The organism is Catellatospora bangladeshensis (assembly GCF_016862575.1).
Classification (GTDB): Bacteria; Actinomycetota; Actinomycetes; order Mycobacteriales; family Micromonosporaceae; genus Catellatospora; species Catellatospora bangladeshensis.
The window spans coordinates 57,672-114,606 of sequence record NZ_BONF01000027.1 but is presented as its reverse complement, the minus strand read 5'-3'; the positions used below and the strand labels follow the sequence as shown (position 1 = coordinate 114,606).

Below are 56,935 nucleotides of genomic sequence, written 5' to 3'. Positions count from 1 at the left end.
CGCGACGCCCACGCCGTACGCGGTGATCTCGTGCCAGCCGACCCGGCCCGGCAGGTGCCCGTTGCGCACGGTCAGCTCGGCGGCGCGGTCCAGGGCGGCGGGTGCGCTCAGGGTGCAGGTGACGCGGCTGGTGTGCAGCCCGGCCGAGCCGGGTTCCATCGTCATCGCCGCCGTGCCGACGGTCCAGCGCAGCGCGCCGCCGTCGACGCGTACCACGATGTCCTGGGCGAGGACGCCGCACGCGGCCGCGGCGTACCGGGCGAGTCCGGTGTCGTCGGCGACACCGTCGCCGCTGGTGTCCAGCATGGGCCGCAGCTGCAGGGTGGGCAGCTCGGCCTGGTCGAGGATCGCGGTCGCGTCCACCGCGCCGGGCCGCAGCGTGAGCGCGACGAGCTGGTTGACCGAGAAGTCGCCCAGCGGGTGGGCCTGCGCGGGGGCGGGCAGCAGCAGCGTGGCGGCGGCGGCCGCCGCGAACGCCAGGAACAGCTTGCGGATCATGAGGCACCTGCCAGGGCGAGGGCGCGCGCCGCGGCGGGCGCGTCGAGGGGCGAGAAGTGCGGGTTGAGGTCGAGGGCCCGCGCCAGGTCGCGGCGGGCCCCGGCACGGTCGCCGAGCGCCAGCTCGATCATGCCGAGGTGGTACGCGTACCGCGCGCTGCGCGCGCCCAGCGCCTCGGCGGCACGGGCGTACGGCAGCGCCTCGGCCGAGCGGCCGGCCTGGTGCAGGGCCCAGGCGAGGGTGTCGGCGACGTCGGTGTGGCGGCGGCGGGCCCACTCTGCCCCGGCCAGGCGCACCGCGGCCGCATGGTCGCCGCGGGCCAGGGCGAGTTCGGCCGCGGCGAGGTCGTCGGCGCCCCCGCCCGCTGCCAGCAGGTCGAGCGCGGCGCCGGCCAGCGCGAGCTGCGCGTCGGCCTCGGCGGCCCGCCCCAGCGAGCGCAGCAGCTCGGCGTGCTCGACGAGCAGGGACGGGGTAGGCGAAGCCGCCGCCAGCTCGGCATATGCGGTAAGCGCCGGCTCGCTCCGCCCCTCGGCGACGTCTACGCGCGCCATGCCATGCCGCAGTGGCAGGTAGTCACCCCGCGCGGCCAGCCCCGCCTGGTACTCGGCGCGTGCCGCGGCTAGGTCCCCGGCGTGCCAGGCGAGGTCGCCGAGCTGCTGCCGGACGAAGGCGACGTCGGCGGGTGCCACGGCGGTGGCCAGCGCCGCCGTCCACAGCCCGCGCGCCTCGTCGACCCGTCCGTGCTGCTCCAGGTCGTAGGCGGCGCGTGACAGCGCGGGCAGTCCCGGCCGCAGGTCCAGCATCGCCTGCACCGCCTCGGTCGCCTCGGCGGGCCGCCCGAGCTGGGTCAGCGCGTCGGCGAGCACGCCGTGCGCGTCGGCGCTGTACGCGTTGATCCGGATCGCCTGCCGGGCCAGCCGCTCGGCCTGCCCGAAGTCGTGCCGCGCGTTAGCCAGCGCGCCCAGCCCGACCAAGGCCAGATCGTTGCCACCGATCCTGTCACGCTCGTCTTGAACCCTCCCTCCGGCGTCGTCCCCGCCGTTCCGCTCGCCTCCGGTGCCACCGCCTGCGTTGAGATCGCCTCCCTTACCACCGCCTGCACCGCGCTGGATTCCATTACCGACGCCGCCCTTACCGCCGTTCCCGCTGCCGTCGGCTCCGGCGAGCGACGCCGGGCGCAGGCGCAGGGATTCGTGCAGTGCGCCTTCGGCGCGCGGGTAGTAGCCGGGGTCACCGGTGATCCGGGCCTGCTCGACATATGCGCTGCCCAGCTCGGCCCAGGTGCGCCAGTCGCCGGGCACCTCGCGCAGCCGCCGCTGGGCCTGCTCGATCGAGCGGACCAGCGGGTCCGTCGGCGCGACCGGCGGCTCGCCCGCCCACCGCTCGGGCGGGGCGCCGAACGCGCCGCCGAGCCCCACCAGCGCCAGCGCGGTGACCGCCACCGCCAGCAAACGCCGCTTCATGACCTTTCCTCCCCTTCCCAAACGCGACGCGTTAAGAAGGGCACCTTCTACTACGCAAAGCGTTAAGAAGGTGCCCTTCCTTTCATCAGGTGGTGCGGTTGCGGCGGCGCATCCACCAGCCGGCGAAGAAGAGCAGGCCCAGGCCGCCCGCGAGGGACGAGCCGACGACGGTCATCATGTCGCCGGTGGACATGCCCGGGTCGTCCGTCGCGGCGGAGGCCGGTGAGGCGTCCGCCGTACGCGGCCCCGGGTCCGCGCCCGTGCCGCCGCCGACCGTGTTGACGCCCGCCGCGTTGGGCAGGGCCACGTACGGGAACGTGTCGCCGAACGTGTTCTCGTTGGCGTCGACTCCGTCGCCGGTGGCCAGCGCGTCGACGAGCTGCCCGGTCTGCGCGGCGCCGACCAGTGCCTGCAGCTCGATGTCGACGACGTCGTCGGTGAGCCGCCGCCCGTTCGGGAAGCCCTGCAGGTCGCCGCCGAGCACGCCGAGCCGGTTCGGGTCGGCCGTGACCGGCACGGACAGGTTCAGCCGCAGCATCTCCGCCGGGCGGAACCGCGCCGGGTCGACGTCGGCGTTGTTCAGCTGCGAGTTGAGGTCCGCCTCGATCGGCCCGTCGGCCTTGGTGGTGATGCCGGTCAGGAAGATCTCGACGAGGTCGTTGCGCGGGGTGGCCGGGGCGGGGATGCCGTAGATCGCCTCGATCAGCTTGGGCACCTCGGGTTCGGTGACCCGCTTGACCAGCTGCGGGATCTTCGCATCGCCCTCGGGCTTGGACGCGTTGAACGCGTCCTTGAGCCCGGCGGGCGTCACGACCTCGTTGACCAGCGGGTTGCCCAGGCGCGAGACCTGGACCCGGTCGCCGGTACGCGGGTCGCCGGTGCGCCCGGTGATGCGTACGCGCGGCCGCTCGGTGGTCGTCCACACGCCGATCACGGGGTTGCGCTGCCCGTCGCCGCGCAGTGCCACGTCCTTGAACGGCACCTCCAGCACGATGCTGTTGACGTTGTACCCGGCGAGCGTGTCCTGCCCGGTCTCGCTCAGGTCACCGCCGTAGAGCAGGTCGAACACCCGCAGGTCCAGGAAGAACGGGTCGTCCGCCTGGCCGGCGAAGACGCGCCAGCCGCCGGGCAGCTTCTTCGTCGCCTGGTCGCGCAGCGTGCCGTAGTCCGGCATCGAGGCGTTGCCGACCCGGGACGGGGCCACCGGCACGTTGGTGGCGCGGGTGCGGAAGCCCTCGCCGTTGAACGACGACTCCAGCGTGTACGTCTGCCGGAACAGCAGGTTATCGTCGTCGAGCGAGGTCACCGGCCCGTTGTTGTAGAGGAACGTGTCGTTGCCGCGCTTGTCGGTGTTCTTGAAGGTCCACCGGAAACGGGCGTCCGGCTTCGCGTCGCCGTCGTTGTCCACATTGATCATGTACGTGGCGTCGGTCGCGAACGGGTAGAAGTTCGGGCCGCCGTTGGGCTCCTGGAACGGCACCCAGTTGGCCACGAAGGTGACGTAGCCGGGCCGGTCGGGGCTGACGAAGGCGTACAGGTCGGTCGCGTCGACGGCCGGGTCCATCGCGATCAGGGGCGCCTCGCGGTGGCTGGACGCGCCGGCCGCGCCGGGGCCGAGCGCGTACAGGCCGCCGGCGAGCGCGACGCACGCGGCCAGCGCCGCGGCGACGCGGTTGCGGCGAACGGTGAGTCTCATGGTCGGTCCTCCCCAGTCCTCTCGGGTCGAGGGGCCAGACGCGACTGCCGCGTCTGTTGCGGGGACTTCGGACCACGTCAGTCCATTGATGGGTGCCTGTCTGATTGCCGCCTGCGGGCCATCCGGCAGCACTCCGGCTCCGAAACACCTCTTCCGGCAGGTGCCGCGCCCGGCGTCGGCGGTCCTCCGGCGGGAGGCCGCGAAGATCGCTGTTTCGTGTCACTTCGCCTGGTAGAACCGCAGATCTTGACACGAGACAGCGATCATGCGCCCGGACGGGCCGGGCCGACGCCGCCCAGGCCGCGCGGCCGGGCAGACCTGGTGCCGAGGCGCGTTAAGAAGGGCACCTTCCTCTACGCATAGCGTTAAGAAGGTGCCCTTCCTTACTGGGACAGCTTGGCGGTGGGGGTGACTTTGACGATCACGCGGACCTCCTCGGGCTTGCGCCAGGGGTAGGACTCCTTGCCGAGGTACTTGTAGGCGAGCTTGTCGATGTGCGCGTCGGCGCCCTCCTCGACGAACTCGACGTCGCCCTTCACCCACAGGGTGCGGTAGTCGTCGTGCTTGTCCACGATGGAGATGCCCACCCGCGGGTCACGGACCAGGGCGTTGTACTTCACCCGGCCCTTGGCGGTGTTGAAGAGGATGTGCTCCCCGTCGGTGTCGATCCACACCGGGGTCACGTGCGGCGAGCCGTCGGACTCCGTCACGGCGACATGGGCGAGCTGGGCCTCGTTGAGCAGGGCGAGGTCGTCATCGGTCAAAATCGGCATAGCACGCAATGTACCCGTAATGACGTACGGATAACGGCTACTCCGGGGGCATCGGGATGCGCAGCGACATGGTGCCGCGCAGGTCCAGCCAGGCGTCCGACGGGCCCCGGACCAGCCGCATCAGCACCTCCTGGCAGGACGGGCAGCGTGCGACGAGGCCGGGCGCCTGCGCGTACACCTTCATGCCCGCCACCGGGCCCTCGCCCCCGCAGCTCACGCAGCGCCCCACGGCGCTGGTCATGTCCACGGTGAACAGCTCCCGCAGCGGCCCGGCCAGCGCGTTGCCGTCGGTGTACTCGTCGGAGAAGAGATCCATGGTCAGCTCCCGGTCGGCCCGAAACGCTCGGTCTTCACGCGGCGCGGGTCGTGCCCCAGCGCCACCAGGATGTCGGCGACCGTCTCCACGAACGCGGTCGGTCCGCACACGAAACAGGCCGGCTGGAAGTCCGGCGGCCAGCCACCGTTGTTCACGTCCGCCACGCTCAGCCGCCGCGGCGCGGTGGGCCAGCCCTCCGGCGCCTGCCGGGTGTACACGTAGCCGACGTCCAGCCCCATGTCGTCGCGGGCCCGCGTACGCAGCTCGTCGGCGTAGAAGCGGTCCTCCGGCGTACGCACCGAGTAGATCAGCCGGAACAGCGCCCGGCTGCCCGCCTCCCGCCGCGCCCGGATCATCGCCATCAGCGGCACGATGCCCGAGCCGCCCGCGATCAGCAGCACCGGCGCCGGATCGGCCGAACGCCAGACGAACCAGCCGCCCACCGGCCCGCGCAGCTCGATCACGTCGCCGGGCGACAGGGTCTCGGTGAGGTACGGCGAGACCTCCCCGTCGTCGACGCGCTGCACGGTCAGCGCCACGCGCGTGCCGTCGGCGGGCGTCGCGATCGAGTAGCTGCGCTCGGTGCTGTACCCGTCCTCGGCGGTCAGCCGCACGTCCACGTGCTGCCCCGGCAGGTGCCCCGGCCAGTCGGGCACGTCGAACACCAGCGTGCGCGCGCTGGGCGTCTCCTCGACGACCTCGGCCAGCCTGGCCGCGTGCCAGGCCAGCCGCCGGTTCAGTCCCCCTGATACCGCTGCTCGCGCCATGGGTCACCGTAGTCGTGGTAGCCGGCGCTCTCCCAGAAGCCCGGCTCGTCCTCGTCGGTCAGCCGCAGGCCGCGCACCCACTTGGCCGACTTCCACAGGTAGAGGTGCGGCACCAGCAGCCGGGCCGGGCCACCGTGCTCCGGATGCAGATCCTCGCCGTCGAACCTGTACGCGATCCACGCCTGCCCGTTGCGCAGGTCCTCGAACGGCAGGTTCGTGGTGTACCCGCCGTACGAGTGGACCATCACGTAGTCGGCCGCCGTGTCCACCCCGTCGAGCAGCACGTCCAGGCTGACGCCCTGCCAGCTGGTCCCCAGCTTCGACCACTTGGTGACGCAGTGCAGGTCGACGGTCGGCTGCTCGCTGGGCAGCGCCATCAGCTCCGCCCAGCTCCACCGGTGCTTCTCCCCCGCCTCGGTGACCACGACGAACTCCCACGTGTCCGTCGGCACCCGAGGCGTCGGCCCCGCCGTCAGCACCGGAAAGTCCTCGGTCAGATACTGCCCCGGCGGCAGCTTCACGCCACCGCCCTCAGCCCCCCGCCGCCCCCGGAACCCCGGCGACACGATCCCACCCATCCCCCACAACTACCACCCGCCGCCCGTCCCCCGCCCCGCTTCCGCTGCGTTGATCATGAAGTTAGGGCAGTGACACGCCGTCGAACCCGCCCATAAGTTCATGATCAACACAGAAGAGCAGGGCGCGCCCGCGAGTGCGGGGGCGCCCTGCCGAGGTGGTGCGGGTGGTCAGCGGTCGGTGACCGGGATGAAGTTGCGCTCGGGGGCGCCGGTGTAGACCTGGCGCGGGCGGCCGATCTTGGTGGCGGGGTCGCTCATCATCTCGCGCCACTGGGCGATCCAGCCGGGCAGGCGGCCCAGGGCGAACAGGACCGTGAACATCTTGGTGGGGAAGCCCATGGCCTTGTAGATGAGGCCGGTGTAGAAGTCCACGTTCGGGTAGAGCTTGCGGGAGACGAAGAAGTCGTCGGCCAGCGCGATCTCCTCGAGCTGCATGGCGAGGTCGAGCAGCGGGTCCGGCTTGGCCATGCGGCCGAGCACGTCCTGGGCCATGTTCTTCACGATCGCGGCGCGCGGGTCGTAGTTCTTGTAGACCCGGTGGCCGAAGCCCATCAGGCGTACGCCGTCCTCGCGGTCCTTGACCTTGCGGACGAACGCCGCGACGTCGCCGCCCTCGGCGCGGATGCGCTCCAGCATCGACAGCACGGCCTCGTTGGCGCCGCCGTGCAGCGGGCCGGACAGCGCGTTCACGCCGGAGGAGACCGAGGCGAACAGGCTGGCCTGGGCCGAGCCGACCAGGCGCACGGTCGAGGTGGAGCAGTTCTGCTCGTGGTCGGCGTGCAGGATGAGCAGCAGGTCCAGCGCCTTGGCGAAGACCGGGTCCACCTCGTAGTCGGTGGCCGGCACGCCGAACGTCATGCGCAGGAAGTTCTCGACGTACCCGAGGTTGTTGTCCGGGTAGAGCATCGGCTGGCCGATGGACTTCTTGTACGCGTACGACGCGATGGTGGGCAGCTTGGCCAGCATGCGCACGGTGGAGATCTCGACCTGCTCGTTGTCGAACGGGTCCTGGCTGTCCTGGTAGAAGGTGCCCAGCGCGCTCACCGCGGCGGACAGCACGGCCATCGGGTGGGCGTCGCGCGGGAAGCCCTCGAAGAACCGCTTCATGTCCTCGTGCAGCAGCGTGTGCAGGCGCACCCGCCCGGTGAACTCTTCGAGCTGCGCGGCGGTGGGCAGCTCGCCGTACATGAGCAGGTACGAGACCTCCAGGAACGTGGAGTGCTCGGCCAGCTGCTCGATCGGGTACCCGCGGTATCGGAGGATGCCCTCGTCACCGTCGATGTACGTGATCGCCGAGGTGCACGCCGCCGTGTTGACGAAGCCGGGGTCGTACGTGACGTACCCGGTCTCCTTCAGCACCTTGCCGATATCGAGCCCTGACGAGCCCTCGACGGCCGGCTGCACTTCCAGGGAGAGGTGTCCACCCGGGGTTTCCAGGTTCACATCCGCCACGACTTCCCTCGCTTTTTCGGGAGCTTCTCTTACCAAAGTTAAGTTTCAGGGTAAGCACTTGACGGCGGCATATGCCCTCTCCACCGCTGAGGGGAGAATCACGGTCCGTCCCGCGTTTTGCCTGGACTTGCCATCTTTTCTACCGAATGCGGGAGGGATGTCGGCCAGAGCACCCGCCCCGGCGCCGCCCGCGGCTTACCCTGGATCCGTGGCGACGGAGCCCATGGCCAGCGTGGACATGTCAGGCGAGGAAGCCGAACGCTGGCTTGCCCTCGCGGTGAAGTTCGCCGTCTCGAACGTGGAGACCGGCGGCGGGGGACCGTTCGCCTCGATCATCGTCAAGGGCGGCGAGGTGATCGGCCGCGGCGTGAACCGGGTCATCCGCGACCTGGACCCCACCGCGCACTCCGAGATCGTCGCCATCCGCGCCGCGTGCCGCCAGGCGCTGCACTTCCGGCTGCCGGGCGCGGTGCTCGTCTCCTCCTGCGAGCCGTGCCCGATGTGCCTGACCGCGGCGCTGTGGGCGGACATCGGGCGCATCATCTACGCCGTCGACCGGCACGAGGCCGCCGCGGCCGGCTTCCCCCAGGTCGAGCTGTACGACCTCTTCGAGGATCCGCAGCACACCTGGACCGTCCCCGTCGGCAAGATCTCCATCGCCCAGTCCCACGACCCCTTCGACGCCTGGCAGCGCACCAAACCCCAGCGCGAGGCCCGCCCCCGCTGACCCACGCCCGGGGCCCTCCCCGCTTGCACTTTCGGGGAAACTGCGGCATCCCGGCCGCGGCCGGCTGCAGTTTCCCCGAAACTGACCCTCCGACCCGGTGGGGTCGCGGGCGGGGCGCGGCGGGGGTATGCGGGAGGTGTGGGTCAGGAGCCGCCGTGGGCGTCGTGCCAGTGGGCGAGCAGGGCGGACTCGTCGGCGCGGGTGATGCCGGCCCAGGGCTTGCGCTCGGGGGCCGTGGCCAGCCAGGCGAGCGTGTCCCGGGCGGTGTCGGCCAGCGGGCGGGGGCTCAGGCCGGCGGCGAGCGCACCGGAGACGTCCCTGGCCATGAACCCCGCGTACTCGGGCAGCGGCAGCCACATCGGCAGCGAGCGCTCGCCCATCCACGGCTCGACCCCCTCGACCGCGAGGAAGTCCTGGTCGACCCAGGTCAGCTCGGGGGTGACCCCGACCCCCGCGGCGACGCCCGCGAAGAACTCCGCCCGGGTGACCGGCGCGCCGATGCCGTCGTACGGGCCCGCCAGGCGCCGCTCGGCGGCCTGCACCAGCCACGCGGCGAGATCGCGCACGTCCACCCACTGCACGAGGTCGTCCGGCGAGCCCGGCGCGAGGATCTCGCCGCCGTCGGCGAGCCGGGAGACCCAGTAGTCGAACCGGTTCGTGGTGTCCTCCGGGCCGACGATCAGCCCGGCCCGGCACAGCATGGCCCGGTCTGCGCCGACCCCGTCCACCAGGGCCTTCTCGCAGGCGACCTTGGCGGGGCCGTAGTTCGGGCCGGTGGCGTCGTCGGTCTCCAGCGGCAGCGGGTCGAGCAGCGGCGCGTCGGCCGCCCGCTGGCCCGGGGTGCCCTGGTCGGCATAGACGGAGCAGCTGGACACGTACACCCAGTGCGCGGCGCGGTCGCGCAGCGCGGACACCGCGTGGCGGACGTGGCTGGGCCGCCGGGCGACGTCGATCACCGCGTCGAAGGGACCGTCGAGCCCGGCCAGGCCGTCGGGGGCGTCGCGGTCGGCCGTGACCAGCCGGGCGCCCTCGGGCACCCCGCCGGACACGCCGCGGGCGACGCAGGTCACGTCATGTCCCGCCGCCAGAGCATGGGCGGCCACCGCACGCCCGAGAAACACCGTGCCACCGAGTACGAGCATCCGCATGCGCGCAAGCATCACCGACCCCACCCCGGATTCGCACACCCGTTCGCCCTCGGCGTACCCCCACACCCCGGCCCGCCCCCGCGGGGCCGCGCCGCCCCGCCTCAAGATCGCTCGACTTGCCTGGCAGATGGGCGAATGCGCGCTCAAGATACGCCCGAATGCCAGGCAAGTCGGATGATCAATCGGGCGAGGGCGGGAGGAGGCGGTGGTCGAGGGCGGTGTGGCGGCGGCCGGCGCCCAGGGTGCGGACGGCGACGGCGAGGGCGCGGGTGGAGCCGGCCAGGACGACGAGCTTCTTGGCGCGGGTGACGGCGGTGTAGAGCAGGTTGCGCTGGAGCATCATCCAGGCGCTGGTGGTGAGCGGCACGACCACGGCCGGATACTCCGAGCCCTGCGAGCGGTGGATGCTGATGGCGTACGCGTGCACCAGCTCGTCCAGCTCGTCGAAGGCGTACTCGACGTCCTCGTCCTCGTCGGTGCGCACGATGAGTTTGTGGTCGTCGGGCTGCATGCCGGTCACCACGCCGACCGTGCCGTTGAACACCCCGGCCGTGCCCTTGTCGTAGTTGTTGCGGATCTGGGTGACCTTGTCGCCGACCCGGTAGACCCGGCCGCCGTAGCGGCGCTCGGGGCGGCCCTCGACCGCCGGGGTCAGCGCCTCCTGGAGGAGCTGGTTGAGGTTGCCCGCGCCGGCCGGGCCGCGGTGCATCGGGGTGAGCACCTGGATGTCGCGCCGGGCGTCGAAGCCGAACTTCTTCGGGATGCGCTTGCTGACCAGGTCGACGACGAGCGGCGCGGTCGCCTCGCTGTCCTCGCACTCGAAGAAGAAGAAGTCGGGGAAGCCCTTGAGCTGCGGGAACTGCCCCGCGTTGATGCGGTGGGCGTTGACCACGACGCCGGACTCCTGCGCCTGCCGGAAGATCCGGGTGAGCCGGACCCGGGGGATGACGTCCGCGTTGAGCAGGTCGCGCAGCACCTCCCCCGCGCCGACCGAGGGCAGCTGGTCCACGTCGCCGACCAGCAGCAGGTGCGCGCCGGGCGCGACCGCCTTGACCAGCTTGTTGGCCAGGATCAGGTCGAGCATGGAGGCCTCGTCGACGACCACCAGGTCCGCGTCGAGCGGGTTGTCCCGGTCGTACGACGGATCCCCGCCCGGCTGGAGTTTCAGCAGCCGGTGCACGGTGGTGGCCTCGTGGCCGGTCAGTTCGGCGAGCCGCTTGGCGGCCCGGCCCGTCGGCGCGGCGAGCACGATCTTGGCGCGCTTGGCGCGGGCCAGCTCGACGATCGAGCGTACGGTGAAGCTCTTGCCGCAGCCCGGACCGCCGGTGAGCACCGCGACCTTCTCGGTCAGCGCGAGCCGCACCGCCTGCTCCTGCTCGGGGGCCAGCTCGTGGCCGGTGCGGGTCTTCAGCCAGGCCTGCGCCCTGTCCCAGTCGACCGAGCCGAACGCGGGCATCCGGTCGCGGCCGGTGTTGAGCAGGGACAGCAGGCTGCCCGCGAGGCCGCGCTCGGCGCGGTGGAACGGCACCAGGTAGACGGCGGGCACCGGGCCGTCCGCGCCGGGCACCTCCTCGCGCACCACACCCTCGTCGTCGGCCAGCTCGCGCAGGCACTGCTCGACCAGCGCCGTGGGCACGGCCAGGTCGTGCCCCTCCTTGTCGGTCACCGCGAGGATCTTCGCGGCGTCGGTGACCAGGTTCGGCGCGGGCAGGTAGCAGTGGCCGCCGTCGGCCGCCTCGCTGAGGGTGTACTGCAGGCCGGCCTTGACGCGCTGCGGGCTGTCGTACGCGATGCCGACCGCGCGGGCGATCGTGTCGGCGGTGCGGAAGCCGATGCCCCACACGTCGGCGGCCAGGCGGTAGGGCTCCTCCTTGACCACCTGGATGGAGGTGTCGGCGTACTGCTTGTAGATGCGCACGGCCAGCGAGGTGGACACGCCGACGCCCTGGAGGAAGATCATGACTTCCTTGATGGCCTGCTGCTCCAGCCAGGCGGCGGCGATCAGCTTGGTGCGCTTCGGGCCCAGTTTCGGCACCTCGATCAGGCGCTGCGGCTCGTCCTCGATGACGCGCAGGGTGTCGGTGCCGAAGTGGGCCACGATGCGCTCGGCGAGCTTCGGGCCGATGCCCTTGACCAGGCCCGAGCCGAGGTAGCGCTCGATGCCGACGATGGTGGCGGGCAGCACGGTGGTGTAGTTCCACACCTCGAACTGGCGGCCGTAGCGCGGGTGCGAGGTCCACCGGCCGGTCATCCGCAGGCTCTCCCCCGGTTGCGCACCGAGCAGCGAGCCGACCACGGTGAGCAGGTCGTTTCCCGACTTCTCGGTGGCGACGCGGGCGATCGTGTAGCCGGTCTCCTCGTTGGCGTACGTGATGCGCTCCAGCACCGCGTCCAGCACCACGCCGGGCGGTCGGGCGCCGTCGGCGGGCGGGCGCGGGCCGGGCGCCGCCGGGGGTGAGGTCAACGCGGTCACTCCGACATGGTGCCGCACGGGTCCGTCAAGGCGCCTCACCGCGCCGCGCCTTCAGTTTCGGGGAAACTGCGCGCGACGCGCCGCCGAGGCGTGCAGTTTCCCCGAAACTGCAACCCCGCGGGCACGAGCGGGTCAGCGCGAGGGGCGGATGTTGGGGTTGAGGTGGAAGGTGTTGTCGGGGTCGTAGACGGCCTTGATGCGGGCCAGGCGGCGGTAGTTCTCCAGGCCGTAGCCGGCCACCACGCGCTCCTGGCCCTCCTGGCCGATGAAGTTGCTGTAGACCGCGCCGGTGGACCACGGCTTCATGTCGGCGCGGGTGTCGCGGGCCCAGCGGATCGCGCGGGCGTCGTCGGCCGCGTCGGTCCATAGGCCCAGCGGGTGCACCACCCAGGGGGCACGGCGCCAGGGCACGGGGTAGCCGGCCGGGCCGGAGGCGACCGCGCCGCCGTACGGGAAGAGCACGTGCTGCGACGGCGACGGGCAGACCATGTCCTCCGCCCGGGCGCAGAACAGGTCGACCGCCTTGTCGGGCAGCTCGTCGAGGTGCTCGGCGGACCAGTAGTTGCGGTAGCCGGGCGGGTCGTCGAACATGCTCTGCAGCTCGGCGTAGGGCACCTCGGCGATCAGCTCGCCCTCGTGCCCCAGCGCCAGCAGCGGCCCGATGACCCTGCGCGCGGCCGACAGCTCCCCGGCGTAGGTCACGAGCATCGCGCAGGCCAGCTGGTTCACCAGGTGCGGCGGGGTGAACGGCTCGGCCGGGCCGGTGAGGTAGATGACCCCGCCGCCGACCTCCTCGGGCGCGTTCTCCATGAAGTCGCGGTACGCCCGGACCACGTCGGGCCCGGCCTCGGGCCGCCACAGCAGCAGGGCCACGCTCGCCGTGGGCAGCGGATGCAGGCGCAGCGTGAGCGAGGTGACCACGCCGAAGTTGCCACCGCCGCCGTGCAGCGCCCAGAACAGGTCCGGGTGGCTCTCCTCGCTGCACACCACGGTGTTGCCGTCGGCGGTGACGACCTCGGCGGCCAGCAGGTTGTCGCAGGCCAGGCCGAACTTGCGCTCCAGCCAGCCGGAGCCGCCGCCGAGGGTGAACCCGCCGACGCCGGTGGTGGACACCCGCCCGCCGGTGGTGGCGAGGTCGAACGGCTGGGTGGCCCGGTCGAGGTCGCGCATGACGGCGCCGCCGCCCACGCGGGCGGTGCGCCGGGCCGGGTCGACGGTGACCGCGTTCATCCGGCGCAGGTCGATGACGAGACCGCCGTCGGTGAGCGCGCTGCCCGCCACGCCGTGGCCGCCGCCGCGTACGGCGATCTCCAGCCCCTGCTCGCGGCCGAAGGCCACGGCCCGTGACACGTCGGCGGCGCCCGCGCACTGCGCGATCACGCTCGGCCGCTTGGTGATCATCGAGTTGAACAGGGTGCGCGCGTCGGCGTACGCCGGGTCCTCCGGCGTGAGCACCGTGCCGGCGAAGCCGGCCCGCAGACCGGCCAGCGCCGTGTCGCCGAGGACTGTCATCAGGGGACCGCCTTCCGTCGTTCACGGCCACGCACGCGGGCGGGCGCCCCGCGCCCGACAAGCAGTAGCCTAGCCACCGCCGGGAGCGCCGGTGCGGAAAGAGAGATCTGCGCATATCGTGCGTACGCGGCATCTACCCTCGATCACATGGCGGTCCCGCAGATCGACGTGACGCGGCTGAACGAGGCGGTGGAGCGGCTGCTCGCCACCACGGTGCAGCCCCGGCACCGGTTCCTGCTGATGACGTACGCCCGGCAGCGCCTGCTGGAGGCCGCGGGCCGGCACGAGGAGCTGTTCGTCCCCACCGAGATGATCGAGGAGCCGAGCTACCACCTGCGCATCCTCGGCGGCGCGAGCAGCGGCACGGGCCGCGGGCCGGTGGCCCGGCTCTATCAGGACTGGGCGGCCACCGGCTGCTGCGTGACCTGGCGCGAGGGCGAGCAGATCGCGGTGGCCGACAACTTCGTCGCGTCCACGGCGTACGTGCACCGCTTCGCCCCCGGCACGGTGCTCGCCCGGCACGGCGTCGCCGTGGACGACCCGGGCGCGATGTACCGCTACACCGCGCCCGAGGAGAGCTCCTGGCTCTACGACACGCGCGGCCGGCTGGCCGGGCAGGACGTCTGGGAGGTGGACCCGGAGCGGGCCGTGGTGACCCGCTGCGAGCCGGGCGAGGTGATCACGCTGGACCGCTCCGCAGCCGCGTTGGCGCCGCTGATCCGGCCGCTGCCGGCGTACGACGAGTTCCTGCGCGGCGCGGCCGAGCTGCGGGCCACGCCGCGCCGGGAGGCGGCGAAGTAGAGATGCGGCTCAGCAGAACCAGCCGTCCTGCACCCAGCCGTTGCGGTTGACGTGGCCGTAGGCGAAGCCGTAGACGTAGCCGCCGCTGCGCGGCCCCTTGACCAGGAACGTCTGTCCCGCGTAGAGGGTGCCCATCCAGGCGCCGAGCGGCTCGGTCCGCACGAACAGCGACTCCGCGCAGACGGTCTCCCGGACCCCGATCGTGCCGTTCGCGGCCTGCGCCGGGGCGGCCGTGACCAGCAGCGCGAGCGCGGTCAGGGCGGCGACGGCGGTGCGCGTCAGCGTGCTCACCATGAGTCGTAGCCTCCGATGCACTCGATGCGCATGTAGCCCCAGTCGTTGGGGCCGAAGTCGAAGGTCGCCGCCCAGCCGTTGTAGACGGGGTGCGCGCCGGGGGTGTGCCCGACCTTGTTGCCGTACTCCAGCACGCGCTTGAGCCCGTACGGGCCGGAGGCGGAGTCGTAGTTGTCGTAGAAGCTCGCGGTCTGGCAGATGTTGACGGCGTGCCGGGGCACGACGACCGCCTGGGCGGGGCTCGCGGTGGCGAGCACGCCCAGGACGGCGAGCGGCACCGCGATCCGTGCGGAGATTCGCATATCCACCTTCTTCACTGGTCGTGATCCGGACAAAGTATCAGCGGCGAAGGTTCTATACAAGATGTGCGACGGCCACGAAAGTTTCCGACGCCGACCATCCGGACTTCCCGGCACGTCCGGGTCATTACGCTCAGCACATGGGGCCGGTCACGCCGGTTTACGTGGGACGCCAGGGCGAGACGGACCGGCTGCGCACGCTCGCGCGCCGGGCCGTCGCCGGGCACGGCACCGCCGTGCTGGTGGAAGGCGAGCCGGGCATCGGCAAGACCACCCTGCTCGACCACCTGGCCGCGGACTGCGCCGCGCTGGGCATGCGGGTGCTGCGCGGCACCGCAGAGGACCTGGAGCAGCGGCTGCCGTTCGCGGCGATCGCCGCCTGCCTGGGCATCGGCGCGGCCACCACCGACCCCGACCTGGTCCGCGTCTCGGGTCTGCTGCGCGGTGAGGAGGCGTTCGCGCAGAGCCTGTCCGCGGCCAATCACGAGTTCGTGCTCACCGAGGCGATCCTCGACCTGTTCGACGAGTGGTTCGCCCGGGGGCCGGTGGCGGTGCTGCTCGACGACGCCCAGTGGGCCGACCGGCAGAGCGTCGTGGTGCTGCACCGGCTCGGCCGCGGCATCGAGCACCAGCCGCTGCTGCTGGTCGTGGCGACCCGGGCCGCGCCCCGGGCCGACGTGGTGGACGCGCTCGAACGCAGCCTGGTGTCCCGGGGCGGCCGGCTGCTGGAACTCGCGCCACTGGCCCCGGACGACGTGCTCGCGCTGGCCCGCGACCTGCTCGCCGCCGCACCCGGGCCGCGGCTGGCGCAGCTCGTGGCCACCGCCGGCGGCAACCCGATGTACGTCACGGAGCTGCTGGCCGAGCTGGCCGAGAAGGGTGCGCTCGCGCGCGACGGCGGCCGGGTCGAGCTGGTCTGGGACACCGACGAGCTGGCCGAGGGCTGGGTTCCGCCGCCGCTGGCCGAGCTGATCGTGCAACGCCTGGGCTTCCTGGCCCCGGCCGTACGCGACACGCTGCAGACCGCCGCCGTCTTCGGCCGCACCGTCGACCTGATGGAGCTGGCGGAGGTGCTGGACCGGCCGGTGTCGGAGCTGTCCGAGGTGGCCGTCGCGGCGGTCGAGGCGGGCGTGCTCACCGACACCGGCACCCGGCTGGAGTTCCGCCAGCCGCTGATCCGGGAGGCGCTGATCGCGCGCGTCCCGCCGACCGTGCGGGCCGCGCTGCACCAGCGGGCGCTGCGCCGGGTGGACCCGGGCGGGGAGCGGGTCGGTGTCGAGCGCGTCGCCGAGCACCTGCTGGCCGGGGACGCCCTCGACGCCCGGATGACCGACTGGCTCACCGAGACGGCGGACACGCTGACCGTACGGGCCCCCGCCCAGGCGGTGACGCTGCTGCGGCGCGCGCTGGACACGGCGCCGGACGCCGCGCGGCCCCGGCTGCGGCTGCAGCTTATCCGGGCCCTGCTGTGGCAGGGCCTGCACGCCGACGCCGAGCGGCTGGCCCGGGTGGCGCTGGCCGAGGGCGGCGACCCGGCCCAGGAGGGCGCGCTGTACTGGCTGCTGGTGCAGGCCTGCTACCGGCGCGGGCGGCTGCGCGAGTCGCTGGCCGCCATCGGCGACGCGCTGGAGCGGGCGCCGCTCACCGAGGTCGAGCGCGGCCGGTTCCACGGCTTCGCCGCGGTGTGCCTGTGCTTCCTGGGCCGCTTCGACGAGGCGCGCACGGCCGCGCTGCGCGCCGTCGAGCTGGGCGAGGCGACCGGCGACGCGCGCACCGCCGGCATCGGCGACTTCGCCCTGGCACTGACGTACGTGGTCGACGGCGACCTGGAGCGGGCGATGGACGCCGACGACCGGGCGATCGCCGCGCTGGCCGAGGGCGTACAGCCGGACCTTCAGGTGGATCCGTACACGCTGCGCGGGCTGTGCCTGATGGAGCTGGACCGGCTGCCCGACGCCGATCGCGCGCTGGCCACGGCGATCGCCGCCAACCGTGACACCGGCGGGGCGTACCTGCCGATCGCGCACACGCTGCGGGCCCGGCTGCTGTACCTGTCCGGGCGCTGGGACGACGCGCTGATCGAGTGCGAGATCGGCCTGGACAGCCCGGACCTGCTCGGCAGCGCGGTGCGCCTGCGCGGCATCGCCGACCTGATCGCCGTCCACCGGGGCGGCGCTGCGCCGGCCGCCGAGGGCGACGCCGGATACGCGCACCATTCCAGCCGCTGGGCCCGCGCGCTGACCCTGGAGAGCCAGCAGGGCCCGGCGGCGGCGTACGAGCTGCTCGCCCCGGCCTGGGAACGGGCGCACGGGCTGGAGCCGCGCCCGCTGGTCTACCGGGTCTGCACGGACCTGGCCCGGCTGGCGGTGGCCGCGGGCAGGCCGGAGCGGGCGCGGGCGCTGGCCGACGACATCGACGCGCTCCCGGCGGCGCACCTGCGGCCCAGCATGGTGGCCACCGCGCGGCTGTGCCGCGGGCTGGCCGACGGCGACGCGGATCTGCTGCTGGCCGCCGCCGCCGACTTCCAGCGGGCGGGCTGGCCGCTGTACGAGGCCGGCGCCTACGAGAACGCGGCCGAGGTGCTCGCCCGGCGCGAGCGGCCCGCGCAGGCCCGCCAGGCGCTGGACCGGGCACTGGAGATCTACGGCCGATTGGAGGCCGCCGCCGACATCGCGCGCGCCGAGGCACGGCTGCGCCAGGCCGGGGTGCGCCGCGGCGTACGCGGCCCGCGCAAGCGGCCCAAACACGGCTGGGAGGCGCTGACCGAGACCGAGCAGCGGGTCGCCGCGCTGGTCGCCGAGGGCCTGTCCAACCCCGATATCGCCGCGCAATTGTTCCTGTCCCGGCGCACCGTGCAGTCGCACGTGTCGAGCATCCTCGCCAAGCTCCAGGTCACCTCGCGGGTGGAGCTGGCGGTGCGGGCGGCCGAGCGCAGCGCCTCGCAGCCCTGACCGAGCCGGGTCAGCGGCGGCGGGTCACCGCGCCGCGATCGGCCTGCCCGGGGTCCGCGCCCGGGGCCGCCCGGTCCGGTTCGATCCCGCTGGTCTCGGTCTCGTCCAGCGCCGTCTCGTCCGGAGCCGGTGCGCCGCCCGGGGCCGGGCTCGCGCCGAGGGCCGCCACCGTGTCGGCGGCGTCGCCGATGACGGACTCGGGGTGGGCCGCCACGTACTCGTCCAGCGTCCCCGCCCCGGCGGCCTGGAACATCAGCAGCGTCTGCGGGCTGAGCGCCTGGGTGCCCTTCACCTTCGCGCGGTTGTACATGCCGTTGTTGGTCTTGAGCATGACCAGGTCGGCGGTGGCCAGGTCGCGCAGCGTCCACAGGTAGTCGAAGAGCTTCGCGTGCCCGGTGTCCAGCTTCAGGGTGCCGCCCGCCGCTTTGATCAGGTCGTTCACCTTGATCGGGTTGGTGATGACGCCGGCCGAGGTGGCCTTGTCCGCGATCGCCTTGAGCAGCTGCTGCTGGTGGCGCTGCCGGTCGTAGTCGCCGTACGGGCCAGACTTGCGCTGGCGGGCGTAGTCCAGCGCCTCCCAGCCGGCCATGTCCCGGCAGCCGACGTGGTGCACGAAGCTGTTGGGCAGGAACACCCCGGTGCGCTTGCCGTACGCGTACTGCGGCTTGCCGTCCACCACGATGTAGTGGTCGGAGCGGGTCTCGTGGTCGACGCACATGTGCACGCCGCCCAGCTTCTCGATCACGTTGCGGAACGCGTCGAAGTCGATCACGGCGACGCCGTCGAACTTCAGGCCGGTCAGCTCGTGCACCATGTTCGCGGTCAGCGCGGCCCCGCCCTGCCAGCCCTGGCCGTTGCGCGAGCCGTAGGCGTACGCCGCGTTGGCCCGGTTCCGGGCCCCGCCGAAGGCGGCCGGCGCGTACGGCGGGATGTACACCAGCGCGTCGCGCGGGATCGACATGAGGTACGCGCGGTCGTGGCCGGACGGCACGTGCAGCACGATGATCGAGTCCGCCCGGCCGCTGCCCTCGGCCCAGCCCTCGCGGGTGTCCAGGCCCAGCAGCAGGATGTCGATCGGGCCGCGCAGGGTCCTGCCCTCGACCGTCGGCTCCTTCTTCGCCGGGCCCGTCAGCACCGCGCCCGTCTCCACCGAGCCGGCGAGGCTGTGCAGGTACGACTGGGTGACGATGGCGCCGCCGAAGCCGAGGCCGAGCACCAGCACCACCACGCCGAGGGTGAGCACCGCCCACACCGGCAGGCGACGGCGGCGGCGCGGGGCGGGGATGCCGGGCAGGCCGCGGGGGTTGTCGAGCGGGGTCATGGGCCTCTCCGTGCCGGGGAGTTCTTCTGGCGATGGACCATACCAGCCGGTTGATGCCTATTCACGTGTTATGCCTGGTTCGCGGATCTCGGGAGGTTTCAAGTGATCCGTACCGGGTACCCCAGGGGCAGAGATATCCGCATCTCGAAGGAGTGACCATGGGTATCAAGGACAAGATCAGCAACGAGACCGAGAACCTCAAGGGCAAGACCGAGGAAGCCGCCGGCAAGATGACCGACAACGAGCGGCTCGAGGCCGAGGGCAAGATGGACCAGGCTTCGGCCAAGGCCAAGAAGGCCGGCGAGAAGGCCAAGGACACCATGAGCGATGCCCGGGACGCCGCGAAGGACGCGATCCGCCGCTAGTCCCTGATGCCACGCATGAAGGCGCCCGCCCTGCCGGCTACGGCGGGGCGGGCGCCTCATTGACGATGCCGCAGGCTCAGTGCTCCGAGCCGGAGAAGGGCTCAGGCGGGTTGCGCGGGTCGCGGCGCTCCTCGGTCAGGCGCTCGGTGTCGTCGCGCCGGCGCTCGTCGTCACGGTGCGCCTCGTCGCGCGTGTGTTCCAGGTCGGACTCCGGCGCGGTGGCGGGTTCGTACTCCCCCGGGCTGTGATCGGTCATGTCCGGCTGCTTACCCGCGCCACGGCCTGCACAAACGCGTCCGGGGACGGCCGCGGGTGTATCCTGATCATCTCGGCGACATCCCGTGTTGTCCCCGCCGGCGGCCGGTCGCGGCCCTATGATCTGTTGACATGACAGTCGGTGAGCAGATCATTACGTCGAGCAACGAAAGGCCGGGCGCCGAGGATCTCCGTGCCGAGCTGATCATGCTGCTCGACCGCTGGCAGTACTGGCGCAACGACCCGGCGTACCCCGGCACCGGCCGGATCGGCCCGGCCTGGCAGACCGGGCTGGACCAGGCCATCGCGGCCACCCGGCGCTCGGTGGACGCGCTGCCGCCCGATCACGACCCGAGCGACCTGGCCGACCTGACCCAGCCGCTGCTGAGCACGTTCTGGGCGCACCGGCCGGGCCCGATGGCCGAGGTCGTCAACCAGGTGGCCCTGCTGCGCCTGCGCGCCGTGGCCCGGCACGGCCGGCCGGCCCTCGCGGAGGTCCCGGCCGAGGCCGTGCCCGTGGGCACCGCGGCGTAAGCGTCCGGTTTAGGCCCCGTACCCCCCGGGTACCTCATCGACGACGGGGAAGCCTGCCTCGAGAGTGGGGAGTACGGAAGTGTTGCTGTTAGGCCTGATCCTGTTGCTGCTGGGGTACTTCCTCCACATCAACATCCTGTGGACGATCGGCCTCATCCTGCTGATCGTGGGCGCGATCCTGTGGATCCTGGGCGCCGTCGGACGCCCGGTCGGCGGCCGAAGGCATTACTGGTAGACGGACATGACGCGGCGGAGGGGCACCCGGCATCGGGTGCCCCTCCGCCGCGTGGTGCCTCAGGCGGCCGGATCCGGGCCGCGCAGCGGCGCCGCCACCGGCACCATCACCGCGGCCAGCACCAGCCCGAGCAGGGCCTGCACCACCGGGACCCCGGTGTAGATCTCGGGCACGAACTGCGGCGCCGCCGTGGCCACCGCCTCCACGGACGGACCGGCCAGCACCGCGGTGCCCAGGTACACCGACCAGGTCAGCAGCCCCGCCAGCATCGCGTACGCCCGCAGCCGGCCGGGCCGGGCCGCCGACGGCTGCAGCCACAGCGCCACCAGGTCCAGCAGCACGCCCGCCACCAGCAGCCCCCACACGATCTCCAGGTTCCGGAAGTCGGCGATGGCCGCGCAGAGCCCCCCGATCACCGCGTAGAGCACGGCCGCGCTGCCGACCGGCAGCACCCAGCGCTTGGCCAGGGTGAGCAGCGGGACGATCAGGACCAGGTTGGTGACCAGGATCGAGGTGACCACGTTGGAGGTGTGGTACTCGTCCGCGTCGGTCAGCGCGACCACGATCGAGCCGGGGCGGAACACCAGCGCGTTGGCGTACTGCAGGAACAGCAGCACCAGCGTCGCGGCCAGCGCCGTGGACAGCACCGCGGGCAGCAGCGCGCGCAGCCCGGTGACCGGCGCGGCGTCGCGGCGCGCCCAGGCGGTGCGCAGCGGCGTGGTGACGATGACGACCATCGAGGTGACCAGGCCCAGGTGGCTGGGGCTGAACAGGATGTCGGTGTTCTGCTCGATGCCGAACAGGGTGTGCCACCCGAAGTCGAACAGGCCCGACACCGCGAACGTGCCCAGTGCGACCACCGTGGCCGGGTAACCCGCCGGCATGGCCCGGAAGTCGGGCAGCCGCCCGCCCCGGAACGCCGCCCGGCAGGTCCACAGGACGCATGCCGCGGTGACGAGGAAGCCCCAGTAGAACACCGCGTGCCACGGCGTGAAGAAGGTCTCCAGCTCGGGCACGTTGTTGTGGGCCCAGGCGTCGACCATCAGCCCGATGGTGAACCAGGTGCCGAGCAGCACCGTCACCAGGTCGGTGCGGTACGAGGTGACCGGCCGGACCGGGAGGTCCGGTGCGGACTCCGGTGTGGCCGTCTCCTGCGCGGTGCTGACCATGCGACTCCCCAGTCCCTCGTACCTTGATCACTTCGAGGCACAGGGTATCGCCGCCGGTGTCCCTTTCGCCGCCTCGGTTTCGCCTGGCGGCAAAAGGGACACGCCGCGGGTCAGGCGGTCGGGCTGGGCGCCGGGACGGCGGTCGGGCTCGGCGCGGGCTGCGGGGCCGCCGGCCGGCACTGCGGCTGCGTGGTGTCGCGGCAGCGCTGGCGCAGCCGCTCCAGCAGCTGCCGCCGCAGCTCCTGGTCGCGCAGCTCCCCGTCACGCAGCTCGCCGTCGCGCAGCCGCTGCTCGCGCTGCCACGGGTCCTGGCGCAGGCGCTCGCCGCGGTCGCGCCGGTCCTCCCGGTCGAAGCCGATGTCGTGGCGGCCACCGTGGTGGCCGCCGTGGTGGCCGATCAGCACCCCGGCGGCGACACCCAGGCCGCCGCACACCAGGCCGCCCAGCAGGAAGGCGCCGAGCAGGGCGAACACGACGCCACGGCTCGGACGGGAGAAGGCGCGCGCCCGCGCCGGCGTGGTGACCGGCTCCTCCGGGGCGTCGGCGGCGGGCGGCAGCGGCTCGGTGGTCATGGGGGCTCCCAGGCTGTGGGGGTACGGCGGCCCGCCGGTGCTCGCCCGAGGGCCGGGCTACCACTGTGCCACCGCCCGGCGTCCGGCGGAAGCCGCGCGTGGTACACATGGGCCGGTGGACGCTGAGGAGGAGCCGGCCGGGCGGCGCGTGGACGACCTGGTGCTGGACGCGGCCCGGGACTGCGTGCTGGCGTACGGGGTGCGCCGCACGACGGTGACCGACGTGGCGCGCCGGGCCGGGGTGTCCCGGATGACGGTGTACCGGCGCTGGCCGGACGTGCAGAGCCTGGTCGCCGACCTGATGAGCCGGGAGTGGCACCAGGTCATCGTGGACGCGGCCGCCGCCGCCGCGAGCGCCGCGGGCCCGCTGCGCGCCCGGCTGGTGGCGCAGTCCACGGCGGCCGCCGCGCGGCTGCGGGCGCATCCGCTGCTGCGCAAGATCCTGGAGGTCGATCCGGAGATCCTGCTGCCGTACATGCTGGACCGGCGCGGCGGGGGGCAGGAGGAGATGCTCGCCTTCCTGCAGCAGACCATCGCCGCCGGGCAGGCCGAGGGCTCGGTGCGCATGGGCGACCCGGCCCTGCTGGCCCGCGCGGTGCTGCTCACCGCGCAGTCGTTCGTGCTGTCCGCGCCGACCGTCACCGACGGCCACCCCGTCGCCGACCTCGACGCGGAACTGGCCGTCCTGCTGGACCGCTACCTCGCCCCGGCACCGCCTTCCTCGTGATCGACGCTCCCGCCGGGCCGCCGTAGCCGCGGGGCGAGCGCCTCGGTCACCCGGCGGGCGCGAGGACGGCCAGCGTTCGCGGACGGGCGCGCAGGACCAGCGGGCCGAGGCCGGTCGGCGGCGCCAGGTCGGCAGCCGGCCGCGTGCCCTGCGGCGACGGGCCGATGGCGGAAAGCGGATCGCCGTCGGCATAGGCCGGCACCCGGCGGTCCGCCGACAGGGTGACGGAAGCGCCGCGCAGCACCGTGACCTCGGGGCGGCGCAGGTGCGCCCCGGTGCGCATCTCCCGCAGGACCAGCGGGAACAGCAGCTTCGAGGCGCAGCCGAGCACGACCACGTCCAGCAGCCCGTCGTCGACCCGCGCGTCCGGCGCGACGTGCAGGCCGCCGCCGTAGTAGCCGGTGTTGGCCACCACCACCGTGTACGCGGTCAGTGCCACGGGAGGGCGCCCGTCCACCGCGATCTCGTAGCGGGCGGGCCGCCACCCGGCCAGCGCCCGCGCCCCGGCCAGCGGGTAGACCAGCCTGGACGGCGTCCAGCGGGCGCGGTTGGCGCGCTCGTTGGCGGCCGCGTCGACCCCGGCGTACACGCTGCCCAGCACGGTCTCCCCGGCCGCGTCCACGGTGTCGATCCAGCGCGGCTCGCCGTGCAGGAGCAGCTCGGCGACGTCTGCGGGCCGGTGCGGCAGGCCGAGCTGGCGGGCGAGGTCGTTGCCGCGCCCGGCGGGCACCACGCCGAGCACGCCGTCCGTGCCGGCCAGGGCAGCGCCCAGGCAGCGCAGCGTGCCGTCACCGCCCGCCGCGAGGATCACGTCGCCCTCCGCGGCGCAGCGCCGGGCGAGCAGCCGGGCCTGCGCGACGCCGGTGGTGTACTCGACGCGCACCCGCGCCCCGCCCGCGCGCAGCAGCTGCGCGACCGGCATCAGCCGGGCCAGCCCGAGCCGCGCGGCGGGCCCGACGATCGCGGTGAACGCCCGGCCCATCAGGACGGGTCTTCGGCCCGCGCCGGTGCGGGCAGCAGGATGCCCGGGTTGAGCACGCCCGCCGGGTCCAGCGCGCGCTTGACGCCGAGCAGGGCGTCGACGCCGAGCGGGCCGGCCTCGCGGGCGTACCAGTCGCGGTGGTCGGTACCGACGCCGTGGTGGTGGCTGATGGTGCCGCCCGCCGCGAGGATCGCGTCGCAGGCCGCCTCCTTGGCCGCCCGCCACCGCGCCACCGGCTCGTCCGGGTACGCCGTGACCACGGTGAAGTACAGCGACGCGCCGGTCTCGTACACGTGCGACACGTGGCACAGCACCATCGACGGCACCGGCAGCGCCCCGAACAGCGCCTCGCGCACGGCGTCGTAGAGGCCGGGCAGCGCCGACCAGAACGCGGCGGTCTCCAGCGTCTCGGCGAACGCGCCCGCGTCCAGCAGCGCGTCGCGCAGGTACGGCGCGTCGAAGCGGTGCGCCGCCCACTGCTCCCCCGGCTCCGGCCCCAGCTCCTGCCCGCCGCACTCGCGCAGCACGGCGGCGGTGTCGGCGGCGGCGCGCGCCACGTCCGCGCCCTCGTGCCCGACGATCATCAGGCAGCCGCCGTCGCCGCGGCCCCGCCCGGCCGCGCCGAGCATCGTCTCCACCTCGTCGGACAGCCGCAGCACGGTCGGCCGGGGCCCGTCCTGGGCCAGCCGCCGGGCCGCCGCCGTGCCCTCGGCGAACGACTCGAAGCGCCAGCCCTCGTAACGCCGCTGCGCGGGCACCGGGCGCACCCGCACGGTGACGTCGGTGATCACGCCGAACGCGCCCTCCGACCCGAGGAACAGCCGCCGCAGGTCCGGCCCGGCCGCCGAGGCGGGCGCGCGGCCGGTGCTCAGGGTGCCGCGCGGGGTGGCCACGGTCAGCCCGACCACCATGTCGTCGAAGCGGCCGTAGCCCGCCGAGGCCTGGCCCGAGGAGCGGGTGGCGGCGAAGCCGCCGATGGTGGCGTACTCGTAGGACTGCGGCACGTGGCCGAGGGTGAACCCGTGCCCGGCCAGCAGTTCCTCGGCGCGCGGCGCGGGCAGCCCGGCCTGGAGCACGGCGGTGCGCGACACCGGGTCGACGGCGACCAGCCGGTCGAGCCGCCGCAGGTCCAGCGTGACATACCCGTCCGCCTGCGGGATGAGCCCGCCGACCACGGAGGTGCCGCCGCCGAGCGGCACCACGGCCAGCCGGTGCTCGGCGCAGGCGGCCAGCACCGCGAGGACCTGGTCGTGGTCCGCCGGGGTGAGCACCGCCGCGGGCAGCGCGGGCAGCTCGCCGCCGCGCTGGTGGACCAGGTCGGGCGTGGACTTGCCGGAGGCGGCCGCGGCCCGCGCGGCGGCGCCGGTGTGCACGTGGTCCGCGCCGACGATCCCGGTGAGCGCGGCCAGCGCGGCCTCCGGCAGCGGCGGCGCGGGGGCGGTCACGGCGTCGAGCGGGACCGGCGCCCGGGGCGGCGTCACCTCGAAGACCTGCTTGAGCAGCTTGGCCACCGCGTCCGGCAGCGGCCTGGCGTGTTCCGGCCCGCCCCAGCGGCCCCAGCCCGAGCGCGCCTCTTCCCGCTTCTCATCCATGTGTGACAGAGTTACATCCAGTGTCACTTCGGCGCAAGGAGGCGCACCGTGCGGGACACGTCGCTGACCGCGGCCCGGCGCGAGCGGGAGCTGGCCGCGCTGGCCGCCGGTGAGGTGGTGGACGTGCTGGTGGTCGGGCTCGGCGTGACCGGCGCGGGGGTGGCCCTGGACGCGGCGGCCCGGGGCCTGTCCGTCGCCGCGATCGACGCGCACGACCTCGCCTTCGGCACCTCCCGGTGGAGTTCCAAACTGGTCCACGGCGGCCTGCGCTACCTGGCCAAGGGCGAGCTGGGCGTGGCGTACGAGAGCGCCGTCGAGCGCGGCGTGCTGATGACCCGCACCGCGCCGCACCTGACCCGCGCGCTGCCGATGGTGCTGCCCGCGACGGCGTACACCGCACCCGCGCACGTGCGCGTCGCGGGGCTCGGGCTGCACGCGGGCGACCTGCTGCGCGCCGCGGCGGGCACCCGGCGGGCGGTGCTGCCCGGCACCCGGCGGCTGTCGGCGGCCGAGGCGCGCGGCATGGTGCCCGCGCTGCGCGGCGGCGGCCTGCGCGGCGCACGGCTGTCCTGGGACGGGCAGCTGTGCGACGACGCCCGCCTGGTCACCGGCCTGGCGCGGGCCGCCGCCGGGGCCGGGGCGCGGGTGCTGACCCGCTGCCGCGCCACCGAGCTGACCGGCGACGCCGCCGCCGTGGTGGACACGCTGACCGGCGCCCGGCACGTGCTGAAGGCGCGGGCCGTGGTCAACGCGACCGGGGTCTGGGCCGGGCAGCTCGCCCCCGACATCGTGCTGCGCCCGTCCCGCGGCTCGCACCTGGTGCTGCCCGCGGCGCTGCTGGGCGGGCTGTCGGCCGGGCTGACCATCCCCGTCCCCGGCGAGTTCTCCCGCTTCGTCATCGTGCTGCCGCAGACCGACGGCCTGGTGTACGTCGGCCTGACCGACGAGCCGGTGGACGGGCCGATCCCGGACGTGCCCGCCGCGCCCGAGTCCGACGTGGACTTCCTGCTCGACGTGCTCAACTCGGCCCTGGAGACCCCGGTGCGCCGGGCCGACGTGCTGGGCACGTTCGCCGGGCTGCGCCCGCTGATGGCCGCGGGCGGCCGCACCGCCGACATCTCCCGCCGGCACGCCGTGGTGCAGGGCCGCGACGGCGTGATCACGGTGGTCGGCGGCAAGCTGACCACCTACCGCCGGATGGCCCAGGACACCGTCGACCTGCTCGCCCAGCGCCCCGGCCTGCACGCGGGCCCGTGCCGCACCCGCGCCCTCCCCCTGCCCGGCGCGGCCTCCCGCGACCGTCTGGCCCTGGTCCCCGCCCCGGCCCGCCTGATCGCCCGCTACGGCACCGAGGCCCCCGCCGTCCTCGCCGAGGCCCCGCCCGACCTGCACGGCCCCATCGCCCCCGGCTCCCCCGTCACCGGCGCCGAACTCCACTGGGCCGTCCGCCACGAGGGCGCCCTCACCGTCGACGACCTCCTCGACCGCCGCACCCGCCTCGGCCTCGTCCCCGCCCTCCGCACCGCCGCCCGCCCCCTGGCCGAACACCTACTACAAGGAAGGGCACCTTCTTAACGCTATGCGTAGTAGAAGGTGCCCTTCTTAACCTCCGTCGCCACGACCCGCGACGACGTCCGCAAAGGAGACGCGATGAACGGCGACGGCACCCGCGCCGCAGCGGAACGAGAGCGGTCCTGGTGGGGCTGGGGGTGGGCGGACCAGGCCCTGGACGAGCAGGCGTGCGCGAAGCTGGCCCGGCGGGTGAGCCCGTTCCTGCCGCTCGACGGCGACCTGGCACCCGTGCCCGTGCTGCCCGAGCTGCCCGCTCCCCGGCTCGCCCCGCCCACGGCCGTGGCCGCGCTGTGCCGTGCCGACGCGCGGACCCGGGCCGCGCACGCGTACGGCCGCGCCTACCGCGACGTCGTCCGGCTCCTGCGCGGCGTGCTGGACAACCCGCCGGACCTGGTCGCGTACCCGCGCACCGAGCAGGACGTGGTCGCCGTGCTGGACTGGGCCGCCGGCGCGGGCGTGCCCGTGGTGCCGTTCGGCGGAGGCACCAGCGTCGTCGGCGGCGTCGAGTACCGCGGCGGCGGCCCGTGGCTGTCCCTGGACCTGACCGGCCTGTCCGGGGTGGCCGAGGTGGACGAGGTCAGCCGCGCCGCGCTGATCCGGGGCGGCACGTTCGGCCCGGACCTGGAGGACGCGCTGCGCCCCCACGGCCTCACGCTGCGGCACTTCCCGCAGAGCTTCGAGTTCTCGACGTTCGGCGGCTGGCTGGCGACCCGCGCGGGCGGGCACTACGCCACCGGGTACACCCACATCGACGACCTGGTCGAGGCGCTGCGGGTGGTCACGCCCGCCGGGATCGCGCAGTCGCTGCGGGTGCCCGCGTCGGGTGCGGGGCCCTCGCCGGACCGGCTGTGGCTCGGGTCGGAGGGCACGCTGGGCGTGATCACCGAGGGCTGGGCGCGCGTGCAGCGGCGCCCGGAGTTCCGTGCCGGGGCGGCGCTGCGCTTCGATGCGTACGCCGACGCCGTCCAGGCCGTGCGCGCGGTGGCCCAGTCCGGCCTGCGCCCGGCCAACTGCCGGCTGCTCGACCCGCTGGAGGCGATGCTCGGCGCGGCCGCCGCCGACGGCGCGAGCCGCCTGCTGCTGGCCTTCGAGTCGGCCGACCACCCGGTGGACGCGCTGCTCGCGCGGGCCGTGGAGCTGTGCCGCGCGCACCGCGGGGTGCCCGAGGAGGCGGCGGCCGGCACGGCCGGGCAGTGGCGCGAGACGTTCGTGGGCGCGCCGTACCTGCGCGACGGGCTGGCCAGGCTCGGTGTCGTGGTGGAGACGTTCGAGACCGCCTGCACCTGGGCCGCGTTCGAGGCGCTGCACGCGGCGGTGGTGGCCGCGGTCGCCACCGCGGGCGTCACCGAGACCGGGCATCCGGCGCTGGTCACCTGCCGGTTCACGCACGTGTACCCGGACGGCCCGGCGCCGTACTTCACCGTGTACGCCGCCGGGCGGCGCGGCGCCGAGGTAGCGATCTGGGACGCGCTCAAGCGGGCGGCGGGCGACGTCATCGCCGCGCACGGCGGCACCATCACCCATCACCACGCCGTCGGCCGCGATCACCTGCCCTGGTACGCAGGTCAGCGGCCCGAGCCGTTCGCCCTGGCGCTGCGCGCCGCGAAGACCGCTTTGGACCCCGCCGGAGTGCTCAACCCCGGCGTACTGCTGCCGTGAGCAGGCATTATAGGGCACGAAAGAACCCGCTTCGGCGATCACGGGGGAAACCGTCGAAGCGGGCTTGCTGCGAAGGTACCCCGTTTTCCGCGCGAACGCCATCCCTGTCTTCTGGAAAATCTGCCTGCGCAACAGTCGGTGACGGGCCCGCCGGGACCCGAAATCGCGATCGTCCCCGAGCGGTCCGGCCAGCGTGATAGCAATAAGGGGCATAAGTCCGTTCCATCATGGATGGTGGGGACGGACGCCCTGGTCACCCCGTTGGGGGGTACGGCATGACCGACACCGACCGGGCGGTCGCGCCGTCGCCGCCGACCGCCAAGCTGACCTTCTGGACGATGACCGCGATGGTCGTCGGCTCGATGGTAGGCGCGGGCGTGTTCTCCCTGCCGCGCCGCTTCGCGCAGGAGACCGGCGTGGCCGGCGCGCTGATCGCGTGGGTCGTCGCGGGCACCGGCATGCTCATGCTCGCGTTCGTCTTCCAGACGCTCGCGCTGCGCCGCCCCGACCTCGACGCCGGTGTCTACGCCTACGCCAAGGCCGGTTTCGGTGAGTACCTGGGCTTCTTCTCCGCGTTCGGCTACTGGGCCAGCGCCTGCGTCGGCAACGTGACGTACTGGGTGCTGATCATGTCGACGCTCGGCGCGCTGATCCCGGCGCTGGGCGAGGGCGACACCCTGCTCGCGGTGGCGCTGTCCTCGCTCGGCCTGTGGGGCTTCTTCCTTCTCATCCGGCAGGGCATCAAGGAGGCCACCGCGATCAACCGGATCGTCACCGTGGCCAAGCTGGTGCCGATCATCGTCTTCATCATCCTGGCGCTGTTCTACCTGAACCCGGCGGTGTTCGCCGAGAACTGGGCCGGGGCGGACTACGCGGGATCGCTGTTCCAGCAGGTCAAGGGCACCATGCTGGCGACCGTCTTCGTGTTCCTGGGCGTCGAGGGGGCCAGCGTCTACTCCCGGCACGCCAAGCGGCGCGAGGACGTCGGCCGGGCCACCATCCTCGGCTTCCTGAGCGTGTTCGCGATCTTCGCCTCGGTCACCATCGTGTCGTACGGCATCCTGCCGATGGCCGACATCGCGCAGCTCCGGCAGCCCTCCATGGCCGGGGTGCTGGAGGCGGCGGTCGGCCCGTGGGGGCAGTGGTTCGTCAGCATCGGGCTGATCATCTCGGTGCTCGGCGCGTACCTGGCGTGGACGCTGATGGCGGCCGAGGTGCTGTTCGTGGCGGCCAAGGACCGGGACATGCCGCGTTTCCTGCGCCGCGCCACCGGTGACGACGTGCCGGTGAACGCCCTGATCCTGTCCACCGCGCTCTCGCAGTTCTTCCTCGTCGTCACGCTGTTCTCCGACAACGCGTTCAACCTCGCGCTCGATCTGACCAGCGCGCTGACCCTGATCCCGTTCCTGCTCGCCGCCGGGTACGCCCTGAAGATCGCGCTCCGGCCGGACGCGGGCACGGTCGGCGCGAGCACCACGGGCATGGTGGTGGTGGGCGCCCTGGCCACCTTCTACACGGCGTTCCTGCTGTTCGCGGCCGGGCTCCGGTTCCTGCTGCTGTCGTTCGTCATCTACGCCCCGGCCACCATCCTGTTCGCGATGACCCGCCGCGAGCAGGGGCGACCCGTCTTCTCCCCCGCCGAGCTGGTCATCTTCGTCATCTCGGTGATCGGCGCGGTGATCGGCGTGATCGCCCTGGCGGCCGGCTGGATCAAGCTCTGACCCCCGCTCGCACTCGGCACCCGGACGAAAGGCACCCGCAATGACCAGCGGCTCGGCACCATCGGCGGCGTACGGCGTGCACTCGGAGGTGGGCCGGCTGCGCAAGGTCCTGGTCTGCGCGCCCGGCCTGGCGCACCGCAGGCTCACCCCGAGCAACGCCGACGACCTGCTCTTCGACGACGTGATGTGGGTGGAGAACGCCCAGCGCGACCACGCGGCGTTCGTCGCCGAGCTGCGCCGCCGCGGGGTGGACGTGGTCGAGCTGCACGACCTGCTGGCCCAGACGATGGCGCTGCCCCCGGCGCGGGCCTGGCTGCTGGACCGCAAGATCGTGCCGAACGAGGTGGGGCTCGGCCTGGTCGACGCGACCCGGACCTTCCTGGAGACGCTGGAGCCCCGGCAGCTCGCGGAGTACCTGATCGGCGGCCTGTCCACGGCGGACCTGCCGGACGACTTCCGGCCCGACTACATCGCGCTGGCCCGCGAGTCCACCGGCATCCGCGAGTACCTGATGCCCCCGCTGCCCAACACGCTCTACACCCGCGACACCACCTGCTGGCTGTACGGCGGCGTGACGCTGAACCCGCTCTACTGGCCCGCCCGCCACGACGAGACGCTGCTCATGAAGGCGGTCTACGAGTTCCACCCGGACTTCACCGGGTCGACGGTATGGTGGGGCGACCCGGAGCGCGCCTGGGGGCAGGCCACCTTCGAGGGCGGCGACATCATGCCGGTCGGCAACGGCGTGGTGCTGATGGGCATGAGCGAGCGCACCTCCCGGCAGGCGATCACGCAGGTGTCGGCGGCGCTGTTCCAGGCGGGCGCGGCCGACCGGGTGATCGTGGCCGGGATGCCGAAGCTGCGGGCCGCGATGCACCTCGACACGGTGTTCACCTTCGCCGACCGGGACGTGGTCACGGTGTACCCGAACATCGTCAACGCGATCCACTCGTTCACGCTGCGCCCGGCGGACCGGGCGCCCGGCGTCGTGGTCACCGACGAGGGCGACGCCGCGTTCACCGAGGTGGTGGCCAAGGCGCTCGGGCTGGACGGGCTGCGCGTGATCGAGACCGGCGGCGACGTGTACGCCTCCGAGCGGCAGCAGTGGGACAGCGGCAACAACGCGGTCGCCCTGGAGCCGGGCGTCGTCTTCACGTACGACCGCAACACCCAGACCAACACGCTGCTGCGCGCGGCGGGCATCGAGGTGATCGAGATCGTGGGCGCGGAGCTGGGCCGCGGCCGCGGCGGCGGGCACTGCATGACCTGCCCGATCGCCCGCGACCCGATCACCTGGTGATGGCCCGCTACGGCGCCCAGTACGGCCCGGACTTCACGTTCCTCGGGGTGCCGCGCTGCGACTGGGCCGATCCGGCGACGTACGCCGACGCCGACGTGGTGATCCTGGGCGCCCCGTTCGACGGCGGCACGTCGCACCGGCCGGGCACCCGGTTCGGCCCGGCGGCCATCCGGGGCACCGACTACCTGCCGCACGACGGCTCACGCCCGCACCTGGCCCTGCGCGTCGATCCGCTCGGGCCCGACCTGGCGGTGCTGGACGCGGGCGACCTGGAGCTGTACAGCGGCGAGGTGCAGCGCAGCTGCCGCAGCATCGAGGAGGCGGTCGCCTTCCTCGCCACCCACGGGGTGATCCCGCTGATCCTCGGCGGCGACCACACGATCACCTGGCCCGACGTCACCGGGGTGGCCCGGCGGCACGGGTTCGGCCGGGTCTCGGTCGTCCACTTCGACGCGCACGCCGACACCGGCGACGTCAACTTCGGCTCGCTGTACGGCCACGGCCAGCCGATGCGCCGCCTGATCGAGTCCGGCGCGGTGCGCGGCGACCGGTTCCTCCAGCTGGGGCTGCGCGGCTACTGGCCCGAGCCGGCCACCCTGGACTGGATGGCGGAGCAGGGCATGCGCTCGTACCACATGAGCGAGATCCTGGCCCGGGGCCTGGACGCGGTGCTCGACGAGGCGTGCGCGATCGCGCTGGACGGCTGCGACGCGGTGTTCCTGTCCGTCGACATCGACGTGTGCGACCCGGCGCACGCCCCTGGCACCGGCACGCCGGAGCCGGGCGGCCTCACCGCGCGGCAGCTGCTCGACGCGGTCTCGCGCATCTGCCGGACGCTGCCGGTGGCGGGCATGGACGTGGTCGAGGTGTCCCCGCCGTACGATCACGCCGAGATCACCGCGCTGCTCGGCAACCGGGTGGTGCTGGAGGCGCTGTCCGGCCTGGCCCGGCGCCGCCGCGACAGCCGTACGGGCACGATCTGGGATCCGGCCGTGCCGCTGCTGCGCGACCGCGGCCCGGACGCCGCGTCACCGTGACATCACGCGGCGGACACGGTGTCGCCGAAAGGCCGACGGCCTCCCCTGAAGGGTGCTCGCGTACGGAGTCGCGGGGGCATGTGGGAACGCTTACATGATCGTATAGTCCTCCCATGACCTGGCTCCTGGTGCTCGTGAGCGCGCCTTTCGTGCTCACCGCGCTGTTCATGGGCGCCCTCATGGGGGTGCGCGCCGCGACCCGGGAGGCGATCGAGCGCGGCCTGATCCACCACACCTGCCCCGTGTGCCACGCCGAGATCGCCCCGTCGCGGGCCCACTGAGCCGGGACGCCCGCCTTAGTCGGATCGTCAAACAAAAACGTGCCAGAAACATCGACACTCATTGTGGTCACGTGACGGCGGTGTGAAACTTCGATTACCGCGCAGGGAGCCATAGCGCGCGACTCGGCACCGAGGGCCCCGGTCTCACCGGAAGGTGCCGCGCACCGCCGTCACAGCCGTCCGGGCTGCCCTTTCCTTCCTGCGCCGTACGCGCCGCCCTGCCCGGTGGCCGCCGCTCGGCGCGGGCCGCCGCACCGATCTCCCGTCGGTCCGGCCCGGCTCAAGGAGTACCCGAGTGAGAATTGCGATCAGATCGTCCGCGCGGCGCCTCGTGGCGCTGCTCGGGGCGACCGCACTGGCCACGGCCGGCCTGGCCACCGTGGCCACCCCGGCCCAGGCGGCCGTCTCCTGCCAGGTGACCTACACCAAGGCCTGGGACAACGGCAGCGGCTTCGGCGCGAACATCAACATCACCAACACCGGCGACCCGCTGACCAGCTGGTCGCTGAAGTGGACCTGGTCCGGCAACCAGGGCGGCATCCAGGGCTGGTCGGCCAACTACAGCCAGTCCGGGCAGAACGTCACCGCGACGAACCTGTCCTACAACGGCAGCCTGGCCACCGGCGCGTCGACCGGCATCGGCTTCAACGCCACGTACAGCGGCACCAACACCAACCCGAGCAGCTTCTCGATCAACGGGGTCACCTGCGGCGGCACCAACCCGCAGCCCACGCAGAGCCTCGTCGTGTCGCCGACCAGCGTGAGCGTGCCCGAGGGCGGGACCGCGACCTACGCGGTGCGCCTCAACGCGCAGCCGACCTCCAACGTCACCGTCACCACGACGGCCGGCACGGGTGACAGCAACCTCACCGTGTCGTCCGGCGCGACGCTGACCTTCACGTCGTCGAACTGGAACACCAACCAGAACGTCACCCTCGCGGCGGCGGAGGACAGCGACTCGACCAACGGCACCCGGCCGTTCACCGTCGCGTCCAGCGGCCTGACCTCGGTCACCGTCAACGCGACCGAGGCCGACAACGACGGCACCACGACCCAGTCGCTGGTGGTCTCGCCGACCAGTGTCAGCGTGACCGAGGGCGGCACCGCGACCTTCGGCGTACGCCTGGCCGTCGCGCCGTCGGCGAACGTCACCGTCACCACGACGGCCGGCACCGGTGACAGCAACCTCACCGTGTCCGCGGGCGGCAGCCTGACGTTCACGCCGAGCAACTGGAGCACCGTCCAGAACGTCACCCTGGCGGCGGCCGAGGACAGCGACTCCACCGCCGGCACCCGGCCGTTCACCGTCGCGTCCAGCGGCCTGACCTCGGTCACCGTGAACGCCACGGAGGCCGACAACGACGGCGGCCCGGTCACCCCGCGCGTCGACAACCCGTACTCCGGCGCGGGCGTCTACGTGAACCCGCAGTGGCGTGCCAAGGCGCAGGCCGAGCCCGGCGGCAGCCGGATCGCCAACCAGCCCACCGGTGTCTGGTTCGACCGGATCAGCGCGCTGACCGGCAACGGCAGCCCGACCACCGGCACCATGGGCCTGGCCGACCACCTCGACCAGGCGGTCGCGCAGGACGCCGCCAACGGCTCCGCGCCGATGGTGATCCAGATCGTCGTCTACAACCTGCCCGGCCGTGACTGCGCCGCGCTGGCCTCCAACGGCGAGCTGGGCCCGACCGAGCTGGCCCGTTACAAGTCGGAGTACATCGACGTGATGGCGTCGATCCTGGCCCGCCCGGCGTACGCGAACCTGCGCGTCGTGGCGATCATCGAGATCGACTCGCTGCCCAACCTGGTGACCAACGTCGGCGGCCGGGCGACCGCGACCCCGATGTGCGACACCATGCTGGCCAACGGCGGCTACGTCCAGGGCGTCGGGTACGCGCTGAACAAGCTCGGCGCGATCCCGAACGTGTACAACTACATCGACGCCGCTCACCACGGCTGGATCGGCTGGGACGACAACTTCGGCGCGACCGCGAACATGATGTTCTCGGCCGCGACCGCGTCCGGCAGCACCGCGGCCAACGTGCACGGGTTCATCACCAACACGGCGAACACGTCCGCGCTGACCGAGCCGTACGTCGGCACGATCACCGAGCAGCTGCGCCAGACCACGTGGATCGACTGGAACCGGTACAACGACGAGCTGACGTTCGCGCAGGCGTTCCGGCAGCGGCTGATCACGGCCGGCTTCTCGTCGAGCATCGGCATGCTGATCGACACCTCGCGCAACGGCTGGGGCAGCTGCGTGCAGACCCCGTGCCAGCCGACGCAGGCGACGCGGCCCACCGCGCCGAGCACCTCGACGGACCTGAACACGTTCGTCAACCAGTCGCGCATCGACCGGCGTATCCACAAGGGCAACTGGTGCAACCAGGCCGGCGCCGGCCTCGGCGAGCGGCCGCGGGCCAACCCGGCCACCGGCATCGACGCGTACGTCTGGATCAAGCCGCCGGGCGAGTCCGACGGCTCCAGCTCGCTGATCCCGAACGACGAGGGCAAGGGCTTCGACCGCATGTGCGACCCGACCTACACGGGCAACGCCCGTAACGGCAACAGCATGTCCGGCGCCCTGCCCAACGCGCCGGTCTCGGGTCACTGGTTCTCCGCGCAGTTCCAGCAGCTGATGGCGAACGCCTACCCGCCGCTGAGCTGACGGGCCGACGATGGTCCCGCATCCGCATGGGTGCTCAGGATCGGGACCATCCGGGAACCCGCCCGCCGGGGTGCTCCGGCGCGGCGGGTCCGTAGGGAGAGTGCCCCCGCGGCGGAAACTTGGGCCCCGCCGCGGGGGCACGTCCGCCGGCGTCGTGTCAGCGACGCCGGCGGTCCTGCGTTCAGCCGGTGCAGGGCCGCGAGAAATCTCCGCGAACCTGGTTTGGCGCACCGCCCTGATGGGTACCGCCCCCGCTATGGCATGGCGACCAATGCCGCAACGGCTCGTGCACACCGTCTTCCCGCTCCCCGCAGCGCCGCCGACGTGACGGCCATGGCCGGACCCGCCGGACCCGACCATGTGGGCTTCCCGTACCGGGGTGTCGCCGAGTACGTGAGCGGCACCCTGGCCTTCGTGCACACCGCGCTCACCGCGGGACAGCCGGTGCTCGTCGCCGTGCCCAGCGCCAAGCTGGAGATCCTGCGCGACTGCCTCGGCTCGCGGGGCAGCCGGGTGCACTTCGCGGACATGGCGGTCGAGGGCCGCAATCCCGGCCGTATCCTGCCCGGCGTCCTGCTGGCCTTCGCCGACCGGCACCCGGGGCGGCGGGTCGCCATCGTCGCCGAGCCGGTCTGGCCGGGCCGCGGCGAGCTGGAATACCCGGCGTGCGTCGCGCATGAGGCGCTGGTCAACCTCGCCTTCGCCGGGCGGGACGCGGCGCTGCTGTGCCCCTACGACGCGGCGCTGCTCGACCCGCACGTGGTGCACGACGCCCACCGCACCCACCCGTTCCTGCAGCGCCGGGGCGGGTTGCGGCCGAGTCCCGTGTACGCCGATCCCCGGCTCACCGCGGCGGACTGCAACCAGCCCCTGCCGCCGGTGCCCGGCTACGCCGCGACGATGGGCTTCGCCGCCCCGGACCAGGTGCCCGAACTGCTGGCGTTCGTCGCGGAACGGGCCGACGCGCTCGGACTGAAGCCGCGGCTGCAGGACGCGCTGACCGCCGCCGTCGCCGAACTGGCCGCCGACGCGCTCGCCTGCGACGGGCAACCGGGCCGCATCGCCGTGTGGGCCGAGCACGACCAGGTGCTCTGCCAGCTCGACGACACCGGCCACCGCACCGACCCGCTGGCGGGCCGGGTGCCCTCGACGCGGGCCGAGGACGGCCGGGCGGGCGACGGGCTGCTGACCGCGAACCTGCTGTGCGACCTGGTCCGCCTGTACACCCGGCCCGGCGGCACCAGCGTGCGGCTGCACCTGACCGCGGGCTGAGTCAGGCCGAGTCGCGCAGGATCAGCTCGGTGGGCAGCACCGTCGCGGCCTGCTCCGGCGTCAGCTCCCCCGCGGCGGCCGCGAGCAGGCTGCGCACCGCCACCGCGCCGATCTGCTCGATGGGCTGGCGCACCGTGGTCAGCGCCGGGCGCACCTGGGTGGCCAGCGCGTGGTCGTCGAAGCCCACCACCGCCACGTCATCGGGGATGCGCCGGCCCACCCGGCGCAGGTAGCGCACCGCGCCCGCGGCCATCACGTCCGAGGCGGCGAACACCGCGTCGAGCTGCGGGCGCTGGTCGAGCAGCCGCTGCATGGCGTGCGCGGCGGAGGCCTGGCTCCAGTCCCCGTACGCGATCGGCAGGTCGGTCAGCCCTGCCGCGCGGACCGCGTCGGTGTATCCCGCACGCCGGTCGGCCCCCGGCCCGGTGTCCGGCGGCGCGGCCAGGTGCGCGATCGCCCGGCGCCCCCTGCCCAGCAGGTACTCCACCGCCGCGCGGGCGCCCCCGCGGTTGTCGGCGTCCACATAGGGCACCTGGTACGGGTGCAGCGGCCGGCCCACCACGGTCACCGGCAGGCCCAGCGAGGCCAGCGAGCCGGACAGCGGCAGCGGCCCGTGATCGGACACCACGATGACCCCGGCGACGCTGCCCGCCCGCAGGTAACGCCCGACCGTCTCGGCGAGCGTGCCGGACACGTTCGTGACCAGCAGCGGCATGTCGTGCTGGGCCAGCTCCATCTCCACGGCGCCGATGAACCGGGCGAAGAACGGCTCGGTGAACACCAGCCGGTGCGCGGCGTGGATGACGGCCGCGACCGCCCGCACCGGCGTCTGCGCGCGGCCCCAGGCGGCGCGGTGGCGGCGGTAGCCGAGCCGGCTCGCCGCGTCGCAGACGCGCTGGTACGCCTCCGGGCTGACCCGGGTGGAGTTGTTCAGCACCCGGGACGCGGTCGCGATGGACACCCCCGCGGCGCGGGCCACCTCGGCGAGGGTCGGCGGGGCGGCCACACCGTCGCGGTCCGGCGTGGAAGCGCTCCCGTTCGTCATTGACGCACCATAACCCGGTGCTCACGGGCAGCGGTAGGGCTCGGCATGCCGTTCCCCCACCCCCGGCCGATGTAAGTTCCACGGCCCGCACGGTGTCCGCGCAGGTCGACCGGCGCCGATGGGGGCCGCCCGTTGACCGGGGCGCGGCAGGCTTCAAGACTCGGCGGCGGGAGCGTTCCGGTCCGGACCATCCGGCACCCGGCATCGCAGCGGCCCCGCCCGGCTGGAGAACCGGGCGGGGCCGTGCCGCGCTCAGCCCGCGGCGTAGACCAGGTCCAGCCAGTCGGTGTGCCCCGCCCAGGTCAGCTCCATCCGCCAGCAGCCCGGACCGGGCATGTCGATGATGGACGGACCCGGGCCGCCCGGGACCTCCTTGGCCACCGGCTGTCCCCGGCCGTCCAGCCGGGCGATGATCTTCAGCGGCTCGCCGCCGCTGTTCGGCTCCCGCGACACCCAGAGGATCTTGTTGTTCGCCCCGTCCTTGCGGTCGTGGGTCAGCGGGTTCGCGAACAGGATCGCCGCGATCTCGCCCCGCTCCCCGAGCGTGTGCGCGATCGTGGTGTCGCCGCTGAAGCCCGCGTCCGCCCAGTCGGGCAGCGGCTGCATCACCACCTTGGGCGTACACGGACCGGACGGGCTCGGGGCGGCGGCGGTCGGCGCACCGCTCGTCGCCGCGCCGCTCACCGGCGTACCGGCCGGGCCCGCCGGCTCGGGCTCCCCGGTCGTGCACCCCGCCAGCAGACCGGCCGCGGCCATCACCAGCCACCCGGCCCGGTTCCACCTGGTCATACCGCCTCCTCGGCTACTCGTCGCCCCGGCCGCCGATGCCCGGCCCGGCGCGCGTCATCGCGGCGGCGCGAACCCGCCGCGAAACGCGCCGCCGCTCTCCGAGTGACGAGTCTCGGCTCCGCGGCGTGGTTCCCGCCGACCTGTGGCCACGGTGATCCCCTCGGGTGGCTTCCGGCCCGGGAGTGACGTGCCGCCGTCCGGCTGCGCGTGCACCGCCCGGCGGGTGACCTGGTTCCGCCCGTGCGGCTTTCCGGCGGCGTCCGCAGGCCACAACTTCTGAATCCGCGCCACAACTTCTGGGTTGTAGCTACAACCCAGAAGTTGTGGCCCGCGCCGCAGAGTGTGGGAGGCGGCTCGGGCGGCCGGCGCCTTCCGGTTGACCTCAACCGTGCTTGAGCTGGCAGGCTGTGCCGATGCGAGCAGCGAAGAGCCTGGTCCCGGCCGCTTACCGGGACGTGCTGGCGGTGGCGGGCTTCCGCCGCCTGCTGGCCTGCGAGACCGTGTCCTACCTCGGCGACGGCCTGAGCGTGGTGGCGATCTCCTGGCTGGCGATCCAGCTCGCCCCACCCGGGCAGGCGGCGCTCGTGGTCGGGGCGGCGGTCGCCGCGTTCTCCCTGCCCGCCGCGCTCGGCGCGCTGGTGCTGGCCCGCCGGCTGCGCCGGGCCGACGCGCGCACCCTGGTCACCGCCAACGCGCTGCTGCGCGGCGGGGCGCTGGGCACAGCCGCGCTGCTGTACACGCTCGGCCTGCTCAGCCCTGTCGGCTACATCGCGCTGCTCGCCGTGTCGTCGCTGCTCGTCGCGTGGGGCTCGGCGGGCACGTACACACTGGTCAGCAGGCTGCTGCCGAGCGAGCACCGGCTCGGCGCCAACACGCTGCTCGGCACCAGCCAGACCACCGCGATCATCCTCGGCCCGCCGCTGGCCGGCGTGCTGGTCGCCGCGACCGGACCGGCCGCGGCCGTCGCCGTCGACGCGCAGAGCTACCTTGTGCTGGCCGCCGTGCTGCGCGGCGTACGCGTCCCCGCCACCGCGGCCGAACCCGGCGCCGAATCGTCCGGCGGCTTCCGCCTGCTGGCCCGGCGGCCCGAACTGCTCGGCCTGCTCGCCCTCACCGCCGTCTTCTGCCTGCTGTACGGCCCGGTCGAGGTGGCCCTGCCGCTGTTCGTCGTCGACACGCTGGGCCGCTCCGCCGACTTCCTCGGCGCGTACTGGGCCGTGTTCGGGGTGGGCGCGGTGATCGGGGGGCTGCTAGCGGGCACACTGCGCCGGGTCGCGCCGTGGCCGTTCACGATCGCGGTCATCGCCGGATGGGGCGCGGCGCTGCTGCCGTTCGGCTTCACCACCTCGACCTGGGTCACCATGGCCGGGCTGGCCGTCGGCGGCCTCGTCTACGGGCCGTTCCCCGCGTTCAACATCACCCTGTTCCAGTCCGCCGCGAGCCCGGCGGACCTGCCCGCGGTGCTCGCCGCCCGCGGCTCCATCATGACCGCCGCGGTGCCCGTCGGCGCCGCCCTGGGCGGGCCGCTGGTCACCTGGCTCGGCCCGGACGGCACCCTGCTCGCCTCCGGCGCCGCGACCGTCACCCTGGCCGTGCTCGCCGCGCTCGGGCCGGTGCTCGTCCTCGCCCGCCGCCCCGCTCCGCAGGCACCGTGATCAAGGCTCCCTCGCTCCGTCCGGAAGCCTTGATCACGAGTGACGCGGTTGTGGTCACGGCCGCCAGCTGACGCCGTCGAGCTGTACCCCGCCCGCTCGCAGCGTGCGCTCCAGGACCGCCAGGGTGCCGCGCTGGGGCACGCCGCTGAGCAGCAGCCTGTCCCCCTCGACGAACGCCTGCATCGCCGGGGTGTCGGTCTCGGCCGCCGCCAGTTCCCGGTAGCGCATCTCGCCGAGCGGGGTGCGCAGATGCATCACCTGGTTGGCGGAGCCGCGCAGCACGAGCCGCGTCGGCTCGGCCGCCCGGAACCGGCCGGTGACCAGCACGTCGACCCCCTCGAGCGCGGCTTGCCGGCGACGGTCGAGCTCATCCAGCTCATAGCCGGTGAACAGGAGGATGTCGGCCTCGCCTCCCGGCCCGATCCGGTTGCCGGCGACGTGTCGCACGAACGCGGCGAGCGCGTCGGCCTGCGTCAGCGGCTCACCCCCGGTCACGGTCAGCCCGCTCGCCCCGTCGGCCTGCACCGTGTCCCACAACGCGGCCAGCTCGGCGACCGGCACGACCTCGCCCATCGCCGGGTCCCACGTGTCCCGGGACATGCACCCGGCGCAGGCGAGCGGACAGCCCTGCAGCCAGACGCCGAGACGCCGGCCGGGCCCGAGGGCGGTCACCGGGTAGAGCACCCGGTTGACGATCAGAGCGTCAGCGGACACTGCCGACTCCTGCGTCGCCGCGGGTCACCGTGTCGGTCACCGCGGGGTTCGCCATGGCGCGCGCGACACCGTCGTAGTAGGCGTGCTCGGCGGCCTCGTAGATCCCGTCGATGACGTTCCTATCCCGGCGCCACTGCTCGGCCAGCAGATCCGTGGACCACGGGGCCTCGTCCGCCAGCTGGGCCGCAGGGCCGATCGCCACCAGCTCGTCCTCGATCCGTTCCCGGCGCCGGTCGCTCCACTCGTAGGCCGCCTGGTACGGATGCGGACCGGCCATCCCGAGCAGGAAGCCGATCGCCCCGCTGAGCAGGAGCAGACAGATGAACGCCGCGGCAATGGTCGCGATGTGCGTGTGCAGCGCCTCGCTCTTCAGCGGGATGTCCAGCTCGGTGCGATCTTCCAGCATCGGGGGCACGTCGATCACCTGCGCCCGCAGATAGCCGAGCATGCCCGCCACGAAGATCCACGGCGCCAGCATGACCAGCGGGATGAGCACCGCCAGCCGATCGGCGCCGGTGGCACGGCGGGCCCGGTAGACGCGGCCGGCCATGTGCGGGAAGAGCACCATGAGCACCACGGACGAGGCCGTGAGCACCCAGGTGAACAGCCGGTCCGCACCGGTGCCCGAGCCGTGGAAGTACTCCCAGATGTAGTACTGGATCGGCGTCTCCACCGCCATCAGCAGCACCAGCAGCAGCCAGCTGTGCAGCGCGCCGAAGGTACGCGGTGCGGGTCCCTCCCACAGCACCCGCCGGGCGGCGCCGTCCGTCCCCGGCCGGCTCGGCGCGGCCCGGTCGACGCCGCTCGGCCCGGCCTCGACCGCGGGCACGCCCGTCGGCGCCGGCGAGCCGGCGCCCAGCGAGCTCGCGTACGGCCCGGCCGGCAGCGGGTCGCCGTTCAGCGTGTCGAGCTCGTCGGTCCAGGTCGACCTGACCTCGTCCAGGCCGCGGCGGCCGAGCCGGCGCACCAGCTCCACCCGCGCTTCGATCGCGGCGAGCAGCCGCATGCGCTGCCGGGCGCCCTCCATCAACGCGAGGGTCTCGTCGAGGCGGCCGGCCAGCCGACCGGCGCGCACCTGGTCGGCACGCTCGCGGGCGCGCAGCGGCCGGCGCCGCGCCTCCTCGACCATCAGCGCCCGCAGCCCGGCCTGCTCGCTGCCGGACTTCTCCGCCTCGCGCTGGGCCTGCAGCTGCCTGACATAACGCGGAGCCGTGTCCGGGGCCAGCGACCACTGGTCGAACATCCCGGACCGGCCGTCAGCGGTGCCTTTGGCCCTGGCTTCGGTCACCGCCGCGGCCATGGTGCGCTGCGGGGTGGCCCGCTGCTGGGGCACCGAGCGTGCGGGCGGACCAGGGTCCGCGGGCGGCATGGACTGCCGGGGCGGGCCGAACAGCCCGCGCAGCCGGCGCCACAGGTGTCGCATCTCGATCTCCTCTACAGGACGTGGAACTGGGCGGCGTGGGCGTGGTCGAGCAGCAGCGTCTTCCAGAAGGTCTCGAACCTGTCGAAGGCGCCGGCCTTGCCCGTCTTGTAGAGCTGGCCGAACCCGAGACCGTAGACGGAGGCGCCGGAGAGGTCGGCGATCCGCCCTTCGGAGGCGTACCGCTCGATCAGCGCCGCTCGCTTGGCCTCGGTGCTCAGATCCTCACGGTTGAGGTACTCCACCCCGTCCGCGTGGATGAAGTCGCTTACCACGAGGACGTGGAACGGCACGTCGGCAGGTCGCGCACGCGCCGCGAGCTTCAGCCCGCCGAGCACGTCCGAGCCGTTCTGGTCGGTCTGGCGGTGCAGGCAGTCGAGCAGCTGCAGTGCCACCTCCAGCGCCTTGCCGCGTCGCTGGTTGCGAACGTCCTCCCGGTCGACGCCGCCGCCGCCGGAGTAATCCGGGTCGACGTCGACCTCTTCCCCGCGGCACGGTGAGGCCTCCGAGCTGAGCGCGATGGGGGCGAACCGCACCATGCGGCAGCCCTTGTCCCGCACGAACTTCACCAGGCTGCCGTTGAGCTCGCCGGCGACGTCGAAGCCGCCGTCCGCCCGGCCGGAGCCGGACCCGTCCACCACCACCACGCATCCGTCAGCCAACCGCGGCTCGTCGCAGCCGCCCAGCGCCGGGAGCGCGCCGAGCGTCATCACCGCCCCCAGCGACCAGCTCACCGCCCGCCCGGCCGTCGCCATCAGTCTCGTTCTCATACCGCACGTCCCTCCACGATCTCCAGTGCCCGTCGGATGATCCATTCCGCCCCGGTGGCGCCGGCCTCGGCGACATCCCCCGCGTCCAGATCGGACAGCAGCGCGAAGGGATCCTGCTTCGACCAGATCGGGTCGACGTCGGTCGCCTCCGGGCGGGGACCGGTCCGCGACGAGAAGGCCGGCGAGATACCCGCGGCGCGCAGGAAGTGGATCCAATAAAAGTTGATCAACTGGTTGTAGTGCTGGGCCGACGCCTCCGCCAGGCGCCGATGCCGGGCATACTCGCCTTTCCACGCGGTCACCGCCTCGATGAACCGCCCCGATGTGGCCAGCCGCGGCTCGCCGTGCCGCTCGTGCTCCTGGATCACCCGCAACGCGGCTCCGGTCAGCAGCCGCAGCTCCCTGGCGTTGTGCTGGCGGAGGCGGCGCACCAGCAGGTGCGACGAGCGCGCGGCACGCCGCTGCAGCATGCCGATGTACGCGGTCCACAGCGGCACTCCCGCCTCGGCCGTCGCCCCGCCCTGCCGACGCGCCCAGCGGCTGCCGTCGGCCCGGCCGTGGTAGCGGGAGCTCAGGCGCTCCAATGCGGACAGGCGCTCACGCTGTCCTCTGCGCTCCCTCGCGGTCATCGCCGCGCACCCCGCCGTGCGCGGCGCGCGCCGTGCGGCTCGGCCGGGGGGCACGGACGCGCACTGTCCGCCAGATAACAGCGTGCCGGCGAAGCCGGATCGCCATCGCCGGAGCCCCGGCCGGGCGGCGAACGAAGGGTGTTTCTCAGGTCCATTCCTGATCGCTCCTAACCACGTCCTCGAGTGAGGCCCCGCCCTCTCAGCGGGAGAAGGGAAGGCAGATGAGTGCCGACACCGGCGGGTCGGACCCGCACGGCGAGGGCGGTCGTGTGCCGCCTCCACCCGCGACGAGCATCGATCCCGGACGGGAGATGCCGCCGCCGGGTACTGACGGACCGCGCGCGGCAGGCGCCGGGCATGGCGGACCGGGTGACGACGGGGGCGACGGCGGTGTGCCGGCGACGGTGATCGACCCGGGCCGGGGTGAGGATCCGCAGCTGGCCGAGTGGAGCGCACCCGGCATGCCGGCGGCTTTCCGGGACCGGTTCGAGCCGGTCGACGAGCTACGGCGTGGTGGGCAGGCACGGCTGTTCCTGGTGCACCACGCCGCGCACGGGCACGCGGTGCTGAAGATCTACGAGCCGGGAAAAGGCCCGTCGGCTGAGGTTCTGGCCTATCTGGCCGACCACGGTGGGCACGAGGGCAACCCGCACCTGGTCCGGGTCTACGAGGCGGGCCGGCTGAACGGCTTCGATTACGAGCTGATGGAGCACCTGCCCAGCCGTTCGGTTGCCGAGCTGGCGGCCGGGCGGGAGCGCGGGGCGCTCAGCACCGAGGAGATCACGGCGATCGTGCGCCAGACGGCGCTGGCGCTGCAGCAGATGCACGCGCACCGCATCGTGCACCGGGACGTGAAGCCGGCCAACATGCTGGTGCGCCGCAACGATCCCGGTGGCGGGCAGCCGCTGGAGACGGCCCTGGGCGACTTCGGCATCAGCATGCACGTCCCCGGAGCGCGCACCCGCAGCGTCACGACCTCCGGCACCACCCGCTACGTGCCGCCCGAGTACGCGTCCCGCGCTCTGGAGGTGTCGCCGGCCTCGGACTGGTGGGCCCTGGGCATGTCGGCGCTCGAGCTGCACCTGGGCACGCATCCCTTCGACGGCATGCGCGACGAGTCGATCTTCCTCCACCTCGCCCGGGGTCCGCTCGACCTGTCGAAGGTCGCCGACCCCCGCGTCCTGCTGCTCTGCCGCGGGCTGCTCAACAGCAACTCCAGGCTGCGCTGGTCGGCGCGGCAGGTGCTGGCCTGGGCGGACGGGGAGGACCCGGAGGTACGCGGCGCGGCATCGCCGTCCCCCGCGCCGCCGGCGCCGGACCTGCCGTCCTACCTGTTCCAGGGCCGTCCCTACACCGACAAGGCTCTGCTCGCGGTGGAGATGGCGGCCAACTGGACGTTCACCGCGAACCTGCTCTTCGGCAAACGCGGACGGCCCGCCCGGGAGCTCGCCGACTGGATCAACCGGCTCGACGAGCCCTCGCCCGAGCGGGATGCCGTCCGCGGCCTGCTGCGGCGCCGGCCCGGACCGGCCGACGTCGCACTGCTGCGGCTACTGCGTTACCTCGACCCGGGCGGCCGCCCCGTCTACCGTGACACCAACCTGACCGTGCGCGGGGTCGTCGCGTTCGCCTATGACGCCTGGCGGGCTCCGCAGAGCACCGTGGACTCGATCCTGGGCGAGCTGTGGCACCACCGCCTGCTGCGGCTGCTGCCGACACGTGACGCGGACGAGGGTTTGATCGGGCTCGACGGCATCGACGAGGCCTGGCGGCGCCACGCCGACGACTGGGCCGTCGCGGTCGCGAACATCGACGACGCCGGGGCGCGGGAGTTCATGGCGGGCAGGGCCGAGCGGGACCGGCTCGCGGCCACGCTCTGGATCGCCGCCTGCCGCGCGGATACCCTGCCGTTGCTGCGCGGCCGGCTCCATGCCGGGCTGGCCGACGCCGAACGCCGGCTCGGCGCCGAGGTGTCCGGCCGGCTGCCGTGGTTCGACCGGCTGCGGCGGCCGGGCGCCGCCGCGGTCGAACTCGCCGTGGCATGTGTCCTGGTGCCGTTCGTGGGACCGCTCCTGCTCCGTGAGGCCGCCGAGGAGCAGCAGGCCCGCTCGCGACGGCGGTGGCTGCTCGAGCACGGGGAGATGCGCGCGCAGGTCGAGCGCCTGGAGCGGCATACCGCCCGGGCCTGGGCGGGCGCCGGCGCGGGGGCCGCCGCGGCGGTATGGGTCATGCTGCTGGGCCTCAGCGAGATCGCCGAAGTCGCCGATCTCGCGGCGATGCAGCGTGCCTGGATCGTCACGGGGTTGTCCGTCAGTCTCGTCTTGACGCTGGAACTCGTGCTGGCGTCGTTCATGGGAGGCCTGTACTGGCCGCGCTACTCCCTGCTGCACCAGAGCATCGTCCATCTCGGACGGGTGGCGCGCCGGGTGCGCGGTCGCGAGATGTGGTCACTCGGCATCGTCGTGCTGGCGCTCGCCCTCACCGCCGCGGTGACGGTGTACGTGCCGATGGCGATCCCGCTGGTGACCGCCCTGGGCCTGCTGGCGTGGGCGCCGGTCCGGCTCCGGCGCTGGCAGGCGGACCGCAGGGCGATGCAGCACGAACTCAGATTGGCCGAGTACGAGCGCGAGGAGGACCGGATGAACGACAACGCGGACGGTATGGCCCACCTGGATCGGGCGGAGGTGGCGGCATGAGCGGCGGCGGGGCGGGCCTCGGCGTCCTCCTGTTCATCATTCCCGCGGTCGCGCTGGCGGGAGCCGTGCTCGTGATGGCGGCGATCGCCGCGACCGTCGGCGCGGCGGCCCTGCTCGTCGTGCGGGCCGCGGCCGCCGGCGTCGCGAAGGGCGCCGACGCCGTCGCCCGGCTGGGCGCCGAGCTGGAGGCGCAGGGCGAGGCGCAGGCCACGGCCGAGATCATGGGGCGGCTCTGGGAGCTGGCCGCGGGCGAGGTCACCGGCCTGAACGCCGAGATCGCGCTGCTGGCCGCGGCGGCCGGACGCTCCCCGGGACCGGTGCTGGACCTGCCGGAGCAGCTCGACCTCACCGGGGTGGACCTCTGCACCGCCGAGGTATGGGTCAAGGACGCCCGTGCCCGGCTGCGCGTCGCACGCCAGGCGCTGGAAGCCCGTTTCTCGGCCGGCGCGCGGGACGCCATGGCCGCGGCCCTGCCCGCGGGCGACCCGGTGCTGAGCGCGGCCGAGCTCATCGAGCAGCGGCGCGCGGAACTGCTGGCGGGAATGACGCCAACGGTCGTGATCCGCCAGCCGGGTGTGGCCGACGATGGCATCGACTTCGCCCTGGACATCCAGCCGGAGCTCGACGACCTCCTGGCGAGCGTCGACCCGGACCGGCTGGAGGACGACCAGCACGAGGTGCTGCGGCTGGCCGCCCGGGTGGCGACGGATTCCCTGGACATGGCCGAGGCCCGCCTCAACGATCTGAAACTGTGCATCGAACGTGAGGTCAATCCCCGGGCGGTGGCCCGCCGGAAGGCGTCCTTCTGGTTGCAGGCGCTGCGCCAGCCGCTCATCGGGCCGGAGCTCGGCGTCGAGCCGCCGACTGCCGCGCTGGTGAACCGGCTGGAACTGGTGCTGCGCGGCGAGCGCGCGCTCACCGAGCAGGACCGGCGGGAGGCGGAGGCCGCCATGGTCCGCGCCGAGGAGATCGCCCGCTGCCGGCATCTGCGCGACCTGGTGGCCGCGGGACTGGAGCAGGCGCGCTGTGAGGTGCGCATCGAGACCGTGTCGGGCCGGGTCGGCCTGACCGTGCACCGTCCCGGCTGGAACCGGCACCACCTCGGACGCATCGAGCTGAGCGCCGACCACGTGGACAGCCGGCTGTGGCGGACCCGCTCGGCCGCCGGAGTCCAGTCGCAGCAGCAGGAGCGGGCGAACTGCGCCGATTTCGCCGAGGTCGTCAACGGCGTCTTCGCCCAGCTTCAGGCCAACGGCGAGCTCGGCGGGCGGCCGGTGCGGCTGGACCTCCGCCACGAGGTCGTCGACGCGCCGACCGGCCTCATCGAAGCACCCGGGCAGACCAGCACGACGCCGGACTACAAGGTGATCAAGTGAGCACGAGCGGCCTGCCGGCGTTCGTCCGGGAACTCGAGGGCACCCTGTCGGTGCACGCGCAGTACGTGCTGCACGGCAACATCCACGACCAGTACCTGGTGCCCTCGCCGGAGGCGCCGGATCAGCGCTACCCGGTGGACCTGCGCGAACTGCTGTGGATCGCGCTGCAGTCGGCCGGGTACGAGGCCATGGTCTACTACGACCCGGTGCACGGCATCTCCGAGTACCCGCCGCGGGACCGCGCCTCGGCCGAGGCGGCCACCCGCCTGCTCGGCCGGCGGGTGCTGGGCAGCCAGCCCACCCTCATGGAGCTGCGCACCCACCTGTCGCGGCTGGTGGGCACCCCCGCGCCGCCGACGGCGGCCCCGCCGCCGCCGGTGCCGGGACAGGCGCCGGCTCCCGGCGTGCCGCAGCAGGCGGCACCGCCCGAGCCGCCGCGGCCGGAGGGGGTCAAGGCCGCTTTCGTCATCGGGTACGCCGCGCGCATACCCCGGTCGATGGCGCAGCTGGACGAGGCCGAGCGGGACTTCTTCCTGTTCTGCCAGCAGATAGCGCTCACGGCGGAACCGCGCGGCCACTCTCCGGCGCACCCGGCAGGGGTGTTCAACCCGGTGATCTGGCTCGTGGAGGGCGAGCGCGACCTGCCCGCCTGGCTGACCGCGGGCATCGAGCGCATCCGGACGATCGCGGTGCCGATGCCCGGCCTCGACGAGCGGCGTGCCGCGGCGCGCATCTACGGCGCCGGCATCCCCATGGCGCCGGAGACGTCCGGCGAGGAGCTGGCGCAGCTGATCGACGGGTTCGCGCGCCGCACCGACGGGATGACCGTGCTCGGCATCCGCGAGACGAGCCGCCTGGCGCACGACCGGGGGCTGCGGCTCGACGAGATCGGCGACGCGGTCCGGATCTACAAGCTGGGCATCGACGACAACCCGTGGCGGCGCGCCAGCATCCGCGGCCAGATCCAGCTCGGCGAAGCCGAGATCCCGCGGAAGGTGCTGGGCCAGGACCAGGCGGTGCTGAAGACGCTGGACATCCTCAAGCGAGCCGCGCTCGGGCTGTCCGGCGCGCAGGCGTCGAGCTCTGCGCACCGCCCACGGGGTGTGCTGTTCTTCGCGGGACCGACCGGTGTCGGCAAGACCGAGCTGGCCAAGAGCGTGGCCGAGGTGCTGTTCGGTGACGCCGATGCCTACCTGCGGTTCGACATGAGCGAGTTCGCCGCCGAGCACTCGGACCACCGGCTGATCGGCGCGCCGCCGGGGTACGTCGGTTTCGAGGCGGGTGGCGAGCTGACCGGGGCGGTGCGCCGGCAGCCGTTCCGGGTCGTGCTGTTCGACGAGATCGAGAAGGCGCACCATCGGGTCCTGGACAAGTTCCTGCAGATCCTGGAGGACGGCCGGCTCACCGACGGCCAGGGCCTGACCACTCACTTCACCGAGTGCGTCCTGATCTTCACCTCGAATCTCGGCATCATCGACGAGGACCAGCAGACCCACGAGCGCACCCAGAAGATCCGTCCCGGCGAGCTGTCCTACCGGGAGCTGGAGCGGGAGGTGCGGGAGACGGTCAAGCACCACTTCATCAGCGTGCTGGGACGTCCCGAACTGCTGAACCGGCTCGGCGACAACATCGTGGTGTTCGACTTCATCTCGCCGGAGGTGGCCGACGAGGTCTTCGCGCTGCAGCTCGGCAACATCCGGCAACGGCTGCGCGCCGAGCACCGCATGCAGGTCGACCTGTCGGCGGACGCCGCCGAGGTGCTGCGTACGCTCTGCACCGCCGATCTGGACAACGGCGGGCGGGGCATCGGCAACCAGCTGGAGAGCCGCTTCATCAATCCGCTGGCCCGGCACCTGTTCGACCGGGACATCGCGCCGGGCGTCCACCTCGACGTGCGCTCCATCCGCACCGACACGACCACCGGCCGGGTCGACCTCGACATCACCGAGCGGCGGGCCGGCGACGAGCCGCCGGCCGCCACCGCGATCGTGCCAGCTCAACCGGAAGCGGGCCCTGAGGTGCTGGTCGGCGAGGTGGTCCGGTGACCCGGGCGCTGATGAGGTGTGCGAACGGCCACGTCACCCCGTTGCTGCCCACACGTACGTGCCCCGGCCCGTGCAACCTGCCTGCCCGGCCGCACGACCCCGAGGCCGAGCCTGCAGGCGGGGCAGCCGCCCGCGAGTGCTGGAGCTGCGGGCGGGAGGAGTTCGACGCCACCGCCGCCGACTGCGTGAGCTGCGGCAAGAGCCTCACCACCCCGCTGGCCTCGATCGATTTCGGGGCCGCTGGGAGTGTGGAGATCTGGCCGGGCGAGGTGCGGATGCTCGGCCGCGACGACGAAACCCCTGACCACCAGGTCTTCGCGAGCACACCGAACGTGCACCGCCAGCACGCGATCCTGCGCGCCGAACCCGACGGGACCGTCACCATCGAGCCCGTACCGGGCAAGGCCAACGGCACCTTCGTCAATGACGAGGAGATCACCGGGGTGTACCGGCTGCACGCTCAATACCAGGTGCGGCTGGCGCGTGACCTGCGTGGGACGGTGCGGATCTGGCCGTGACGGGCGCGCCCCGCCGACGACGTGACCGTCGTCGGCGGGGCTTGCCCGATCAGCGCCCGGTGTGGAAGAAACCCGCCCAGCCGTCGATGCTCTGCTCCCGGCCGCTCGCGGGGCGCAACGGTTCCGGCATCTTCTCGGGGATCCGCCGGTCGGGCGTGAGCATCCACACCTGAGCGCGGTGCAGCGCGTCGAGCGGGCGGCAGCCCTCCCGCCGCACGTAGTGGTGGAACATGTACATCAGCGCCGAGGTCGGCGTGTCGGGCACGCTCCACAGCGTGCTGACCACCGTCCGGGAGCCGCCCGCCAGCAGGGCCGTCGCCACGCTGAACGCCTCGTCATGGCCGCGCCCGGGGACGCCGCTGTTGCAGGCCGCGAGCACGGAGAGTCCCACGGGCCGCTCGGGCCGCGCGGTGAGCGCCCCGACGAGTTCCTCCGCGGACAGCCGGTCGCCGCCGGCCAGCGCCAGATACGACGACTCCCCCGCGGCGCCCACCTGCTCGTACTCGGCCCGCCTGGTCACCCCGTGGCAGGCCAGGTGCAGCACCGATCCCGCCGTACCGTCGAGCAGCCGGTCCAGCACCTCGCGCCGGGTGCCCGCGCCCGCCGCTGCGGGGGCGCCCGTCGCCGTACGGCCGAGGTACACGCCCTGCCGGTAGAAGGCGCCGTGTATCGCGAGCGCTTCCGCGCGGGCGGCGGGCAGGTCGGCCGCGCCGCCGGCATCGGGATCGCCCAGCACCAGCGCCGAGTCGTCGAGCGGGACGTCGGACGCCCAAGCCGCGTCGCACATGAGCCGTGCCGACGGCGCGTACGAGAAGACAGCCTGCTCCAACGCGTAGCGGTAGCGTCCGTTCACCTGCCGCCGCGCCGCATGCCACGGCACCGCCGACAGCTCCCGCATCGGGATCAGCACCACCCGGGGTGGGCCGTCGGCCGGCGCCCGGTGCGCCCGCAACCCGCGTTCCAGCAGCGGGCCGATCGCCACCCGCCAGGCCCAGTCGCAGACGTCTTCCAGCTTCGCCCGTCCGCGCACCGACAGGTCGCGGTCCGGCCCGAGCCGCGGGTCGTCCGGCAGCTCCCGGGCGGCGTCGGCCAGGAACCCGGCGGGAACGTCGTCCAGCTCGGGCAGCAGCAGTGTGCTGGCCTGGTCCTCCGCCGGCACGATCACCGCCATGCCGTTCTTCCCGTCACCGGGCACCAGGTAGACCAGGGCGTCGAACCCAAGCATGCGCAGTGCCGCGTGGATCTCCGGCCCGTCCGGCGCGTCCAGCAACCGGGCCGATCCCGTGGCCGGGCTGTCCAGCGCAGCCCCGTCGTCGTCCACCGGGATGCCGGCCAGCACGCTCATCACCCGGTGGCGCAGCTGTGCCGGCGCCTCCTCCACACCGCTCAATGCGACCGCGGTGCGCCACTGCTCGGCCAGACCCGGTTCGCCCAGTTTGATCAGCCGCTCCGGGATGGCCCGCCGCTCCGTCGCGGCATGCAGCATCAGGCCGCGTCCCATGTCGAGCGCCCGCGCCGCCAGGTCCGGCCGGCCGTCCGAGACGCACCAGCGCGCGACGTCGATGGCGTCGTCCGAGGCGTGCCGGGCAGCCGCCGCGGCCGCCGGGGCGTCCGACTGGAGCAGCACGCTCCAGGCGTGTCCACGCAGACCGCTGAGCGCGGTGTCCCGGGACAGCGCCTTGCGCCCGGAGAGCCGGTACGCGTGGGCCAGCGGCATGCTCGTCATGGTCCACATCGCGTGTGCGGTGGTGCCCAGCGCCGTTCTCGCGCGCTCCAGCTCCGCGGTGCCGTCCTGCAGGTCGGTGATCCGTTTTCTCGATTCGAATCGCAGCATCCGCGCGACGCCCAGCTGCAGCCGGTAGAAAGGCCGTCGCGGATCGTGCTCCGGCGAGATCGCGACCGCCTCGGCCAGCTCGATGATCGCCTGGTCGAGCACGGGCGGGTGGTCGGCGCCCACCCCCATCTTCGCCGCGCCGGAGGTGCCCATGCGGAGGGCCCGCTCGGCGGGGTCGAGCCCCGGCACGTCGGCCAGAGCCCGCAGCTGGGCCAGCTCGGCGGCCACGGTGGCGTCGTAGGGCGTGCTGCCCTTGCCCCTGAGCCGCGGATCGGCGACGCCGCCGTCCTGTGTCTGGCGGAACAGCGGCGCCATCGTGGCCTGCATGTGCGCCAGCTGCGCGCGCCGGGGATCGCTCTCCGGCAGCTGGCGCATCGCGTCGAGGATGGCGTCGTAGGCCTTCCTCGCACCGGCGAGATCACCCCGCATCGCCTGCGCGTAGCCCGCCATGAGCAGGTCCATGAGATCGAGGTGGCCCACCGCCGGCGAGTCCGGTGGCAGCCGTTTCCTGAACTCCGCGAGGTCGTCAGACATCTGGTCGGCCAGCGAGTGGTCACCGGCCACCGTGCTGAGCAGGTGTCTCATCGCCAGGCGAGCCGAGGCGATCATGGAGCTGTGCGGCTCCATGCCGCCGACCTCCGTTTCCAGCCTGTCCAGCTCCGCCAACGCGGCCTGAGGGCTGAACCCGGCCCGCCCGTTCATACCGGCCAGCTGCAGATCCAGCGCGCGGACCACGGCGCAGGCCTCACGGCTGCCCGCCAGCGGCGCGGGGTCCGCCCGCACGACGTCGGCCAGCGCCATCGCCTGTGCCACCGCGGGCTCGTCACGCAGCCTGCCGGTCTTGACCAGATCGACCAGCAGCACCGCCGCCAGCTTCCGCCGGCCGGGCGTCGCCTCGGGCAGGCGCTCGAACTCGGCGACCGCCGCTTTCAGATCACCAGGGTCGCGCCCGGTGCTGTAGCGGCACTCCAGCATCCAGCAGAGCGCGAAACGCCACGGTGCCCTCTCGTCCTCGGGCATCTGCGCGACCGCCCAGCCGGTGCGGCTGATGGCGTCGGGGGGTTGCGATCGTTCCTGGGTCATGGCTTCCTCCGGGCACGTGGGTATGGGAACCCTGACGGACCGGCAGACCTGAGCCCATGATCAAAAATGTCAAGGCTCTCTTCATGCCGCAGGGACGAGCACGAAGAGAGCCTTGAACCACCGGCGGCCGAGCGGGTGCGCCGGCCGTCCGGTTCAGGGCTGCGGCTGGTCGAGGAAGGCCAGGGCGGTCGCGGGGAACAGCGGCGAGTCGCAGGCGCTGTAGTGGGTCACGCCGGGCAGGATGGCGAGCGCGTGCCCGCCCTTCGGCCGACCCTCCCCCATCCAGCCGCCGTCCCGCTGCCCGCCGTCGAGCAGCGCGAACGCCTCAACGAAGTGGCTCGGCGGGGCCATGTCGGCGTCACCGGCCGCGATCAGCGTCGGCACCTGCAGCCCGCGCACCTCCTCGGTGAGGTCCATCGGCACCGCCATCGCCGCCCCGATCTTGTCGAGCAGCCGGCCGAAGTCCTCCGGCCGCGGCGCGACCCGCTGGTACAGCTCGTACATCGGGGTCTCCTTCATGAACTCGGCTGCGGCCGCATTCACCTGCCCCTGCTGCGCCAGGATCTCCGGGTACACCGCGTCGGTGCGCAGGTAGGTCGACTGGATGACCAGTCGGCCCACCTTCTCCGGGTGCTGCGCGGCGGTCGCCGCCGCCACGCCGCCGCCCAGCGAGAAGCCGACCAGGTCGGGCCGGTCCAGGCGGAGGTGGTCGATCAGCGCCGCGATGTCACCCGCCATCAGGCGCACGTCCAGCGGCCGGTCGATGTCGGCGGTGCGGCCGTGGCCCTGCAGGTCCGGCAGGATCACCTGGTGGTGCTCGGCGAACGCGGCCAGCACCGCGCCGAACATCTCGCCCGAGCCGAGCCCACCGTGCAGCAGGATCAGCGGACGGCCGGAGCCGTGCGTCTCGTAGTACATGTTCAGGCCGTTGACCTCGGCGTACTGCCCGTTGCCGTGTGTGATGCCCATGGAAGGCTCCTCGTATTCCGTACCGGATGTCGCTGACACCCGGTAAGACGAGCCACCCGCCCCGGACTCATCGGCCCGGGACAGAATTTCTTCGGCGGTCACCGCCCAGTGTGGAAGAACCCCGCCCAGCCGTCGACACCCGCCTGCGCGTGCCGCGCGACGGCGCGCAGCTCCTCTGGCATCTCCTCGGGGACCTGCCGGTCCGGGGCGAGCATCCACAGCTGCGCCCGGTGCAGCGCGTCCAGCGGGCGGCAGCCCTCGCGGCGCAGGTAGTGATGGAACATGAACATCAGCGCCGACGTCGGCGCGTCGGGCACGCTCCACAGCGTGCTCACCACCGCCCGGGACCCGCCCGCCAGCAGCGCCGTGGCGACGCTGAACGCCTCGTCGTGCCCCCGGCCGGAGACCCCGCTGTTGCAGGCCGCGAGCACGGACACCGCGACCGGGCGGCGCGCCTGCGTGGCGAGCACCCCGACCAGCTCCTCGGCGGACAGCCGCTCGCCGCCCGCCAGCACCAGGTAGGACGACTCGCCCCCGGTGACCGCCCCCGCGACGCCCTCGCCCGCCCGCGTCACGCCGTGACAGGCCAGGTGCAGCACGGTGCCCGCGGTGCCGTCGAGCAGCCGGTCCAGCACCTCGCGCCGGGTGCCCGCCCCGGCGGGCGCCGTGCCGCCGGTCCCGGCGCGGCCGAGATACACCCCCTGACCGTAGAAGGCCTCGTACACCGCCAGCGCCTCGGCACGGGCCGCGGGCAGCTCCGGCGCGGTGCCCGTCGCGGGATCGCCCAGCACCAGCGCGCTGCCGTCGAGCGGGACCTCGGGCGCCCACGCCGCGTCGCAGAGCAGCCGCGCCGAGGGGGCGTACGAGAACACCGCCTGCTCCACCGCGTAGCGGTGCCCACCGGCCACGGCCTGCCGCGCGGCGTGCCATGGCACCAGCGTCAGCTCGCGCATCGGGATCAGCACCACCCGCCGGAGTGCGCCGCCCGGCTGTGCCGGCAGGGCGCCTTCCAGCAGCGGACCGATCGCCACCCGCCACGCCCAGTCGCAGACGTCGTCCAGGCCCGCCCGGCCGCGCGCCGCCACCACGTCACGCTCCGGCCCGGCCTGCCGCGGCAGGTCCCGGGTGCCGCCGGAGACGAAGCCCGCCGGCACGTCCCGCAGGCCGGGCAGCATCAGCGCCGTGGCCGGCTCGTCCGCCGGGACGACCACCGCGAAGCCGGTGCCCCCGCCGGGGTGACCCGGCACCAGGTACACCAGCGCGTCCATCCCGAGCGCCCGCAGCGCCGCCCGCACCTCGTGCGGATCCGGCGCGTCCAGCAGCCGGGCCGACCCCGCCCCCGGGCTGTCCAGGGCGACGCCGTCGGCGTCCACCGGGATGCCCGCGAGCACGGTCATCACGTGATGGCGCAGCGGGGCGGGCGCCTCGTCCACGCCGGACGACGCCACCGCGGCCCGCCACCGCTCGGCCAGCTCCGGCTCGCCCAGCTCGATCAGCCGCTCCGGGATCGCCCGCCGCTCCGTCGCCGCGTGCAGGATCAGGCCGCGTCCCATGTCGAGGGCGCGCGCGGCCGTCTCGGCCTCGCCGTCGGCGGCGCACCAGTAGGCGGTGTCGATCGCGTTCGCCGCGGCGTCCTGGGCGGCGGCCGCCGCGGCCGCCGCGCCGGACTGCAGCAGCGCGCTCCAGGCGTGACCGCGCAGACCGCTGAGCGCGGTGTCACGGGACAGCGCCGCGCGGCCCGCCAGGCGGTAGGCGTGCGCCAGCGGCATGCACACCTGCGGCCACAGCCGGTGCATGGCGGTGCGCATCGACGTACGCGCGTGCTCCAGGTCGGCGGTGGCCACCACGAGATCGTCGGCGTGCCCGCTGCGCTCGTAACGCATCAACCGTGCGCTGCCGAGCTGCTGGCGGTAGAACGACGCGCGGGGGTCCTGCTCCGGTGCCACCCGGACCGCCTCCGCCAGCTCCGCCACCGCCTCATCGAGCAGCTCCGGACGGTCCCCAGCGGTGTGTGCCTTCAACGCTCCCGAGGCGCTCAGCCGCAACGCCCGCTCCAGCGGGCCAGCCCCCGGCGCGTCGGCGAGCTCGCGCAGCGCGGCCAGCCCTTCCGGGTCGTCCAGGTCCGGGTCTTCCATCAGGCTGAAGAGCGGCGTCATCGCCGTACGCAGCGCAGCCAGGTCCGCTCGCTGCGGGTGGTCCGGCGGCAGCTGCTCCGCCACGGCCAGGAGCTTGTCGTACGCCTCCCGCGCACCCGGCTTGTCGCCGCGCGTCATCTTCGCGTACGCGTCCAGCGTCAGGGCGAGGACCGCGGCCTCGATGTTGTCCGGCGCACCGGCGCTCATCCGCTCCCCCAGGCCGGCCGCCTCCGCCACCAGCCGC

At 73.5% G+C, this 56,935-nt stretch carries 48 protein-coding genes (2 of these 48 only partly in view); 20 read left to right on the top strand and 28 right to left on the bottom strand.

Annotation, left to right across the window (positions count from 1 at the left end):
• The 8 genes from Cba03nite_RS22600 to Cba03nite_RS22565 all read right to left on the bottom strand — a co-directional run.
• Positions 1 to 498, bottom strand: partial view of a nickel/cobalt transporter gene (locus Cba03nite_RS22600; protein WP_203749681.1) — the start only. The gene continues 1,296 nt to the left of window position 1, outside the view; 498 of the gene's 1,794 nt are visible here — the first part of the coding sequence; the start codon lies at positions 496 to 498; the stop codon falls past the left edge of the window.
• A complete protein-coding gene (locus Cba03nite_RS22595; protein ID WP_203749679.1) occupies positions 495 to 1,961 on the bottom strand; it encodes a tetratricopeptide repeat protein in 1,467 nt (488 codons plus the stop codon). The genes Cba03nite_RS22600 and Cba03nite_RS22595 overlap by 4 nt, the downstream gene beginning before the upstream one ends.
• Before the next feature lie 85 nt (positions 1,962 to 2,046).
• Entirely contained in the window at positions 2,047 to 3,657 is a 1,611-nt protein-coding gene (locus Cba03nite_RS22590; RefSeq protein ID WP_203749678.1) for a DUF4331 domain-containing protein, read from the bottom strand.
• A gap of 383 nt (positions 3,658 to 4,040) precedes the next feature.
• A complete protein-coding gene (locus Cba03nite_RS22585) occupies positions 4,041 to 4,430 on the bottom strand; it encodes a PPOX class F420-dependent oxidoreductase (protein WP_203749676.1) in 390 nt (129 codons plus the stop codon).
• 37 nt (positions 4,431 to 4,467) lie between these two features.
• Positions 4,468 to 4,746: a DUF6510 family protein gene (locus Cba03nite_RS22580; RefSeq protein ID WP_203749673.1), complete on the bottom strand. Its 279-nt coding sequence runs from the start codon at positions 4,744 to 4,746 to the stop codon at positions 4,468 to 4,470.
• A gap of 2 nt (positions 4,747 to 4,748) precedes the next feature.
• Entirely contained in the window at positions 4,749 to 5,513 is a 765-nt protein-coding gene (locus tag Cba03nite_RS22575; RefSeq protein WP_203749671.1) for a ferredoxin reductase, read from the bottom strand.
• On the bottom strand, positions 5,483 to 6,079 hold the full coding sequence (locus Cba03nite_RS22570; protein WP_239125947.1) for a sulfite oxidase-like oxidoreductase: 597 nt from the start codon (positions 6,077 to 6,079) through the stop codon (positions 5,483 to 5,485). The genes Cba03nite_RS22575 and Cba03nite_RS22570 overlap by 31 nt, the downstream gene beginning before the upstream one ends.
• A 180-nt stretch (positions 6,080 to 6,259) precedes the next feature.
• A complete protein-coding gene (locus tag Cba03nite_RS22565) occupies positions 6,260 to 7,543 on the bottom strand; it encodes a citrate synthase (protein WP_203749665.1) in 1,284 nt (427 codons plus the stop codon).
• 208 nt (positions 7,544 to 7,751) lie between these two features.
• Between Cba03nite_RS22565 and Cba03nite_RS40390 the strand changes: the two genes are divergently transcribed.
• Entirely contained in the window at positions 7,752 to 8,270 is a 519-nt protein-coding gene (locus Cba03nite_RS40390; RefSeq protein WP_212839449.1) for a nucleoside deaminase, read from the top strand.
• Positions 8,271 to 8,413: 143 nt separating this feature from the next.
• On the opposite strand, the gene Cba03nite_RS22555 is transcribed toward Cba03nite_RS40390, so the two are convergent.
• The 3 genes from Cba03nite_RS22555 to Cba03nite_RS22545 form a co-directional block, all read right to left on the bottom strand.
• Positions 8,414 to 9,418, bottom strand: coding sequence for an NAD-dependent epimerase/dehydratase family protein (locus tag Cba03nite_RS22555; protein ID WP_203749663.1), 1,005 nt, complete (start codon positions 9,416 to 9,418; stop codon positions 8,414 to 8,416).
• A gap of 178 nt (positions 9,419 to 9,596) precedes the next feature.
• Positions 9,597 to 11,819, bottom strand: a complete 2,223-nt coding sequence (gene recD2 / locus Cba03nite_RS22550) for an SF1B family DNA helicase RecD2 (RefSeq protein WP_239125955.1) — start codon at positions 11,817 to 11,819, stop codon at positions 9,597 to 9,599.
• Between the two features lie 204 nt (positions 11,820 to 12,023).
• A complete protein-coding gene (locus Cba03nite_RS22545) occupies positions 12,024 to 13,403 on the bottom strand; it encodes an FAD-binding oxidoreductase (protein ID WP_203749661.1) in 1,380 nt (459 codons plus the stop codon).
• A gap of 147 nt (positions 13,404 to 13,550) precedes the next feature.
• Between Cba03nite_RS22545 and Cba03nite_RS22540 the strand changes: the two genes are divergently transcribed.
• Positions 13,551 to 14,204, top strand: a complete 654-nt coding sequence (locus Cba03nite_RS22540; protein ID WP_203749659.1) for a hypothetical protein — start codon at positions 13,551 to 13,553, stop codon at positions 14,202 to 14,204.
• A 9-nt stretch (positions 14,205 to 14,213) separates the two neighbouring features.
• Here the strand turns inward: Cba03nite_RS22540 and Cba03nite_RS22535 are convergent, their stop codons facing one another.
• Both Cba03nite_RS22535 and Cba03nite_RS22530 read right to left on the bottom strand, forming a co-directional pair.
• On the bottom strand, positions 14,214 to 14,498 hold the full coding sequence (locus tag Cba03nite_RS22535; RefSeq protein WP_203749656.1) for a hypothetical protein: 285 nt from the start codon (positions 14,496 to 14,498) through the stop codon (positions 14,214 to 14,216).
• Positions 14,492 to 14,800 (bottom strand): hypothetical protein, encoded by a 309-nt coding sequence (locus tag Cba03nite_RS22530; RefSeq protein WP_239125946.1) that lies wholly within the window; start codon positions 14,798 to 14,800, stop codon positions 14,492 to 14,494. The genes Cba03nite_RS22535 and Cba03nite_RS22530 overlap by 7 nt, the downstream gene beginning before the upstream one ends.
• 137 nt (positions 14,801 to 14,937) lie before the next feature.
• On the opposite strand from Cba03nite_RS22530, the gene Cba03nite_RS22525 reads away from it, so the two are divergent.
• On the top strand, positions 14,938 to 17,748 hold the full coding sequence (locus tag Cba03nite_RS22525) for an ATP-binding protein (protein ID WP_203749650.1): 2,811 nt from the start codon (positions 14,938 to 14,940) through the stop codon (positions 17,746 to 17,748).
• 10 nt (positions 17,749 to 17,758) lie between these two features.
• Here Cba03nite_RS22525 and Cba03nite_RS22520 read toward each other — a convergent pair whose 3' ends face one another.
• Positions 17,759 to 19,069 (bottom strand): LCP family protein, encoded by a 1,311-nt coding sequence (locus Cba03nite_RS22520; protein ID WP_203749647.1) that lies wholly within the window; start codon positions 19,067 to 19,069, stop codon positions 17,759 to 17,761.
• A 158-nt stretch (positions 19,070 to 19,227) separates the two neighbouring features.
• Here Cba03nite_RS22520 and Cba03nite_RS22515 point away from each other — a divergent pair, with 158 nt between their 5' ends.
• Positions 19,228 to 19,434: a CsbD family protein gene (locus tag Cba03nite_RS22515; protein WP_203749644.1), complete on the top strand. Its 207-nt coding sequence runs from the start codon at positions 19,228 to 19,230 to the stop codon at positions 19,432 to 19,434.
• A gap of 76 nt (positions 19,435 to 19,510) precedes the next feature.
• Here Cba03nite_RS22515 and Cba03nite_RS22510 read toward each other — a convergent pair whose 3' ends face one another.
• Positions 19,511 to 19,690, bottom strand: coding sequence for a hypothetical protein (locus tag Cba03nite_RS22510; RefSeq protein WP_203749641.1), 180 nt, complete (start codon positions 19,688 to 19,690; stop codon positions 19,511 to 19,513).
• 131 nt (positions 19,691 to 19,821) lie between these two features.
• Here Cba03nite_RS22510 and Cba03nite_RS22505 point away from each other — a divergent pair, with 131 nt between their 5' ends.
• Both Cba03nite_RS22505 and Cba03nite_RS22500 read left to right on the top strand, forming a co-directional pair.
• Entirely contained in the window at positions 19,822 to 20,223 is a 402-nt protein-coding gene (locus Cba03nite_RS22505; protein ID WP_203749638.1) for a hypothetical protein, read from the top strand.
• 79 nt (positions 20,224 to 20,302) lie between these two features.
• The gene (locus Cba03nite_RS22500; protein ID WP_203749635.1) at positions 20,303 to 20,458 is read left to right on the top strand and encodes a DUF6131 family protein; all 156 of its coding nucleotides are present in this window, start codon (positions 20,303 to 20,305) and stop codon (positions 20,456 to 20,458) included.
• A 59-nt stretch (positions 20,459 to 20,517) separates the two neighbouring features.
• Here the strand turns inward: Cba03nite_RS22500 and Cba03nite_RS22495 are convergent, their stop codons facing one another.
• Positions 20,518 to 21,627, bottom strand: a complete 1,110-nt coding sequence (locus tag Cba03nite_RS22495; RefSeq protein WP_203749632.1) for a hypothetical protein — start codon at positions 21,625 to 21,627, stop codon at positions 20,518 to 20,520.
• Between the two features lie 110 nt (positions 21,628 to 21,737).
• Entirely contained in the window at positions 21,738 to 22,199 is a 462-nt protein-coding gene (locus Cba03nite_RS22490; protein WP_203749629.1) for a hypothetical protein, read from the bottom strand.
• A 115-nt stretch (positions 22,200 to 22,314) separates the two neighbouring features.
• On the opposite strand from Cba03nite_RS22490, the gene Cba03nite_RS22485 reads away from it, so the two are divergent.
• The gene (locus Cba03nite_RS22485; protein ID WP_239125945.1) at positions 22,315 to 22,926 is read left to right on the top strand and encodes a TetR/AcrR family transcriptional regulator; all 612 of its coding nucleotides are present in this window, start codon (positions 22,315 to 22,317) and stop codon (positions 22,924 to 22,926) included.
• Positions 22,927 to 22,972: 46 nt separating this feature from the next.
• Here Cba03nite_RS22485 and Cba03nite_RS22480 read toward each other — a convergent pair whose 3' ends face one another.
• Together Cba03nite_RS22480 and Cba03nite_RS22475 are read right to left on the bottom strand one after the other, a co-directional pair.
• Positions 22,973 to 23,908: a diacylglycerol/lipid kinase family protein gene (locus Cba03nite_RS22480; protein ID WP_203749623.1), complete on the bottom strand. Its 936-nt coding sequence runs from the start codon at positions 23,906 to 23,908 to the stop codon at positions 22,973 to 22,975.
• Complete coding sequence (locus Cba03nite_RS22475; protein WP_203749620.1) at positions 23,908 to 25,500, bottom strand: FAD-binding oxidoreductase; 1,593 nt, start codon at positions 25,498 to 25,500, stop codon at positions 23,908 to 23,910. Before Cba03nite_RS22475 ends, Cba03nite_RS22480 begins: the two co-directional genes overlap by 1 nt.
• Positions 25,501 to 25,548: 48 nt before the next feature.
• Between Cba03nite_RS22475 and Cba03nite_RS22470 the strand changes: the two genes are divergently transcribed.
• From Cba03nite_RS22470 to Cba03nite_RS22435, 8 genes are all read left to right on the top strand, one after another.
• Positions 25,549 to 27,075: a glycerol-3-phosphate dehydrogenase/oxidase gene (locus tag Cba03nite_RS22470; protein ID WP_203749618.1), complete on the top strand. Its 1,527-nt coding sequence runs from the start codon at positions 25,549 to 25,551 to the stop codon at positions 27,073 to 27,075.
• Between the two features lie 75 nt (positions 27,076 to 27,150).
• A complete protein-coding gene (locus Cba03nite_RS22465; RefSeq protein ID WP_203749616.1) occupies positions 27,151 to 28,731 on the top strand; it encodes an FAD-binding oxidoreductase in 1,581 nt (526 codons plus the stop codon).
• Positions 28,732 to 29,006: 275 nt separating this feature from the next.
• Positions 29,007 to 30,452, top strand: a complete 1,446-nt coding sequence (locus tag Cba03nite_RS22460; RefSeq protein WP_203749614.1) for a basic amino acid/polyamine antiporter — start codon at positions 29,007 to 29,009, stop codon at positions 30,450 to 30,452.
• Between the two features lie 40 nt (positions 30,453 to 30,492).
• Positions 30,493 to 31,752, top strand: a complete 1,260-nt coding sequence (locus Cba03nite_RS22455) for an arginine deiminase (protein ID WP_203749612.1) — start codon at positions 30,493 to 30,495, stop codon at positions 31,750 to 31,752.
• Positions 31,752 to 32,789 (top strand): agmatinase, encoded by a 1,038-nt coding sequence (gene speB / locus Cba03nite_RS22450; protein WP_203749609.1) that lies wholly within the window; start codon positions 31,752 to 31,754, stop codon positions 32,787 to 32,789. The genes Cba03nite_RS22455 and speB overlap by 1 nt, the downstream gene beginning before the upstream one ends.
• Positions 32,790 to 32,902: 113 nt before the next feature.
• On the top strand, positions 32,903 to 33,070 hold the full coding sequence (locus Cba03nite_RS22445; RefSeq protein WP_203749608.1) for a hypothetical protein: 168 nt from the start codon (positions 32,903 to 32,905) through the stop codon (positions 33,068 to 33,070).
• 295 nt (positions 33,071 to 33,365) lie between these two features.
• A complete protein-coding gene (locus Cba03nite_RS22440) occupies positions 33,366 to 35,741 on the top strand; it encodes a glycoside hydrolase family 6 protein (RefSeq protein ID WP_346113691.1) in 2,376 nt (791 codons plus the stop codon).
• 333 nt (positions 35,742 to 36,074) lie between these two features.
• Complete coding sequence (locus Cba03nite_RS22435) at positions 36,075 to 37,013, top strand: anti-sigma factor RsbA family regulatory protein (RefSeq protein WP_203749605.1); 939 nt, start codon at positions 36,075 to 36,077, stop codon at positions 37,011 to 37,013.
• A gap of 1 nt (position 37,014) precedes the next feature.
• Here Cba03nite_RS22435 and Cba03nite_RS22430 read toward each other — a convergent pair whose 3' ends face one another.
• Positions 37,015 to 38,058 (bottom strand): LacI family DNA-binding transcriptional regulator, encoded by a 1,044-nt coding sequence (locus Cba03nite_RS22430; protein WP_203749602.1) that lies wholly within the window; start codon positions 38,056 to 38,058, stop codon positions 37,015 to 37,017.
• A 252-nt stretch (positions 38,059 to 38,310) separates the two neighbouring features.
• Positions 38,311 to 38,847, bottom strand: coding sequence for a hypothetical protein (locus Cba03nite_RS22425; RefSeq protein ID WP_239125944.1), 537 nt, complete (start codon positions 38,845 to 38,847; stop codon positions 38,311 to 38,313).
• Between the two features lie 413 nt (positions 38,848 to 39,260).
• Here Cba03nite_RS22425 and Cba03nite_RS22420 point away from each other — a divergent pair, with 413 nt between their 5' ends.
• A complete protein-coding gene (locus Cba03nite_RS22420; RefSeq protein WP_203749599.1) occupies positions 39,261 to 40,502 on the top strand; it encodes an MFS transporter in 1,242 nt (413 codons plus the stop codon).
• Positions 40,503 to 40,556: 54 nt separating this feature from the next.
• Here the strand turns inward: Cba03nite_RS22420 and Cba03nite_RS22415 are convergent, their stop codons facing one another.
• The 4 genes from Cba03nite_RS22415 to Cba03nite_RS22400 are packed head-to-tail and all read right to left on the bottom strand — an operon-like array spanning position 40,557 to position 44,035.
• Positions 40,557 to 41,216 (bottom strand): 4Fe-4S single cluster domain-containing protein, encoded by a 660-nt coding sequence (locus Cba03nite_RS22415; protein ID WP_203749596.1) that lies wholly within the window; start codon positions 41,214 to 41,216, stop codon positions 40,557 to 40,559.
• Positions 41,206 to 42,639, bottom strand: a complete 1,434-nt coding sequence (locus Cba03nite_RS22410) for a hypothetical protein (protein ID WP_203749594.1) — start codon at positions 42,637 to 42,639, stop codon at positions 41,206 to 41,208. Before Cba03nite_RS22410 ends, Cba03nite_RS22415 begins: the two co-directional genes overlap by 11 nt.
• An 11-nt stretch (positions 42,640 to 42,650) precedes the next feature.
• Complete coding sequence (locus Cba03nite_RS22405; RefSeq protein ID WP_203749592.1) at positions 42,651 to 43,406, bottom strand: hypothetical protein; 756 nt, start codon at positions 43,404 to 43,406, stop codon at positions 42,651 to 42,653.
• Positions 43,403 to 44,035: a hypothetical protein gene (locus Cba03nite_RS22400; protein ID WP_203749590.1), complete on the bottom strand. Its 633-nt coding sequence runs from the start codon at positions 44,033 to 44,035 to the stop codon at positions 43,403 to 43,405. Before Cba03nite_RS22400 ends, Cba03nite_RS22405 begins: the two co-directional genes overlap by 4 nt.
• Positions 44,036 to 44,427: 392 nt before the next feature.
• Here Cba03nite_RS22400 and Cba03nite_RS22395 point away from each other — a divergent pair, with 392 nt between their 5' ends.
• Genes Cba03nite_RS22395 through Cba03nite_RS22380 form a run of 4 tightly spaced genes read left to right on the top strand, consistent with a single transcriptional unit; the run spans position 44,428 to position 50,670 of the window.
• Positions 44,428 to 46,731 (top strand): protein kinase domain-containing protein, encoded by a 2,304-nt coding sequence (locus Cba03nite_RS22395; protein WP_203749588.1) that lies wholly within the window; start codon positions 44,428 to 44,430, stop codon positions 46,729 to 46,731.
• The gene (locus Cba03nite_RS22390; RefSeq protein ID WP_203749586.1) at positions 46,728 to 48,107 is read left to right on the top strand and encodes a hypothetical protein; all 1,380 of its coding nucleotides are present in this window, start codon (positions 46,728 to 46,730) and stop codon (positions 48,105 to 48,107) included. The genes Cba03nite_RS22395 and Cba03nite_RS22390 overlap by 4 nt, the downstream gene beginning before the upstream one ends.
• Positions 48,104 to 50,152 carry an AAA family ATPase gene (locus Cba03nite_RS22385; protein WP_203749584.1) on the top strand — a complete coding sequence of 683 codons (2,049 nt, stop codon included), beginning with the start codon at positions 48,104 to 48,106 and terminating at the stop codon, positions 50,150 to 50,152. Before Cba03nite_RS22390 ends, Cba03nite_RS22385 begins: the two co-directional genes overlap by 4 nt.
• On the top strand, positions 50,149 to 50,670 hold the full coding sequence (locus tag Cba03nite_RS22380; RefSeq protein WP_203749581.1) for an FHA domain-containing protein: 522 nt from the start codon (positions 50,149 to 50,151) through the stop codon (positions 50,668 to 50,670). The genes Cba03nite_RS22385 and Cba03nite_RS22380 overlap by 4 nt, the downstream gene beginning before the upstream one ends.
• Positions 50,671 to 50,719: 49 nt before the next feature.
• On the opposite strand, the gene Cba03nite_RS22375 is transcribed toward Cba03nite_RS22380, so the two are convergent.
• The 3 genes from Cba03nite_RS22375 to Cba03nite_RS22365 all read right to left on the bottom strand — a co-directional run.
• Positions 50,720 to 53,587, bottom strand: coding sequence for a CHAT domain-containing protein (locus tag Cba03nite_RS22375; RefSeq protein ID WP_203749578.1), 2,868 nt, complete (start codon positions 53,585 to 53,587; stop codon positions 50,720 to 50,722).
• 153 nt (positions 53,588 to 53,740) lie between these two features.
• Entirely contained in the window at positions 53,741 to 54,556 is an 816-nt protein-coding gene (locus Cba03nite_RS22370) for an alpha/beta fold hydrolase (RefSeq protein WP_203749574.1), read from the bottom strand.
• A 98-nt stretch (positions 54,557 to 54,654) separates the two neighbouring features.
• Positions 54,655 to 56,935, bottom strand: partial view of a CHAT domain-containing protein gene (locus Cba03nite_RS22365; RefSeq protein WP_203749572.1) — the 3' portion only. It continues 542 nt past the right edge of the window; only the last 2,281 of its 2,823 coding nucleotides appear in the window; its start codon lies off the right edge, out of view — the gene reads right to left on this strand; the stop codon is at positions 54,655 to 54,657.

Bases quoted from the DNA above. Each gene is read 5' to 3' on its own strand.
- Cba03nite_RS22595 (WP_203749679.1), bottom strand. From the start codon at position 1,961: ATGAAGCGGCGTTTGCTGGCGGTGGCGGTCACCGCGCTGGCGCTGGTG.
- Cba03nite_RS22590 (WP_203749678.1), bottom strand. From the start codon at position 3,657: ATGAGACTCACCGTTCGCCGCAACCGCGTCGCCGCGGCGCTGGCCGCG.
- Cba03nite_RS22585 (WP_203749676.1), bottom strand. From the start codon at position 4,430: ATGCCGATTTTGACCGATGACGACCTCGCCCTGCTCAACGAGGCCCAG.
- Cba03nite_RS22580 (WP_203749673.1), bottom strand. From the start codon at position 4,746: ATGGATCTCTTCTCCGACGAGTACACCGACGGCAACGCGCTGGCCGGG.
- Cba03nite_RS22575 (WP_203749671.1), bottom strand. From the start codon at position 5,513: ATGGCGCGAGCAGCGGTATCAGGGGGACTGAACCGGCGGCTGGCCTGG.
- Cba03nite_RS22555 (WP_203749663.1), bottom strand. From the start codon at position 9,418: ATGCGGATGCTCGTACTCGGTGGCACGGTGTTTCTCGGGCGTGCGGTG.
- Cba03nite_RS22545 (WP_203749661.1), bottom strand. From the start codon at position 13,403: ATGACAGTCCTCGGCGACACGGCGCTGGCCGGTCTGCGGGCCGGCTTC.
- Cba03nite_RS22540 (WP_203749659.1), top strand. From the start codon at position 13,551: ATGGCGGTCCCGCAGATCGACGTGACGCGGCTGAACGAGGCGGTGGAG.
- Cba03nite_RS22535 (WP_203749656.1), bottom strand. From the start codon at position 14,498: ATGGTGAGCACGCTGACGCGCACCGCCGTCGCCGCCCTGACCGCGCTC.
- Cba03nite_RS22530 (WP_239125946.1), bottom strand. From the start codon at position 14,800: ATGCGAATCTCCGCACGGATCGCGGTGCCGCTCGCCGTCCTGGGCGTG.
- Cba03nite_RS22525 (WP_203749650.1), top strand. From the start codon at position 14,938: ATGGGGCCGGTCACGCCGGTTTACGTGGGACGCCAGGGCGAGACGGAC.
- Cba03nite_RS22520 (WP_203749647.1), bottom strand. From the start codon at position 19,069: ATGACCCCGCTCGACAACCCCCGCGGCCTGCCCGGCATCCCCGCCCCG.
- Cba03nite_RS22515 (WP_203749644.1), top strand. From the start codon at position 19,228: ATGGGTATCAAGGACAAGATCAGCAACGAGACCGAGAACCTCAAGGGC.
- Cba03nite_RS22510 (WP_203749641.1), bottom strand. From the start codon at position 19,690: ATGACCGATCACAGCCCGGGGGAGTACGAACCCGCCACCGCGCCGGAG.
- Cba03nite_RS22505 (WP_203749638.1), top strand. From the start codon at position 19,822: ATGACAGTCGGTGAGCAGATCATTACGTCGAGCAACGAAAGGCCGGGC.
- Cba03nite_RS22495 (WP_203749632.1), bottom strand. From the start codon at position 21,627: ATGGTCAGCACCGCGCAGGAGACGGCCACACCGGAGTCCGCACCGGAC.
- Cba03nite_RS22490 (WP_203749629.1), bottom strand. From the start codon at position 22,199: ATGACCACCGAGCCGCTGCCGCCCGCCGCCGACGCCCCGGAGGAGCCG.
- Cba03nite_RS22480 (WP_203749623.1), bottom strand. From the start codon at position 23,908: ATGGGCCGGGCGTTCACCGCGATCGTCGGGCCCGCCGCGCGGCTCGGG.
- Cba03nite_RS22475 (WP_203749620.1), bottom strand. From the start codon at position 25,500: ATGGATGAGAAGCGGGAAGAGGCGCGCTCGGGCTGGGGCCGCTGGGGC.
- Cba03nite_RS22465 (WP_203749616.1), top strand. From the start codon at position 27,151: ATGAACGGCGACGGCACCCGCGCCGCAGCGGAACGAGAGCGGTCCTGG.
- Cba03nite_RS22460 (WP_203749614.1), top strand. From the start codon at position 29,007: ATGACCGACACCGACCGGGCGGTCGCGCCGTCGCCGCCGACCGCCAAG.
- Cba03nite_RS22455 (WP_203749612.1), top strand. From the start codon at position 30,493: ATGACCAGCGGCTCGGCACCATCGGCGGCGTACGGCGTGCACTCGGAG.
- speB (WP_203749609.1), top strand. From the start codon at position 31,752: ATGGCCCGCTACGGCGCCCAGTACGGCCCGGACTTCACGTTCCTCGGG.
- Cba03nite_RS22445 (WP_203749608.1), top strand. From the start codon at position 32,903: ATGACCTGGCTCCTGGTGCTCGTGAGCGCGCCTTTCGTGCTCACCGCG.
- Cba03nite_RS22435 (WP_203749605.1), top strand. From the start codon at position 36,075: ATGGCCGGACCCGCCGGACCCGACCATGTGGGCTTCCCGTACCGGGGT.
- Cba03nite_RS22430 (WP_203749602.1), bottom strand. From the start codon at position 38,058: ATGACGAACGGGAGCGCTTCCACGCCGGACCGCGACGGTGTGGCCGCC.
- Cba03nite_RS22425 (WP_239125944.1), bottom strand. From the start codon at position 38,847: ATGACCAGGTGGAACCGGGCCGGGTGGCTGGTGATGGCCGCGGCCGGT.
- Cba03nite_RS22420 (WP_203749599.1), top strand. From the start codon at position 39,261: ATGCGAGCAGCGAAGAGCCTGGTCCCGGCCGCTTACCGGGACGTGCTG.
- Cba03nite_RS22410 (WP_203749594.1), bottom strand. From the start codon at position 42,639: ATGCGACACCTGTGGCGCCGGCTGCGCGGGCTGTTCGGCCCGCCCCGG.
- Cba03nite_RS22405 (WP_203749592.1), bottom strand. From the start codon at position 43,406: ATGAGAACGAGACTGATGGCGACGGCCGGGCGGGCGGTGAGCTGGTCG.
- Cba03nite_RS22400 (WP_203749590.1), bottom strand. From the start codon at position 44,035: ATGACCGCGAGGGAGCGCAGAGGACAGCGTGAGCGCCTGTCCGCATTG.
- Cba03nite_RS22390 (WP_203749586.1), top strand. From the start codon at position 46,728: ATGAGCGGCGGCGGGGCGGGCCTCGGCGTCCTCCTGTTCATCATTCCC.
- Cba03nite_RS22375 (WP_203749578.1), bottom strand. From the start codon at position 53,587: ATGACCCAGGAACGATCGCAACCCCCCGACGCCATCAGCCGCACCGGC.
- Cba03nite_RS22370 (WP_203749574.1), bottom strand. From the start codon at position 54,556: ATGGGCATCACACACGGCAACGGGCAGTACGCCGAGGTCAACGGCCTG.